The organism is Variovorax sp. GW460-12-1-14-LB1 (genome assembly GCF_059423605.1).
Genome location: NZ_JBWKYF010000014.1, coordinates 57009 through 112110, shown reverse-complemented (window position 1 = coordinate 112110; position 55102 = coordinate 57009). Strand labels below are relative to the sequence as shown.

54 protein-coding genes (2 of these 54 only partly in view) are annotated in these 55102 nt (G+C 66.7%); 18 read left to right on the top strand and 36 right to left on the bottom strand.

Features of this window, described 5'->3' with window-relative positions:
- Positions 1-231, bottom strand: partial view of a hypothetical protein gene (locus AC07Y4_RS10235; RefSeq protein ID WP_062471033.1) — the 5' portion only. The gene continues 6 nt to the left of window position 1, outside the view; only the first 231 of its 237 coding nucleotides appear in the window; its start codon is at positions 229-231; its stop codon lies beyond the left edge, outside the window.
- Positions 232-582: 351 nt separating this feature from the next.
- On the opposite strand from AC07Y4_RS10235, the gene AC07Y4_RS10230 reads away from it, so the two are divergent.
- The gene (locus AC07Y4_RS10230; RefSeq protein WP_495274465.1) at positions 583-2049 is read left to right on the top strand and encodes an aminotransferase-like domain-containing protein; all 1467 of its coding nucleotides are present in this window, start codon (positions 583-585) and stop codon (positions 2047-2049) included.
- A 79-nt stretch (positions 2050-2128) separates the two neighbouring features.
- Here AC07Y4_RS10230 and AC07Y4_RS10225 read toward each other — a convergent pair whose 3' ends face one another.
- On the bottom strand, positions 2129-2611 hold the full coding sequence (locus AC07Y4_RS10225; protein WP_487848581.1) for a GreA/GreB family elongation factor: 483 nt from the start codon (positions 2609-2611) through the stop codon (positions 2129-2131).
- Between the two features lie 597 nt (positions 2612-3208).
- On the opposite strand from AC07Y4_RS10225, the gene AC07Y4_RS10220 reads away from it, so the two are divergent.
- From AC07Y4_RS10220 to AC07Y4_RS10205, 4 genes are read left to right on the top strand one after another with little or no spacing between them, the layout of a single operon-like run.
- Positions 3209-3790: a TRAP transporter small permease gene (locus AC07Y4_RS10220; RefSeq protein WP_487848582.1), complete on the top strand. Its 582-nt coding sequence runs from the start codon at positions 3209-3211 to the stop codon at positions 3788-3790.
- Complete coding sequence (locus tag AC07Y4_RS10215) at positions 3787-5085, top strand: TRAP transporter large permease (protein WP_487848583.1); 1299 nt, start codon at positions 3787-3789, stop codon at positions 5083-5085. Before AC07Y4_RS10220 ends, AC07Y4_RS10215 begins: the two co-directional genes overlap by 4 nt.
- 40 nt (positions 5086-5125) lie before the next feature.
- Positions 5126-6163: a DctP family TRAP transporter solute-binding subunit gene (locus tag AC07Y4_RS10210; protein ID WP_062471046.1), complete on the top strand. Its 1038-nt coding sequence runs from the start codon at positions 5126-5128 to the stop codon at positions 6161-6163.
- 45 nt (positions 6164-6208) lie between these two features.
- A complete protein-coding gene (locus AC07Y4_RS10205; RefSeq protein ID WP_487848584.1) occupies positions 6209-7147 on the top strand; it encodes a nucleoside hydrolase in 939 nt (312 codons plus the stop codon).
- An 81-nt stretch (positions 7148-7228) separates the two neighbouring features.
- Here the strand turns inward: AC07Y4_RS10205 and AC07Y4_RS10200 are convergent, their stop codons facing one another.
- The 5 genes from AC07Y4_RS10200 to AC07Y4_RS10180 form a co-directional block, all read right to left on the bottom strand.
- Complete coding sequence (locus tag AC07Y4_RS10200) at positions 7229-7966, bottom strand: amino acid ABC transporter ATP-binding protein (RefSeq protein ID WP_056576214.1); 738 nt, start codon at positions 7964-7966, stop codon at positions 7229-7231.
- A gap of 44 nt (positions 7967-8010) precedes the next feature.
- The gene (locus tag AC07Y4_RS10195; RefSeq protein WP_062471052.1) at positions 8011-8700 is read right to left on the bottom strand and encodes an amino acid ABC transporter permease; all 690 of its coding nucleotides are present in this window, start codon (positions 8698-8700) and stop codon (positions 8011-8013) included.
- Between the two features lies 1 nt (position 8701).
- On the bottom strand, positions 8702-9433 hold the full coding sequence (locus AC07Y4_RS10190; RefSeq protein WP_062471055.1) for an amino acid ABC transporter permease: 732 nt from the start codon (positions 9431-9433) through the stop codon (positions 8702-8704).
- A 96-nt stretch (positions 9434-9529) separates the two neighbouring features.
- Positions 9530-10429, bottom strand: coding sequence for an amino acid ABC transporter substrate-binding protein (locus AC07Y4_RS10185; protein WP_062471058.1), 900 nt, complete (start codon positions 10427-10429; stop codon positions 9530-9532).
- Positions 10430-10821: 392 nt separating this feature from the next.
- Positions 10822-11811: a LysR substrate-binding domain-containing protein gene (locus AC07Y4_RS10180; RefSeq protein ID WP_095949530.1), complete on the bottom strand. Its 990-nt coding sequence runs from the start codon at positions 11809-11811 to the stop codon at positions 10822-10824.
- Between the two features lie 61 nt (positions 11812-11872).
- Here AC07Y4_RS10180 and AC07Y4_RS10175 point away from each other — a divergent pair, with 61 nt between their 5' ends.
- A complete protein-coding gene (locus tag AC07Y4_RS10175; protein ID WP_487848585.1) occupies positions 11873-13315 on the top strand; it encodes an amidase in 1443 nt (480 codons plus the stop codon).
- A 10-nt stretch (positions 13316-13325) separates the two neighbouring features.
- Here the strand turns inward: AC07Y4_RS10175 and AC07Y4_RS10170 are convergent, their stop codons facing one another.
- Both AC07Y4_RS10170 and AC07Y4_RS10165 read right to left on the bottom strand, forming a co-directional pair.
- Entirely contained in the window at positions 13326-14264 is a 939-nt protein-coding gene (locus AC07Y4_RS10170; RefSeq protein ID WP_487848586.1) for a 2-hydroxyacid dehydrogenase, read from the bottom strand.
- A gap of 49 nt (positions 14265-14313) precedes the next feature.
- The gene (locus AC07Y4_RS10165; RefSeq protein WP_487848587.1) at positions 14314-16149 is read right to left on the bottom strand and encodes an ABCB family ABC transporter ATP-binding protein/permease; all 1836 of its coding nucleotides are present in this window, start codon (positions 16147-16149) and stop codon (positions 14314-14316) included.
- Positions 16150-16191: 42 nt separating this feature from the next.
- Here AC07Y4_RS10165 and AC07Y4_RS10160 point away from each other — a divergent pair, with 42 nt between their 5' ends.
- Positions 16192-16635, top strand: coding sequence for an acyl-CoA thioesterase (locus AC07Y4_RS10160; protein WP_070060209.1), 444 nt, complete (start codon positions 16192-16194; stop codon positions 16633-16635).
- Positions 16636-16642: 7 nt separating this feature from the next.
- On the opposite strand, the gene AC07Y4_RS10155 is transcribed toward AC07Y4_RS10160, so the two are convergent.
- From AC07Y4_RS10155 to AC07Y4_RS10100, 12 genes are all read right to left on the bottom strand, one after another.
- Entirely contained in the window at positions 16643-17761 is a 1119-nt protein-coding gene (locus AC07Y4_RS10155) for an ABC transporter substrate-binding protein (protein WP_139701560.1), read from the bottom strand.
- Between the two features lie 284 nt (positions 17762-18045).
- Entirely contained in the window at positions 18046-18810 is a 765-nt protein-coding gene (locus AC07Y4_RS10150; RefSeq protein WP_487848588.1) for an enoyl-CoA hydratase, read from the bottom strand.
- Positions 18811-18849: 39 nt separating this feature from the next.
- Positions 18850-19443, bottom strand: a complete 594-nt coding sequence (locus AC07Y4_RS10145) for a 2-hydroxychromene-2-carboxylate isomerase (RefSeq protein ID WP_487848589.1) — start codon at positions 19441-19443, stop codon at positions 18850-18852.
- Between the two features lie 52 nt (positions 19444-19495).
- Entirely contained in the window at positions 19496-20242 is a 747-nt protein-coding gene (locus AC07Y4_RS10140; RefSeq protein ID WP_487848590.1) for an SDR family oxidoreductase, read from the bottom strand.
- Positions 20243-20246: 4 nt separating this feature from the next.
- A complete protein-coding gene (locus AC07Y4_RS10135) occupies positions 20247-21086 on the bottom strand; it encodes an acyl-CoA thioesterase (protein ID WP_487848591.1) in 840 nt (279 codons plus the stop codon).
- 32 nt (positions 21087-21118) lie between these two features.
- Positions 21119-22024: an alpha/beta hydrolase family protein gene (locus AC07Y4_RS10130; protein WP_487848592.1), complete on the bottom strand. Its 906-nt coding sequence runs from the start codon at positions 22022-22024 to the stop codon at positions 21119-21121.
- Positions 22025-22181: 157 nt separating this feature from the next.
- A complete protein-coding gene (locus tag AC07Y4_RS10125) occupies positions 22182-23381 on the bottom strand; it encodes an acetyl-CoA C-acyltransferase (RefSeq protein WP_062471086.1) in 1200 nt (399 codons plus the stop codon).
- An 11-nt stretch (positions 23382-23392) separates the two neighbouring features.
- Complete coding sequence (locus AC07Y4_RS10120) at positions 23393-25792, bottom strand: 3-hydroxyacyl-CoA dehydrogenase/enoyl-CoA hydratase family protein (RefSeq protein ID WP_487848594.1); 2400 nt, start codon at positions 25790-25792, stop codon at positions 23393-23395.
- Positions 25793-26256: 464 nt separating this feature from the next.
- Complete coding sequence (locus AC07Y4_RS10115) at positions 26257-26691, bottom strand: DUF2147 domain-containing protein (protein WP_062471092.1); 435 nt, start codon at positions 26689-26691, stop codon at positions 26257-26259.
- A gap of 45 nt (positions 26692-26736) precedes the next feature.
- Positions 26737-28533: an acyl-CoA dehydrogenase C-terminal domain-containing protein gene (locus AC07Y4_RS10110; protein WP_369644812.1), complete on the bottom strand. Its 1797-nt coding sequence runs from the start codon at positions 28531-28533 to the stop codon at positions 26737-26739.
- 75 nt (positions 28534-28608) lie between these two features.
- Positions 28609-29313 carry a TetR/AcrR family transcriptional regulator gene (locus tag AC07Y4_RS10105; RefSeq protein WP_070060219.1) on the bottom strand — a complete coding sequence of 235 codons (705 nt, stop codon included), beginning with the start codon at positions 29311-29313 and terminating at the stop codon, positions 28609-28611.
- Positions 29314-29463: 150 nt separating this feature from the next.
- Complete coding sequence (locus AC07Y4_RS10100) at positions 29464-30222, bottom strand: SDR family oxidoreductase (protein ID WP_487848595.1); 759 nt, start codon at positions 30220-30222, stop codon at positions 29464-29466.
- A gap of 107 nt (positions 30223-30329) precedes the next feature.
- Here AC07Y4_RS10100 and AC07Y4_RS10095 point away from each other — a divergent pair, with 107 nt between their 5' ends.
- Positions 30330-31217, top strand: a complete 888-nt coding sequence (locus AC07Y4_RS10095; protein ID WP_487848596.1) for a LysR family transcriptional regulator — start codon at positions 30330-30332, stop codon at positions 31215-31217.
- Here the strand turns inward: AC07Y4_RS10095 and AC07Y4_RS10090 are convergent.
- From AC07Y4_RS10090 to AC07Y4_RS10080, 3 genes are read right to left on the bottom strand one after another with little or no spacing between them, the layout of a single operon-like run.
- A complete protein-coding gene (locus AC07Y4_RS10090) occupies positions 31207-32055 on the bottom strand; it encodes a fumarylacetoacetate hydrolase family protein (protein WP_487848597.1) in 849 nt (282 codons plus the stop codon). The genes AC07Y4_RS10095 and AC07Y4_RS10090 overlap by 11 nt on opposite strands.
- 35 nt (positions 32056-32090) lie before the next feature.
- Positions 32091-32846, bottom strand: coding sequence for an SDR family NAD(P)-dependent oxidoreductase (locus AC07Y4_RS10085; protein WP_487848598.1), 756 nt, complete (start codon positions 32844-32846; stop codon positions 32091-32093).
- Positions 32843-33577 (bottom strand): SDR family oxidoreductase, encoded by a 735-nt coding sequence (locus AC07Y4_RS10080; protein WP_487848599.1) that lies wholly within the window; start codon positions 33575-33577, stop codon positions 32843-32845. The genes AC07Y4_RS10085 and AC07Y4_RS10080 overlap by 4 nt, the downstream gene beginning before the upstream one ends.
- 165 nt (positions 33578-33742) lie before the next feature.
- Here AC07Y4_RS10080 and AC07Y4_RS10075 point away from each other — a divergent pair, with 165 nt between their 5' ends.
- The 6 genes from AC07Y4_RS10075 (at position 33743) to AC07Y4_RS10050 (ending at position 40211) form a co-directional block, all read left to right on the top strand.
- The gene (locus tag AC07Y4_RS10075; RefSeq protein WP_159273772.1) at positions 33743-34450 is read left to right on the top strand and encodes a FadR/GntR family transcriptional regulator; all 708 of its coding nucleotides are present in this window, start codon (positions 33743-33745) and stop codon (positions 34448-34450) included.
- Between the two features lie 47 nt (positions 34451-34497).
- Positions 34498-35508, top strand: a complete 1011-nt coding sequence (locus AC07Y4_RS10070) for a sialic acid TRAP transporter substrate-binding protein SiaP (RefSeq protein WP_307582850.1) — start codon at positions 34498-34500, stop codon at positions 35506-35508.
- Positions 35509-35517: 9 nt separating this feature from the next.
- On the top strand, positions 35518-36075 hold the full coding sequence (locus tag AC07Y4_RS10065) for a TRAP transporter small permease (protein ID WP_070060225.1): 558 nt from the start codon (positions 35518-35520) through the stop codon (positions 36073-36075).
- Positions 36076-36106: 31 nt separating this feature from the next.
- Positions 36107-37501 (top strand): TRAP transporter large permease, encoded by a 1395-nt coding sequence (locus AC07Y4_RS10060; RefSeq protein WP_095743531.1) that lies wholly within the window; start codon positions 36107-36109, stop codon positions 37499-37501.
- Between the two features lie 47 nt (positions 37502-37548).
- Positions 37549-39075 carry a UxaA family hydrolase gene (locus AC07Y4_RS10055; protein ID WP_487848600.1) on the top strand — a complete coding sequence of 509 codons (1527 nt, stop codon included), beginning with the start codon at positions 37549-37551 and terminating at the stop codon, positions 39073-39075.
- Between the two features lie 77 nt (positions 39076-39152).
- Positions 39153-40211, top strand: a complete 1059-nt coding sequence (locus AC07Y4_RS10050) for a malate/lactate/ureidoglycolate dehydrogenase (protein ID WP_487848601.1) — start codon at positions 39153-39155, stop codon at positions 40209-40211.
- On the opposite strand, the gene AC07Y4_RS10045 is transcribed toward AC07Y4_RS10050, so the two are convergent.
- The 4 genes from AC07Y4_RS10045 to AC07Y4_RS10030 all read right to left on the bottom strand — a co-directional run bounded on the left by AC07Y4_RS10045 (position 40208) and on the right by AC07Y4_RS10030 (position 44068).
- On the bottom strand, positions 40208-41092 hold the full coding sequence (locus AC07Y4_RS10045; protein WP_495274464.1) for a DMT family transporter: 885 nt from the start codon (positions 41090-41092) through the stop codon (positions 40208-40210). The genes AC07Y4_RS10050 and AC07Y4_RS10045 overlap by 4 nt on opposite strands.
- A gap of 187 nt (positions 41093-41279) precedes the next feature.
- A complete protein-coding gene (gene slmA / locus AC07Y4_RS10040) occupies positions 41280-41930 on the bottom strand; it encodes a nucleoid occlusion factor SlmA (protein WP_062471138.1) in 651 nt (216 codons plus the stop codon).
- A gap of 88 nt (positions 41931-42018) precedes the next feature.
- A complete protein-coding gene (gene argB, locus AC07Y4_RS10035) occupies positions 42019-42912 on the bottom strand; it encodes an acetylglutamate kinase (protein WP_062471140.1) in 894 nt (297 codons plus the stop codon).
- Positions 42913-42976: 64 nt separating this feature from the next.
- The gene (locus AC07Y4_RS10030; RefSeq protein WP_062471143.1) at positions 42977-44068 is read right to left on the bottom strand and encodes a glycosyltransferase family 4 protein; all 1092 of its coding nucleotides are present in this window, start codon (positions 44066-44068) and stop codon (positions 42977-42979) included.
- A gap of 45 nt (positions 44069-44113) precedes the next feature.
- On the opposite strand from AC07Y4_RS10030, the gene AC07Y4_RS10025 reads away from it, so the two are divergent.
- Positions 44114-44872, top strand: a complete 759-nt coding sequence (locus tag AC07Y4_RS10025) for a glycosyltransferase family 2 protein (RefSeq protein WP_095743527.1) — start codon at positions 44114-44116, stop codon at positions 44870-44872.
- An 85-nt stretch (positions 44873-44957) separates the two neighbouring features.
- Positions 44958-46976, top strand: coding sequence for an acyltransferase family protein (locus tag AC07Y4_RS10020; RefSeq protein ID WP_495274463.1), 2019 nt, complete (start codon positions 44958-44960; stop codon positions 46974-46976).
- Positions 46977-47016: 40 nt separating this feature from the next.
- Here AC07Y4_RS10020 and AC07Y4_RS10015 read toward each other — a convergent pair whose 3' ends face one another.
- Entirely contained in the window at positions 47017-48081 is a 1065-nt protein-coding gene (locus AC07Y4_RS10015; RefSeq protein WP_159273766.1) for a glycosyltransferase family 2 protein, read from the bottom strand.
- Between the two features lie 10 nt (positions 48082-48091).
- Positions 48092-49096, bottom strand: a complete 1005-nt coding sequence (locus AC07Y4_RS10010) for a glycosyltransferase family 2 protein (RefSeq protein ID WP_495274462.1) — start codon at positions 49094-49096, stop codon at positions 48092-48094.
- A gap of 357 nt (positions 49097-49453) precedes the next feature.
- Here AC07Y4_RS10010 and AC07Y4_RS10005 point away from each other — a divergent pair, with 357 nt between their 5' ends.
- Entirely contained in the window at positions 49454-50257 is an 804-nt protein-coding gene (locus AC07Y4_RS10005) for an ABC transporter permease (protein WP_070060234.1), read from the top strand.
- A gap of 2 nt (positions 50258-50259) precedes the next feature.
- The gene (locus tag AC07Y4_RS10000; protein ID WP_070060235.1) at positions 50260-50964 is read left to right on the top strand and encodes an ABC transporter ATP-binding protein; all 705 of its coding nucleotides are present in this window, start codon (positions 50260-50262) and stop codon (positions 50962-50964) included.
- Between the two features lie 56 nt (positions 50965-51020).
- Here AC07Y4_RS10000 and AC07Y4_RS09995 read toward each other — a convergent pair whose 3' ends face one another.
- The 6 genes in view from AC07Y4_RS09995 to rfbH are tightly spaced (at most 1 nt apart) and all read right to left on the bottom strand, a layout consistent with a single transcriptional unit that may run on beyond the window.
- Positions 51021-51956: a glycosyltransferase family 2 protein gene (locus AC07Y4_RS09995; RefSeq protein ID WP_070060236.1), complete on the bottom strand. Its 936-nt coding sequence runs from the start codon at positions 51954-51956 to the stop codon at positions 51021-51023.
- On the bottom strand, positions 51953-52318 hold the full coding sequence (locus AC07Y4_RS09990; RefSeq protein ID WP_070060237.1) for a GtrA family protein: 366 nt from the start codon (positions 52316-52318) through the stop codon (positions 51953-51955). The genes AC07Y4_RS09995 and AC07Y4_RS09990 overlap by 4 nt, the downstream gene beginning before the upstream one ends.
- A gap of 1 nt (position 52319) precedes the next feature.
- Complete coding sequence (locus tag AC07Y4_RS09985; protein WP_495274461.1) at positions 52320-53237, bottom strand: transketolase family protein; 918 nt, start codon at positions 53235-53237, stop codon at positions 52320-52322.
- Positions 53234-54046, bottom strand: a complete 813-nt coding sequence (locus AC07Y4_RS09980) for a transketolase (protein ID WP_495274460.1) — start codon at positions 54044-54046, stop codon at positions 53234-53236. The genes AC07Y4_RS09985 and AC07Y4_RS09980 overlap by 4 nt, the downstream gene beginning before the upstream one ends.
- Positions 54043-55095, bottom strand: a complete 1053-nt coding sequence (locus AC07Y4_RS09975) for an NAD-dependent epimerase/dehydratase family protein (RefSeq protein WP_216360103.1) — start codon at positions 55093-55095, stop codon at positions 54043-54045. The genes AC07Y4_RS09980 and AC07Y4_RS09975 overlap by 4 nt, the downstream gene beginning before the upstream one ends.
- Positions 55088-55102, bottom strand: the 3' end of a protein-coding gene (gene rfbH, locus AC07Y4_RS09970) for a lipopolysaccharide biosynthesis protein RfbH (RefSeq protein ID WP_495274459.1). It continues 1317 nt past the right edge of the window; the window shows 15 of its 1332 coding nt (coding positions 1318-1332); the start codon falls outside the window, past its right edge — the gene reads right to left on this strand; it ends in the stop codon at positions 55088-55090. Before rfbH ends, AC07Y4_RS09975 begins: the two co-directional genes overlap by 8 nt.

Genomic DNA, 55102 nt, shown 5'->3' with positions numbered 1-55102 from the left:
CATGGCCAGGTCCAGCCCCATCCAATTGCAAAATTCAAAGGTGAGGAAGAGCACGAGGAACGCAGAAGCGACGAACGCCCCGCCCACCTTGATGGATGTCAGTACCACTGCGGCTGTCTTTTGATTCTTGTCCTTCTGTCCCCGTTCGTAGTGCCACTTGACGGCTAGATACATGCCCACGCTGAGCACGAGAACCTTGAAAATAACAAAAGAGATAGGGATTGAATTCATGATTGAAGGGATATCAATGGTGACAGACGGCGAAGTGCTCGAGTGCGGCGATTAGCTCAATAGACCAATGAAGAAACGGTCAATCAATCAATCAATCTAACGAAACGGTAGCGGTCAGCTAAATGGGCGTCCGCAAGACGCGTCGAAAGGCGGCGCAGTCTGCCTGCACCACAGAAGCACTCTCATCGTGCTGTCGAGTGTTTGTCTTCCAGGCTGATACGTACAGAACCAGATCAGCTGAAAATTTTCGTATCAGATGAAAGGAGGCCGGTAGTCTCGCCGGGGCGGGCCGACGTCTGATATGACAATCTCTGGAGCGGTCCAGAACGACCGTATCAGAAAGAGATGCCCATGAACCGCTACGAGAAGCTTGCCGACAACATCGCTCAGCGTATTCGCGCGGGTAGCCTGAAGGCGAACGATCGCCTTTCCTCCGTGCGCGAACTGAAGTCGCAAATGGGCATCAGTGCGTCCACCGTGTTCTCTGCTTACTACCTGCTGGAGGCGCAAGGGCTTGTCGAAGCTCGGCAGCGGTCGGGGTACTTCGTTCGAGCGGGCGCGGAAATGCCGGCCAACGAACTCGCCGCCAGCGCGCCTGTCCTGCGGTCCATGTCGGTCGACGTCTCGTCGCTTGTCTTTCAGGTCCTTGCACAGGCTCGCGAGCGCGATATGGTCCCGCTCGGCTCGGCCTTTCCGTCGCCAGAGCTGTTTCCCTTCGAGCAACTTGCCGCCGGCCTGACGCGAGCGCTCAAGCGGATGGATCCTTGGCAGACCGTCGAGGATTTGTCACCAGGAAACGCCTTATTACGCCATCAGATCTCCCTGCGTTACGGCAGCGTCGGGATGGATGTTCCTGCGTCTGAACTGGTCATCACCAGCGGGGCGATGGAAGCACTCAATCTTGCGCTCGAATCGGTGACGCAGCCAGGCGACGTCGTGGCGATCGAAACGCCAACCTTTTACGGTGCGTTGCAGGCACTGGAGCGGCGCGGTCTTCGCGCGGTCGAGGTTGAGACGCACCCGCGAACAGGCGTAGATCTCGACTCTCTTGCTCGCGTGATCGACCAGCATCCGGTGAAGGCCTGCTGGTTCATGCCGACCTTCCAGAATCCAATGGGCTGCACCATGAGCGACACAGCCAAAGAGCAACTGGTCAGCATGCTCGCCACCCGCGCCATACCGCTGATCGAAGACGACGTGTACGGCGAGCTCGCGCATGGGGCTCGGAGACCGCCACCAGCCAAGGCCTGGGACCGGGATGGCTGGGTGCTGCACTGCAGTTCTTTCTCGAAATCCCTGGCACCCGGATATCGCATCGGTTGGGTAGCGGGCGGTCGCTTTGCAGCCACTTTGGGTCGCAACAAGTTGATGAGCTCGCTGGCGACGGCACTCCCCTCGCAACTGGCGTTGCAGGAGTACCTGCAACACAAGAGTTTCGATCGTCACCTGCGCGCCCTGCGGCATTCGCTCAGCCGCCAGCAGGCTGCATGCTTGCGATTTATCGATCGATACTTTCCAACTGGAACGCGGGTCACGCGCCCCGAGGGTGGCTATTTCCTGTGGCTCGCGCTGCCAGAAGGTATCGACTCGCTCGCACTGCACCAGGACGCTCTTCGGCTCGGCATAGGCGTAGCGCCGGGCCATTTGTTTTCAGCCGACCGCCGATACACCCGGCACCTGCGCATCAACTACGGGTATCTCGGCGACCCGCGCTTGGAAGGGGCTATCAGGAGTCTTGGAGAGCTCGCCAACGCGCAGCTGAAATCTACAACTGGGAAATCGGGGCCCATCTTCGAGGAACGTTCGTCGAGACCCTAGTTAGCGTCCATGCAGGTCGAGGTCCGCCGCCTTCGACTGACTCTCAACGTCACGCGCGCCGCTTCTGTCCAGTCGCGGCTTAAAGAACCCGCAGCACCTCAAACTGCTGTCGGGTTGGAGCGACCTGTATCGACACCTCATCACCCTCGCATTTGCCCAGCATTGCCCTACCCAAAGGGGCTTCGCCGCTGATGACCTGAACAAGCTGAGTGCCGCTGACCAACGTCATGCTGCCCCCATCCGGGCCGAGAAAGAGCTGTTGCTGCTTGTCGTCGGAATCGACCAGGCAGACCAACGCGCCGAGCCGTATTCCTATGCTGGCGTCGTAGGGACGCGGACGGAATTGGCGCCAATTGGCCATCGCCTGGCGTATGGCTTCGGCGCGCCGAGCTTGGCCGGTGGCCAGGTAGGCGGCTTCGAGTCCCAATGTGTCGTATTTGTTTTCGGCGATGTTCTCTTCGTGAGTCGCCGTTTCATGGGCTGCCCGCACTGCCTGTTCGGCTTGCAGCAGGTCTTCGGCGAGCCGTTCCAGCACCTGCTGTTGCAGCAAGAATTTATCCATGACGAAAGGTCGGTATCTCGAACAAGCGGGGGCAGGTTTTGATTATGAAGGGCTCCAGAAGCCTTCGACGCTTCTGTGGGCTGCAGGTTGACTTCAGCAATGGGCCTGAAGGCGACGGTCAGACGTCGTGACTGAAAGACAGCTCGCAGTCTGACGCGAACATTGAACGCAGTCATGCCAATGTCGACCGCAGCCGACACCGGTCCTTCGGACTTCTGCTTGTCCACCGCGCGCCTCTCACGAAAGCTCAGTGGTACGCCCCGCACATCCATCTGCAATCCACCGCAGCGATCGAACCGCCAACGCCACAGCCGCACTCATCGTGCGCAGGGCATCGGGTGCTCCCCGCAGCGAAATCAAGGAGGAGCCCGAAGGGCGGGGGACATTCGCGGAGGGGAGTACCCGGTGTCCTGTGCACGCGCCCCGAAGGCCCCCCAGCCGAGGCCGTCATCACACCGCCACAGCTAAGGAAACCCCCGATATATGAATGGTCATTGACCCCCTAGCATCGAGCGCTGCTCGCCTGTCAAGGTGTACGGATCGCGTCCCGGCGTCCGCCCGGTGACCTGGCGCCTGCCTCAGCTGCCCTTTCCTGCGATGACAACTCCTCCCGAGTCCGGCCCCACGCTGGACGCCGCCAGTCCCCTCCCCCCCGACATCGAAGCCGCCGACGAACCCACCAAGGTTCCCCTCGCCATCGAAGACTGGCTCACGGTCCTCATCATGGGTGCGCTGGCGCTCATCACGTTTGCCAACGTCATCGTGCGCTACTTCACCGACTCGTCCTTCGCGTGGACGGAGGAGTTCTCGGTGTTCCTCATGATCATGCTGGCGCTGGTGGCCGGCTCGGCCGCGGTGGCGCGCGACCGGCACATCCGCATCGAGTACTTCTCGGAAAGCGGCTCCATGGCGCGGCGCAAGCGCCTGGCCCAGTTCGGCGCGCTGATGATCGCCATTCTGTTCGCGCTGATCGGCGCACTCAGCATCCGCATGGTGTGGGACGACTACCGCTTCGAGGAAACCACACCCGGCATCGGCCTGCCCGCCTGGTGGTATTCGATCTGGCTGCCCATCGTGTCGTTCGCGATCGCGGGGCGTGCCATCGGCCTGATGGTGCGCCGTGGCCGCAAGACGAACTACAAGTCTGACGACAGCAACAGCAAGGGCGACGCCAAGTGATCGCCACCCTGCTCTTCGTCGCCTTCGTCGTGATGATGCTGGTGGGCGTGCCCATCGGCGCCGCGCTCGGCCTGGCGGGAGCGGCCTGCATCGCGCTGGCCAACGCCGACGCGCAGTGGTTCGGCCTGTTGGCCGTGCCGCAGAACTTCTACGCCGGCCTGGGCAAGTACCCGCTGCTGGCCATTCCGATGTTCGTGCTGGTCGGCTCCATCTTCGACCGCTCGGGCGTGGCGCTGAGGCTGGTCAACTTTGCCATCGCCATCGTGGGCCGCGGCCCCGGCATGCTGCCGCTGGTGGCGATTGCGGTGGCGATGTTCCTGGGCGGCATCTCGGGCTCGGGCCCGGCCAACGCCGCCGCCGTGGGCGCGGTGATGATCGCGGCCATGAGCCGCGCCGGCTACCCGCCGGCCTTCTCGGCCAGCGTGGTGGGCGCCGCGGCGGCGACCGACATCCTGATTCCGCCCTCGGTCGCGTTCATCGTGTACTCGGTGCTGGTGCCCGGCGCCTCGGTGCCGGCGCTGTTCGCGGCCGGCATGATCCCCGGCATCATGGCCGGCCTGGCACTGATGATTCCGGCCGTGTGGCTGGCGCGCAAGCACAAGATGGGCGCGCTCGAATCGACGCTGCCGCGCCCGCCGTTCTGGAAGAGTTTTCGCGAAGCGATCTGGGGCCTGGCGGCGCCGGTGCTCATCCTGGGTGGCATGCGCGCGGGCTGGTTCACGCCGACCGAAGCGGCCGTGGTCGCCGTGTTCTACGGCCTGTTCGTGGGCATGTGCATCCACCGGACGATCAAGGTGCGCGACCTGTTCGTGATCTTGCGCGAATCGGGCGAGCTGTCGGCGGTGATCCTGCTGGTGGTGTCGCTGGCGGGCATCTTCGCGTACTCGCTCTCGACGCTGGGCGTCATCGATCCGGTCACGCGCGCCATCGTGAATTCGGGGCTGGGCGAGTACGGCATCCTGGCGCTCCTGATCCTGCTGCTGATCACCGTGGGCATGTTCCTGGACGGCGTGTCGATCTTCCTGATCTTCGTGCCGCTCTTGCTGCCCATCGTGCAGCACTACAAGTGGGACCCGGTGTGGTTCGGCGTGATCCTCACGCTGAAGGTGGCGCTGGGCCAGTTCACGCCGCCGCTGGCGGTCAACCTCATGGTCTCGTGCCGCATCGCCAAGGTGCGCATGGAAGAAACCGTGCCGTGGGTGGGCTGGATGCTGTTCTCGATGTTCGTGGTGATGGTGCTGGTGATCGCCTTCCCCGAACTCGCGCTCTGGCTGCCGCGCAAGCTGGGCTACTGATTTTTTCGATCCATCGACAGACCAAGAGGAGACCTCTCTCATGAAATTCCGCCGCACCCTGCTGGGCCTTGCCGCCGTCGCCGCCACGCTCGGCCTGTTCTCGACCGGCGCGATGGCGCAGGCCACCTACAAGCCCGAGTACAAGATGTCGCTGGTGCTGGGCCCACCCACGCCGTGGGGCCAGGCCGGCAAGATCTGGGCGGACCTCGTGAAGGAGCGCACCCAGGGCCGCATCAACATCAAGCTGTACCCGGGCGTGTCGCTCATTCAAGGCGACCAGACGCGCGAGTTCAGCGCGCTGCGCCAGGGCGTGATCGACATGGCGGTGGGCTCGACCATCAACTGGTCGCCGCAAGTGAAGCAGCTCAACCTGTTCTCGATGCCCTTCCTGATGCCCGACTACGCGGCCATCGACGCGCTCACGCAGGGCGAGGTGGGCAAGGACATGTTCAAGACGCTCGACAAGGCCGGCGTGGTGCCGCTTGCCTGGGGCGAGAACGGCTTCCGCGAAATCACCAACTCGAAGAAGCCGATCAAGTCGCCGGCCGACATCAAGGGCATGAAGATCCGCGTGGTGGGCTCGCCCATCTACTCCGACATGCTCACCGCGCTGGGCGCCAACCCCACGCAGATGAGCTGGGCCGACGCGCAGCCCGCGCTCGCCAGCGGCGCGGTCGACGGCCAGGAGAACCCGCTGTTCCTGTTCACGGTGCTCAAGATGCACACGGTGGGCCAGAAGTTCGTCACCACCTGGGGCTACGTGGCCGACCCGCTGGTGTTCGTCGTGAACAAGGAAATCTGGGCCTCGTGGACGCCGGCCGATCAGGCCATCGTGCGCCAGGCCGCGCTCGATGCCGGCAAGCAGGAAATCGCCATCGCCCGCAAGGGCCTGGTCGAAGCCGACAAGCCCGTGCTGAAGGACATCGCGGCCATGGGCGTGACGGTGACCAACCTCACGCCGGCCGAGCGCGACGCCTTCGTGAAGGCCACGCGCCCGGTGTACGACAAGTGGAAGTCGACCGTCGGCGTCGACCTGGTGGCCAAGGCCGAGAAGGCCATCGCCGCGCGCGCGAAGTAAGCAGCCGCGCATCGCCGTGGATCGGGGCGGCATGACAATGTCGCCATGCACACCCTGATCATCGACACGGACCCCGGCGCGGACGACGTGATCGCGCTGCTGTTCGCCCTGGCGGCGCCCGAATCGCTGGCGATTCAGGCGCTGACCACGGTGGCGGGCAATGTTCCCCTGGCCAAGACCTCGCGCAACGCGCGCCTGGCCTGCGAATGGGCCGGACGGCCGGAGCTTCCGGTCTACGCCGGCGCCGAGCGGCCCCTGCAGCGCACGCCCATCTACGCCGCCAACATCCACGGCCGCGAAGGCCTCACGGGCGTGACCGTGCACGAGCCCGCCGTGCCGCTGGCCGAGGGCAGCGCCGTCGACTACCTCGTGCGCACGCTGCGCGCCGCGCCCGAGCACAGCGTGACGCTCGCCATGCTCGGCCCGCAGACCAACCTCGCGCTGGCGCTCGAACAGGCGCCCGACATCGTGCGCGGCCTGCGCGAGCTGGTGCTCATGGCCGGCGCGCACTTCAACGGCGGCAACATCACGCCGGTGGCGGAGTTCAACGTGTTCGCCGACCCGCATGCGGCCGAAGCGGTGCTCAAAAGCGGCGTGCCGATCACCATGCTGCCGCTGGACGTGACGCACAAGATCCTGACGAGCGACGCGCGCATCGCGCGGCTGCGCCAGCTGGGCAACCGCGCGGGCGCGATCGTCGCCGACATCCTCGACGCCTACGCGCCGCAGGAGATGGCCCACTACGGCATGCCGGGTGGCCCGGTGCACGACGCGACCGTGACGGCCTACCTGCTGCGCCCCGACCTGTTCCAGGGCCGCCGCATCCACGTCGAGATCGACAGCCGCGAAGGCATGGGCTTCGGCCAGACCGTGGCCGACTGGCACGGCAGCCTGAAGCGGCCGGCCAACGTGCAGTGGGTCATCGATGGCGATGCGCAGGGCTTCTTCGACCTGCTGACGGAACACATTGCGCGGCTGCCCTGAGCCTCCATCCCTTCAACCAAGCCCCATGAAAAAAGCCACGCTGCGGACAGCGTGGCTTTTTGTTTGGAGCGTCGCAGCGGATCAGTGCTGCAGGATCTTGTTCAGGAAGTCCTTGGTGCGCGGCTGACGGTTCTCCGGATGATTGAAGAACTCGTCCTTCGGGCAGTCTTCGAGGATCTTGCCGCCCACGTCGATGAAGATCACGCGGCTCGCAACCTTGCGGGCGAAAGCCATTTCGTGCGTGACCACCATCATGGTCATGCCTTCCTTGGCCAGGCTCACCATCACGTCGAGCACTTCGCCGACCATCTCGGGGTCGAGCGCCGAGGTGGGTTCGTCGAACAGCATCACGATCGGGTCCATCGACAGCGCACGGGCGATCGCCACGCGCTGCTGCTGGCCGCCCGACAGCTGGCCCGGGAACTTGTCCTTGTGCGCCATCAGGCCCACGCGGTCGAGCATCTTCAGGCCACGGGTCTTGGCTTCGTCGGGCGTGCGGCCCAACACCTTGATCTGCGCGATCGTGAGGTTCTCGGTCACCGACAGGTGCGGGAACAGCTCGAAGTGCTGGAACACCATGCCGACCTTGGAGCGCAGCTTGGGCAGGTTGGTCTTGGGGTCGTGCAGCGGGATACCGTTGACGGTGATCTCGCCCTTCTGGAAAGGCTCGAGCGCGTTCACGGTCTTGATGAGCGTGGACTTGCCGGAACCCGACGGGCCGCACACCACGACCACGTCGCCCTTGGAGATGTTCACCGAGCAGTCGTTGAGCACCTGCACCGGGCCGTACCACTTGGAGACGTTCTTGATTTCAATCATTTTTTCGGACATTTGTTTCTCTCCGGTTCAGTTCAGCCACTCAATCAGCGAATGATGGCGATTTTCTTGTGCAGGCGCTTCACCAGCCAGGAAAGGGCGTAGCACATGGCGAAGTACACGACCGCCGCCAGCAGATAGGCCTCGATCGGGCGACCGAAGTTCTTGCCCGCCGTTTCAAAGCCCTTGAGCATGTCGTAGGCACCGATGGCGTAGACCAGCGAGGTGTCCTGGAACAGGATGATGGTCTGCGTGAGCAGCACCGGCAGCATGTTGCGGAAGGCCTGCGGCAGCACCACGAGACGCATGTTCTGGCCGTAGGTCATGCCCACCGCCTGGCCCGCGTTCACCTGGCCGCGCGGGATCGACTGGATGCCCGCACGCATGATCTCGGAGAAGTAGGCCGCCTCGAACGCCACGAAGGTGATCACCGCCGAAATCTCGGAGCGGTAGTTCGAGCCGAGCGAACCGAACATCGAATAGAACGACGCCGGCACCAGCAGGAAGAACCACAGGATCACCATCACCAGCGGGATGCTTCGCATGCCGTTGACGTACAGGGCCGCGGGCGCATCGAGCCACTTCTTGCCCGACAGGCGCATGAGCGCCAGGATCGTGCCGAAGATCACGCCGCCGATCGTGGCCACCACCGTCAGCATGATGCTGAAGTAGAAGCCCTTGATGACGAAGTTGCTGATGACGTCCCAGTTGTAGAAGGACAGGTCGAGATTCATCATGTCAGTGTCCTCCGCCGCCAGCGCTGGCCGAGACGATGAAGCCCGGCACGCGGGTCTTCTTCTCGATGAACGCCATGAGCCGGTTGATGGCCAGGGCCGACACCACGTAGCACGCCGTCACCGCCAGGTAGACCTCGATGCCGCGCGAGGTTTCTTCCTGCGCCTGCATGGCGAACATGGTGAGTTCGGTGACCGACACGGCGAACGCGACGGACGAGTTCTTGAAGATGTTCATCGTCTCGCTCGTGAGCGGCGGGATGATGATGCGATACGCCATCGGCAGGATCACGTAGCGGTAGTACTGCGGCGTGGTGAAACCCACCGCCATGCCCGCATAACGCTGGCCCTTGGGCAGCGCCTGGATGCCGGAGCGCACCTGCTCGGCGATACGCGCCGAGGTGAAGAAGCCCAGTGCCAGCACCACGAGGATGAAGCTCGGCACGCCCTTCATCACGGGGATGAGTGCCGGAATCACGTGGTACCAGAGGAAGATCTGCACCAGCAGCGGGATGTTGCGAAAGAGCTCCACCCATGCATTGCCGAAGCGCACGAGCCACGGGCTGTCGGGCAGCGTGCGGATGATGCCGATCAGCGAGCCCAGCACCAGCGCGACGATCAGCGCCAGCAGCGCGACCGACACGGTCCAGCCCCAGGCCGAGAGCATCCATTGCAGGTAGCTCGGATATTCCCCCCCGGGGTCTTGCAGGAAGACCTGCCAATCCCAGTTTCCCATGTGTGTTTACTCCTTCAGCTTCTTTTCGAAAAACCGTCCCTTGAAAAGAAACGCCCACCGCGAAAGGTGGGCGTCCATTCACGCAGCGACGCGCGCTTATTCCTTGGTGACGTACTCTTCGGCCGGCTTGTCGTTCGGGTTGGCCCACGCGTTCTTGGTGGCTTCGCCCAGCGGCAGGTTGATGGTCACGTTGGCCGGGGGAATCGGCTTGAGGAACCACTTGTCATACAGCTTGGCGAGTTCGCCCGACTTGGCCTGTGCCTTGATGCTGTCGTCCACGGCCTTCTTGAAGGCCGGGTCGTCCTTGCGGATCATGATGGCGATGGGTTCCACGGCCAGCACGTCGTTCAGGATCTTGTAGTCCTTGGGCGACTTCGACTTGGCAGCCAGGGCAGCCAGGATCGAGCCATCCATCACGAAGGCGTCGGCACGGCCGGTTTCCAGCAGCAGGAAGCTGTCGGAGTGGTCCTTGCCGTAGACCTCCTTGAAGGTCAGGTTCTCGGCGCGCTTTTGCTTGCGCACGGTCTGCAGCGGCGTGGTGCCGGTGGTGGTGGCGACCGTCTTGTCCTTCAGGTCGGCCAGCGAGTTGATGCCCGAGTTGGCCTTGACGACGATCTTGGTTTCTTCGACGTAGGTGGTCACGCCGAAAGCCACGTCCTTCTGGCGGGTGGCGTTGTTGGTGGTGGAGCCGCACTCGATGTCCACGGTGCCGTTCTGCACGAGGGGGATGCGGTTCTGCGAAGTCACGGGCTGGTACTTGACTTCGAGCTTCTTGCCAGCGGCCTTCTCCAGGTCCTTGATGATGTTGGCGCAGACGTCGTAGTGGAAGCCGGTGTACTGGCCATTGCCGAGCGTGTACGAAAGGCCGGAGGACTCACGCACGCCTTCGGTGATGGTGCCCGAGGCCTTGATCTTGGCCAGGGTGTCATTGGCCTGTGCAAAGGCGCCGCTGGTGGCGAGCGCTGCGACAGCCAATGCCAATACTTGTTTTTTCATACGAAAAGCTCCTGAGGGTGACTGAAACAAATAGAACGAAATTCTAGACACTCGCATTTTGCGGGATACCCGGACCAACCCGGTGCATTCCACGGGCATCGCCGCCCGCCTCGCACCGGCCGCGCCCATCGGGGCGCCAGCCTGGTGCAATCCAGACATTTCGCATTGTCCGACTTTCACTAAGCAGCCTTTGTGCCCGCGTTGGAGCGGCTGTGTGCGTGGTGCAAGCAGCGACCGGCGATCCCCGGCGTGCGACGGCCGAAAAAAACTGCCGCGACTGTAGTGGCGCCGTGGCCGGGCCGCCAATGCTGATTGCGGGGGGTCGTATGCGTGGTGCTTATAGATTGTGCAGCGCACAAATCCACAGCCATTCACCATTCACACTCGCCCGCTCACTGCGGCGGCTGGGTTCCGACCAGGTAGGACCACAGCGCGTCGGCCGTGCGCTTGGGCTGCAGGCTTTCGGACAGACCGGCCCGGGCCGCCGAGCGGCCGGCGCCGCCCTTCACCGGGACCGGCGCGGTGGGCCGCTCGCGGTAGGCGCGGATCTCCATCTTGGCCTCGAGGCTGTCGATCTCGGGCGGCAGCGCGCTCACGAGCTTGCGCGCCTTGATCTCCTTGCGCACCGCGCTTTGCGGGAGGAAGGCGATGCCGTGGCCTTCGAGCGCCATCACCTTCAGGCCTTCGGCCATGTCGGTCTCGTAGACGCGGTCCAGGTGGATGGCGGTGCCCGACTCTTTCAGCAACTGGTCGACCACGCGCCCGAGGTACGCGCCCGGCGCATAGCCCAGGTAGGGCAGCGGCTGGCCCGGGCGGCCCGGCAGCCGGTAGCGCGGCGCGCCCTCGGCATCGGCCTTGACCCAGGGGGCGACGGTTTCCTCGCCCAGGCTGACCATCTCGTACTTGTTGGCATCGAGCTGCAGCGGCTGCGAGGGGTGGTGGTAGGCAATGAGCAGGTCGCAGCTGCCCTCGACCAGCCGCAGCACCGCGTCATGCACGTTGAGCGCGATGAGGCGGCTCTTGATCGGCCCGAAGTGCTCGCGCAGGCTGGTGACCCACGAGGGAAAGAAGGTGAAGGCCAGCGTGTGCGGCACGGCGATCTCGATCACGTCCTGGCCGGCGGCCGAGTGCCCGCGCAGCATGGCGCGCGTGCTCTGCAGCGACTGCAGCATCTCGATGGCCTGGCTGTACAGCGTCTGGCCCGCGGGCGTGAGCCGCGTGGGATAGGAGCTGCGGTCGACCAGGTCGGTGCCGGCCCATCCTTCGAGCGCCTGGATGCGCCGCGAGAACGCCGGCTGCGTCACGTGCCTCAACTGGGCCGAGCGGCTGAAGCTGCGGGTTTCCGCCAAGCTGATGAAGTCTTCGAGCCACTTTGTTTCCATACGCGGCGATTATGCGAGCGCCGCGCCATACTGGGCGCCCCCTCCTTTTCCCGCATGCGCCATGCCTTTCGACGACCTGCCTGAGCTCAGCGCCACCGAACTTTCGCGCAAGATCGCGGCCCGCGACGTGTCCTGCCGCGAGGTGATGCAGGCGTCGCTCGCCCGCATCGACGCGCTCAACCCGCGATTCAACGCCATCGTCTCCCTGCGCGACCCCGCCCAGCTGCTGGCCGAGGCCGACGAACGCGACGCCGAGCTGGCGCGCGGCGAACGGCGCGGCTGGATGCACGGCTTTCCGCTGGCCGTGAAGGACCTGAGCCACGCCGCCGGCCTGCCGACCTCGATGGGCTCGCCGCTGTCGCCGCGCTCGCCCGCGCGCACCGACAGCCTGCATGTGGCGCGCATGCGCACGGCCGGCGCCATCGTCATCGGCAAGACCAACACGCCCGAGTTCGGGCTCGGCTCGCACACCTACAACACGGTGTTCGGCATCACGCGCAATGCCTACGCACCCGATCGCAGCGCGGGCGGCAGCAGCGGCGGCGCGGCCGTGGCGCTGGCCCTGGGCATGCTGCCCGTGGCCGACGGCAGCGACATGATGGGATCGCTGCGCAACCCCGCCGCCTTCAACAACGTGATCGGCCTGCGCCCCTCGCGCGGCCGCGTGCCCGGCGACCCGGAGCAGGAACTCTTCTTCCAGCAGCTGGGCTGCGAGGGCCCGATGGGCCGCACCGTGGAAGACACGGCCCGGCTGCTGGCCGTGCAGGCGGGTTTCGACACGCGCGTGCCGCTGTCGTCGCCGCACGCCCTGCCCTCGCCCGACGACCTGCAGCTGGACGGCGACAGCCGCGGCCTGCGCATCGGCTGGCTCGGCAGCCTCTGGCCCGAGCTGCCGCTGGCGCCGGGCGTGCGCGAACTCGGCGAGCAGGCGCTCGACACCTTCCGCACCATCGGCTGCGAAGTCGAGCCCTGCACGCTCGACGTGCCGCGCGAGCACAACTGGAGCGCCTGGCTGCGATTGAGGCAACTGCTGGTGGGCGGCAAGCTCGGCGCCTACCTGAGCGACCCGAAGCTGTTCGCCCAGCTCAAGCCCGAGGCGCAGTGGGAGATCGAGCAGAGCCGGCACCTGGACGCCGCCTCGCTGTACCAGGCCTCGCACTACCGATCGAACGTGTACCGCGCGTTCCTGAAGCTCTTCGAGCGCTTCGACTTCGTGGTCGCGCCGACCGCGCAGGTGTTCCCCTTCGACGCCGAGCTGCACTGGCCGGCCGAGGTGAACGGCGTGAAGAGCGACACCTACCACCGCTGGATGGAGATCGTCACGCCCTTCACGCTGGCGGGCCTGCCCACGCTCAATGTGCGCGCGGGCTTCGGCGACGGCGGGCTGCCGATGGGCCTGCAGCTGGCCGGGCCGATCCATGCCGACCTCGACGTGCTGCGGCTGGGCCATGCCTACGACCAGGCCTGCGGCTGGTCGGCGCGGCGCCCGCCGGCCCTCTCCTGATCGGTTCTGATCAGATCGGCGTGAGCACGCCGCGCCCCGCGAAGTGCCCTTGGGCGTTCGCGAGGAAGTGGTCCACCGACTTCTGCGTGGCCTCGGGCGACCAGCCCGCCATGTGCGGCGTGAGCAGCACGTTGTCCAGGCCGATGAGCGGCTCGGGGCGCTTGGGCTCGCTCTCGTACACGTCCAGGCCCGCGCCCGCGATGCGGTGCTCGCGCAGCGCCTTCGCCAGCGCCTCGGTGTCGACCACGCTGCCTCGGCCGATGCTCACGAGGTAGCCCTGAGGCCCCAGCGCATCGAGCACCTCGGCGTTGACCAAGTGCTTGGTCGCCGGCCCGCCCGGCGCGGCCAGTACCAGGAAGTCGGCCCAGGTGGCGAGCGACTTCAGGTCGTCGAAGTAGCGGTGCGTGGCGCCTTCGCGTGGCTTGCGGTTGTGATAGCCGATGGCCATGTCGAAGGCGGCGGCGCGCTTGGCGATCTTCTGGCCGATGGTGCCCAGCCCCAGGATGCCGAGCTTCTTGCCCGACACGTTCGGCGGCTGCGGAATGGCTTCGCGCCACACGCCTTCGCGGCACAGGCGGTCGAGCGTGCGGAACTCGCGCACGATGCTGATCAGCAGGCCGAAGGCATGGTCGGCCACGCAGTCGTCGTTGGTGCCCGCGCCGTTGGCGGTGGCGATGCCGCGTGCGCGCGTGACCTCGAGCGGCACGCCTTCGTAGCCCGCACCCATGCAGCAGACCAGCTCGAGCGCCGGCATGGCGTCGATCTCGGCCGGCGTGAGGCCGATGACGCCGATGGTCAGCACCGCGCGGAATTTGGGGCCGTGCTCGGCGATGGCGGCGGCGCGCTGCGCGTCGCCGAAGGCGTAGGTCATGTCGTAGACCTCGGCAATCTGGGCCTGGTGGGCGCTCGAGAGGCTGTTGAGCACCAGCAGGGGAATCTTGGTCGACACGTCTGAACTCCTAGGGTCGGTGAAAAGAAAGAAGGGGTGAATGATCGGGCTAGAGCATCGGCACTGCTTCGCTCTTCTGCAAAGCCCACATCTGGGCGTAGCGGCCCTGCTGCGCGAGCAGATCAGCATGCGTGCCGCGCTCGACGATCACGCCCGATTCGAGCACCAGGATCTCGTGCGCCTCGACCACGGTCGAGAGGCGGTGCGCGATGACCAGCGTGGTCTTGCCCTGCGCGGCGCTGCGCAGCTCCGACTGGATCGCGCGCTCGTTGGCCGAGTCGAGCGCCGAGGTGGCCTCGTCGAAGATCACGATCGGCGGGTTCTTCAGCAGCGTGCGCGCGATGGCCACGCGCTGCTTCTCGCCGCCCGAGAGTTTCAGGCCGCGCTCGCCCACCGTCGTCTCGTAGCCCTTGGGCGTGGCCGAGATGAAGTCGTGGATGCGCGCGGCACGCGCCGCCCCTTCGACCTCTTCGCGCGTCGCGCCGGGGCGGCCGTAGGCGATGTTGTATTCGACCGTGTCGTTGAACAGCACCGTGTCCTGCGGCACGATGCCGATGGCGCGGCGCACGCTGGACTGCTGCACGGTGCGGATGTCTTCGCCGCCGATGGTGATGCGGCCCTGCTGCACGTCGTAGAAGCGGTACAAGAGGCGCGCCAGCGTCGACTTGCCCGAGCCCGACGGGCCGACCACGGCCACCGTCTTGCCGGAAGGAATCTCGAAACTCACGTGCTTGAGGATGGGGCGATCGGGCTCGTAGGCGAAGCTCACGTCCTCGAAGCGGATGGTGGAATCGACGCCCGCCAGCGGCTGCGCACCGGGCGTGTCGCGCACCTCGCGCTCCTTCTCCATCAGCACGAACATCTTGTCCAGGTCGGTCAGGCTCTGCTTGATCTCGCGGTAGATCACGCCCAGGAAGTTGAGCGGAATGTAGAGCTGGATCATGAAGGCGTTGACCATCACCAGGTCGCCCAGCGTCATGCGCCCTTCGACCACGCCCGAGGTGGCGCGCCACAGCATCAGCACCAGGCTCACGGCGATCAGCAGCTGCTGGCCGGTGTTGAGCATGCTCAGCGTGCGCTGGCTCTTGATGGCGGCCTTGCGGTAGCGGTCGAGGCTGGCGTCGTAGCGCCTGGCCTCGAAGTCTTCGTTGTTGAAGTACTTGACGGTCTCGTAGTTCAGGAGCGAATCGACCGCGCGGCTCTGGGCCATGGAGTCGAGCTCGTTCATGGTCTTGCGGAACTGTGTGCGCCACTCGGTCACCGTCACGGTGAAGGTGATGTACAGCACCAGCGCCACGCCCGTGATCCACACGAACAACGCGTCGAACTTCACGCCCAATATGGTGAGCACCAGCGCCAGTTCGATGATGGTCGGCACGATGCTGTACAGCGACATCGAAATGAGCGAGTGCACGCCGCGCGTGCCGCGCTCGATGTCGCGCGTCATGCCGCCGGTCTGGCGCTCCAGGTGAAAGCGCAGGCTCAGCGCATGCAGGTGGCCGAACACCTGCAGCGCGATGCTGCGCGCCGCGCCCTCGGTGGCCTTGGCGAAGATCAGCTCGCGCAGCTCGTTGAACAGCGATGTCGAAAAGCGCAGCAGCCCGTAGGCCACCAGCAGCGCCATCGGCACGACGAGCAGCGCCTGCGCCATGTCGGGCTTGGGCGTCATCGTGTCGACGAGGTTCTTGAGCAGCACCGGCACGCCCACGTTCGCCACCTTGGCCGCGATCATGAAGCCGAGCGCGGCGATCACCCGCCACTTGTACTGCCAGAGGTAGGGAAACAGGCGGCGCAGGGTCGCCCAGTCGGAACGGTCGGAGCGCGCGGGCGGATGGCCGCCAGGCGCATGGGGAGAGGAGGAAAGGGCTTCGCCGCTTCGGCGCATGGGGGACAATCGTGGGTGTTGTTGTTGCTTCAGATTGTGCCCATGTCCTCCCCTTCCAGTGCCGCTTCCGCCGCAGCGGCCGCCGCCGCCACCCTCAAGAGCCTGCCCACCGACATGGAGCTGGTGCTCAAGGTCATCCCGATGCCGGCCGACTGCAACGCCAACGGCGACATCTTCGGCGGCTGGGTCATGGCGCAGTGCGACCTGGCCGGCTCGGTGATCCCGGCGCGCTACGCCAAGGGCCGCCAGGCCACGGTGGCGGTCAACGAGTTCATCTTCAAGCAGCCGGTGCGGCTGGGCGACATCCTCTCGTTCTATTCGAAGCTGGTGCGCGTGGGCCGCACCTCCATCACGGTGACGGTCGAGGTGTTCGCCGAGCGCTTCCGCGCCCAGGGCGAGTACATCAAGGTGACGCAGGCCACCTTCACCTACGTCGCCATCGACGACAACGGCCGCCCCCGTCCCATCGAGCAGCCGGCGGCCTGAGCCGCCTTCAGGCGACGCCCATGCCGGCGTCGCGCACGCGCTCGAAGCACTCGAACTCGCGGTTGATCCAGCGCGCGTCGCGCCGCTCCACGCGGCGGATGTAGACCGACTGCACCACGTCGCGCGTGTGGGCGTCGATCTCGACCGGCCCGCGCGGGCTGTCCAGCCGCAGGCCGCGGAACGCATCCACCAGCCGCTCGGCGCCCGCCTTGCCGCCGCGCGCACCGGGCGCGCTCAGCGCGGCGTCGATGGCCGCGAGCCCGTCGTGCGCCGCCACGGCGAAGTAGCCCGGGCGCAGGTGGCTGCCGTACTCGGTCTCGAAGGCGCCCGCGAAACGCCGGTTGGCCGGCGACTCGTGGGCGAAGGAATAGTGGTGGCTGGTGACCAGCCCCTCGGCCAGTTCGCCGATGCCGTCCAGGTAGTGGTCGTCGGTCGCGTCGCCCGTGGCGAGCAGGCGGATGCCGGTATCGGCCATGCCGCGGTCGCGCCAGAACTTCAGGAAGATGGCCGGCATCTGGCCCGACGGCAAAAAGAAGAACACGGCCTGCGGCTTGAGCTCGCGCAGGCGCAGCATGTAGGCCGAATAGTCGAGCGTGTTCAACGGCACGCGCAGCATCGCGCCCACGCGCCCGCCGCCCGCGGTGATGCCGGAGACGAAGGCGCTTTCGGCGTCCACGCCCGAGGCGTAGTCGGCCACCACGGTGCACACGTCGCGCAGCCCCTGCTGCAGCGCCCAGCGCGCCAGCGGCGCCGTGACCTGTGCGATGGTGAACGACACCCGCACCATGAACGGCGAGCGCCCGGGGATGCCCGAGGAGGCGGCGTTCATGATCACGGTCGGCACGCGCGCCTGCGTGGCAACGGTGCCGACGGCGTAGGCGTTGGAGCTGAAGTCCAGCCCCGTGAGCAGGTCGACGCGCTCGCTCTCGATGAGGTCTTGCGCCTGGCGCCGCGCCTGTTCGGGCGCGCTGCCGGGCACGTCGCGGCGCAGCAGCTCCACCGGCCGGCCCGCGATCTGCTGCTTGTGGTCGGCCAGCCAGACCGCCATGCCGGCGTCGAACTGCCGCCCGCCGCCCGCATAGGGCCCCGACCACGAGCCGATGACCCCGATGCGCAACGGCCGCACGCGCGCCAGCACCAGCGAGGGCGCCGCGAGCGAGCCCGCGAGTAAGCCCAAAGCATGCCGGCGCGTCGGCCCGAATGCTACTTTTTCAGTAGCACGCATCGCCCGTGTGGCGGGCATTGTGGGCGGATTGACGTCTGGAGCAGGCACGAGGAACAGTGTACGCAGGCACCGTCCGCAGGCAAGTCCACGGAAGGCTTAGACCTTCGAGAAATCGGGCTTGCGCTTCTGGCGAAAGCTGCTTCGCGCCGCTTGCGCGGCTACGCCTCTGTTCGAGGCGTCGGATTTCAGCACTTGCTGAAATCCGGCTTGCGCTTTTCCATGAACGCACCGAACGCTTCCTTGGCAGCCGGCTCGCGCAGCATGCGGCCGAAGCTCGCGCCTTCTTCGCCCATGCGCTCGAGCACGGCGGGCATCTGCGTCTTCTTCAGCAGGCGCTTGGTCTCGATCAACGCGCTCAGCGGCTTGGCCGCGAGCTTGCGCGCCTGCGTCTGTGCGATGCCGTTGGCTTCGGTCGGCGGCACCACGCGGTTGACCAGGCCCACTTCGAGCGCGGCCTCGGCCATGAAGGGCTCGCCCAGCAGCAGGGCTTCGGCGGCGCGGTGGTAGCCCAGCATCTGCGGCACCAGCAGGCTCGACGCAGCCTCGGGGCACAGGCCCAGGTTGACGAAGGGCATCGAGAAGGCCGCGTTGTCGCCCGCGTAGACGAGGTCGCAGTGGAACAGCATCGTGGTGCCGATGCCCACGGCCGGGCCGCACACGGCGGCGACGATGGGCTTGGGGAAGGTGGCGATGCCGCGCAGGAAGCGGAACACCGGCGATTCCTGCGTGGAGGCCGGGCCGTTGAGAAAGTCGCCGATGTCGTTGCCGGCGCTGAAGATCGTCGGGTCGCCCTGGATCAGCACGCAGCGCACGGCCGCTTCGCTCTCGGCCGTGGCGAGCGCATCGGCCAGCGCGGCATACATGCTGCTGGTGATCGAGTTCTTCTTGTCGACGCGGTTGAAGGTGATGGTCATCACGCCGGCTTCGGTGTGGACGAGGATGTCGCTCATGGAAAGATCCTTGGGTAGGTAAAACGGGGGGCGACGCGCTCAAGCGTCGATGGCTTCGCGGACGAAATCGAGGCGGTCCTGGCCCCAGAACATCTGGTCGCCGACGAACATGGTGGGAGCGCCGAACACGCCGCGCTCCACCGCCTCCTGCGTGACCGCCTTGAGGCGGTCTTTCACTTCCTGCGCGCCGGCCAGCGCGAGCAGGCCCGCGGCGTCGAAGCCCGCATTTTGCAAGACGGCGCCGACGGTCGCGGGATCGTTCAGGTTCTTCGGCTCGACCCACATCGCATGGAACACCGCGTCGATGTAGGCACCGAAGCGTTCGGGCATCTTCATCTGCACGCCGGTGGCGCCGCGCATCAGCAGCAGCGTGTTGATCGGGAAGTGCGGGTTGTGCACGAAGGGCACGCCGTAGCGCCTGGCGAAGCGCTGCAGGTCGGTCGTGAGGTACGGGCCCTTGGCCTTGATCTCGGCGGGCGAATGGTTGCCCGTGGCCTGGAACACGCCGCCCAGCAGCATGGGCTTCCAGACCAGTTCGGCGCCGGTGTCGGCGCACACGTGCGGCAGCTGCGTGGCGGCCAGGTAGGCGGCGGGGCTGCCGACGTCGAAATAGAACGCGACGGATTTCGTCATGGGTGTCTCCTTGTGGCTGTGCGTCGCGACGCGATGCGTAGCGCGGCGCCGGTCAGAACTTCTCGGACCAGGGGCGCATGTCCAGCTCGTGCGTCCACGCGTCGCGCGGCTGCGCATGCAGCATCCAGTAGCTGTCGGCGATGTGGTCCGGGTTCAGGATGCCGTCGCTGTCCTTCAGCGCGTAGCGCTCGGGGAAGTTGCTGCGGATGAACTCGGTGTCGATGGCGCCGTCGACCACGACGTGCGCGACGTGGATGCCCTGCGGCCCCAGTTCGCGCGCCATCGATTGGGCCAGCGCGCGCAGGGCCATCTTGGCGCCCGAGAAGGCGCCGAAGTTGGCCGCGCCGCGCAGCGAGGCCGTCGCGCCCGTGAAGATGATCGTGCCGCGGTGGCCGCCTGCGGGCATCTCGCGCGCCACCATGCGTTTCGCCACTTCGCGGCCGTTGAGGAAGCCCGAGAAGCAGGCCATCTCCCACACCTTGAAGTACTTGCGCGCGGACTCGGTGAGGATGCTCTCGGGCACGTTCGCGCCGATGTTGAACACCATCACCTCGATCGGCCCGACGGTCGATTCGATCTGCTCGATGAGCGCCACTACTTCTTCTTCCTTGCGTGCATCGCAGGCGAAGGCGTGGGCCCGGCCGCCGTCGGCCTCGATCTGCGCCACCAGCGGCTGCAGCTTGTCGAGGCTGCGCCGCGTGACGCAGGTGGCGTAGCCCTCGCGCGCGAAGCGGCGGGCGATGGCGCCGCCGGTGGCGTCGCCCGCGCCGACGATGAGAGCGGCCTTGGTGAGCGTCATCGCGTCATTCCTTGTAGTAGACGATCTGGTTCGACGTGGCGAGCAACGCGCCCTTCTCGCTCCACAGCTGCGCCTTCTGGTCGAAGAAGCCGTTGAAGAACTGCTGCCCTGCCGCGCAGCCCAGCAGGTAGCCCGTGCCGACCTCGGCGAGCTCGGCGGCGCCGACATGGAAGTAGGTGGTGATCGACACCGTGCCCGCGGGCACGTGCGTGGCGCGGCGCAGCCACACGCGCGGGTAGAACACGTCGCTCAACGCGGCGAGCGAGGCGAAGTCGAGCGGGCGGGCCTGCGCGTCGCGCACCCACAGGCGCGTTTCGCTGTGCTGCAGGCTGCCGTCCCACTTGGCGGGAATGCCGCCGCTGAAGGGGCGCATCTCGTACTGCTCGAGCCAGGCCACGCCCGACGGGCCGATGCGGATGCGATCGACCGCCTCGGGCTTCGGCGCCTCGGGCATCGTGAGGTCGGCCTGGCTCCAGGTGTCGCGGCGCGCGGCCGTGACCACGGTGGCGGTGGTCGTCATGTTCGCGGTGCCGTCGGCGCCGGGCTGCGTGATCGTCACCGTCCAGTGCTGCGTCGAGCGGTTGGTGCGCACGGCGATGGCCTGGATGTCGAACGCGCCCTCGCCGAGCGCGGCCGCGTAGTTGACGGTCAGCGCGATGGGCGTGCCGAGCAGGTCGGGGTGCTTGAGCACCGCCTGCAGCGCCAGCGCCGCGGTGGTGCCGCCGAACGGGCCGACCATGTTCCAGTAGTCGGGACTCGTGGTGCCCGTGAAGTGCCCCACGCGGATGTCGCTGTGGTGCAGGGCCAGGGCTTTGTCGAGGGGGTGTGGGGTCGTGCTGCTCATGGTGATCGCCAGTGTGCCTTCGGAGGATGACGTCACGCAGTCGTGTGCGGGACGTTGGCGTGCTGCACTGCCGCAGGCGCAGTCAGCGCGGCGAGCCGGTGCAGCTTGTCGAGCGTGCTCGGCCACAGGCTCTGGCTGAATTGCTCGCGGAAGAAACCGAAGTGGCCGATGCGCCGCGCCTGCACGTCGGCCGGCGCGATGCGCTCGACCGCGCTCGGCGCGCCCGCGTAGAAGCTCACGAGGCTGCGCGTTCCCGCATGCGTCATGAGCTCGTCGTCGGTCATCGAGAGCGCGAGCACCGGGAAGCGCACGCGCGCATAGCTTTGCAGCGCGGGCTCGCCTTCGGCGCCCACGCTGTAGCGCGGATTCAGGCACCAGCGGCGCCATTGCAGGATCACGCCGCGCGGCAGGTCGCCGACCTTCTTCAGCTTGCGGCCCGGGAAGTAGCCCCACAGGCGCGTCGCCAGCGGCACCAGCACGAACCAGAAATACAGGATGCTGCGCCGCAGCTTCGGCGCGTTCTCGCGCCAGTAGCCACTGCCGGCCGCGATGCTCACGAGGCCGTCGACCTGCCCGGGCCGCTGCAGGAAGCCCGGCAGCTGCGCGCCAAGGCTGTGGCCCAGCAGGTACAGCGGCTGGTCGGGCAGCACGGCCTTGGCGGCGTCGATCACCGCCTCGTAGTCGCGCGCCCAGTCGAACAGGTCGGCCTGGAAACCACGCAGCGGCGCATCGCCGAGCGAGTCGCCGCTGCCGCGGTAGTCGAAGGTCCAGACCCGCAGGCCCTGCCCCGCGAGCCAGTGCGCGAAGGGCTCGTAGAACGACTGGCGCACGCCCATCGCACCGCCGATGACGATGCTGGCGCGCGGGGCGCCGGCGGGGTCGTAGCGGCGCACCGCCAGTTGCACACCGCCATCGACCGGGAGCTGTTGCGCTTGCATGGGCCTGCCTCCTTCTTCGTTGATCAACCACCGCCCTGCGGCGTAGCGAGCGGGATGAGATGCAAGGCGCGGGTGGCGGGAAACCGGAGCGACCTGACGGGTCGTGAGGATTTCCCGACGGGCCCCGCAACGCCGCAGATCGCCCGCGCAGTAGCCGCTAGACCCGTTCGAAGATGCCTGCGGCGCCTTGTCCCATGCCCACGCACATCGTGACCATGCCGTACTTCAGCTTCTCGCGGCGCAGCGCGTGCACCACGGTGGCTGCGCGGATCGCGCCGGTCGCGCCCAGCGGGTGGCCCAGTGCAATGGCGCCGCCCATCGGGTTGACCTTCGACGGATCGAGCCCCAGCGTGTTCATCACCGCGAGCGATTGCGCGGCGAAGGCTTCGTTGAGTTCGAACCAGTCGATGTCTTCGTGCTTCAGGCCCGCATAGCGCAGCGCGGCCGGAATCGCCTCGATCGGGCCGATGCCCATGATGTGCGGCGGCACGCCCTTGCTGGCGAAGCTCACGAAGCGTGCGAGCGGCGTGAGGCCGTACTGCTTGATGGCCTTCTCGCTCGCCAGGATCAGCGCGCCCGCGCCGTCGGAGGTCTGCGAGCTGTTGCCGGCCGTCACGGTGCCGCGCGCGGCGAACACGGTGCGCAGCTTGGCCAGGCCTTCGATGCTGGTGTCGGGGCGTGCGCCTTCGTCCAGGCTCACGGTGCGGGTCTTGGCGATCGACTCGCCTGTTTCCAGGTTCGGCGTGCGGTCGGTCACTTCGATCGGCGTGATCTCGTCGGCGAACTTGCCGGCGGCCTGTGCGGCCAGCGCCTTCTGGTGCGAGGCCAGCGCGAACGCGTCCTGCGCCTCGCGGCTCACCTTCCACTGCTGCGCGACCTTCTCGGCCGTGAGGCCCATGCCGTAGGCGATGCCCACGTCGCCTTCTCGCTCGAAGATGGAGGGCGACAGCGAGGGCGAGTTGCCCATCATCGGCACCATGCTCATGCTCTCGACGCCGGCCGCGATCATCACGTCGGCCTCGCCGACGCGGATGCGGTCCGCCGCCATCTGCACGGCCGACAGGCCCGAAGCGCAGAAGCGGTTCACGGTGATGCCGCCGATGCTGGTCGGCAGGCCGGCCAGCACCGCGCCGATGCGCGCGACGTTCAGGCCCTGCTGCGATTCGGGAATCGCGCAGCCGCAGATGATGTCTTCGATGGCCTTCGGGTCGAGGCCGGGAACTGCCGCGAGTGCTGCCTTCAGCGTGGTCGCGAGCAGGTCGTCGGGACGGTAGTTGCGGAAGTAGCCGCGGTGCGACTTGCCGATGGGCGTGCGGGTGGCGGAGACGATGTAGGCGTCTTGTACTTGCTTGCTCATGAAATCTGTCCTTAGTTGCGCACGGGCTTGCCGGTGCTGAGCATGCCCATGATGCGTTCCTGCGTCTTGGGGTGCACGATGAGCGAGCAGAACGCCTTGCGTTCCAGCGTCATCAGGTATTCCTCGGTCACGAGCGAGCCCGCGTCCACGTCGCCGCCGGTGACCACGTTCGCGATCAGGCTGGCAATGTGGAAGTCGTGCGCGCTGATGAAGCCACCGTCGCGCATGTTCACCAGCTGGCCCTTGATCGTCGCGGCGCCGCTGCGGCCCGCCACGCGGAAGGTGCGGCGCAGCGGGGGGCGGTAGCCGGCGTCGGCCATCGCCTTGGCCTGCTGCAGTGCCACGTAGAGCAGCTCGTCCTTGTTCGGCACGATCACGTCGCTGTCCAGCAGGTAGCCCAGCTTCTTCGAGTCGAGCGCGCCCGTGCCCACCTTGGCCATCGCCGCGGCGGTGAAGCCTTCGGTGAGGAAAGGCAGCAGGTCGGTGCCCGTCGAGGCCGATGCGTTTTCCGCCGCACGGCGTGCGATGTAGGTCAGGCCGCCCGCGCCGGGGATCAGGCCCACGCCGACTTCGACCAGGCCGATGTAGCTTTCCATCGCGACGACGCGCTTGGCCGAGTGGATGGCCAGCTCGCAGCCGCCGCCCAGCGCCATGCCGCGCACGGCCGAGATCACCGGCACGTTGGCATAGCGGATCTTGAGCATGACGTTCTGCAGCTCTTCCTCCGCGCCTTCGACCGCGCCGATGCCCGCGACCACGAAGGCCGGCAGCATCGCCTGCAGGTCGGCGCCGACCGAGAACACCTCGTCGGGCGACCAGATCACCAGGCCCTTGTATTCGGCCTCGGCCAGGTCGATCGCGGCGCCCAGCGCCTCGGCCACGTCGGGGCTGATGGCGTGCATCTTCGACTGGATGCTCGCGATGAGCACTTCACCGTCGAGCGTCCACACGCGCACATCACCTTCGTCGCTGATCGTCGTGCCGGCGGTGTTGGCATCGGCCGCGTTCGCGCCGAGCACGCTCTCGGGGAACAGCTGGCGGTCGTGCACCGGCAGCTTGCGCTGCGGCACGAACTTGTTCTGCGAGGCGCTCCACGAGCCTTCGGGCGTGTGCACGCCGCCGGCTTGTGCGACCGGGCCTTCGAAGACCCACTTCGGCAGCGGCGCCGTGCTCAGCGCCTTGCCGGCGTCGATGTCTTCCTGCACCCACTTGGCGACCTGCGCCCAGCCGGCTTCCTGCCAGAGTTCGAACGGGCCCTGCTTCATGCCGAAGCCCCAGCGCATCGCGAAGTCGATGTCGCGCGCGCTCTCGGCGATGTCGGCCAGGTGCACGGCGGCGTAGTGGAAGCCGTCGCGCAGGATGGCCCAGAGGAACTGGCCTTGCGGTCCTTCGCTCTCGCGCAGCAGCTTCAGGCGTTCGCCCGCGGGCTTCTTGAGCATGCGGCCATACACCTCGTCGGCCTTGGCGCCGGCGGGCACGTACTCGCCGCTCTTCAGGTCGAAGCGCAGGATGTCGCGGCCGGCCTTCTTGAAGAAGCCGGCCTTGGTCTTCTGGCCCAGGTTGCCCAGCTCCAGCAGCTTGGCGAGCACGGGCGGCGTCGCGAAGTTGGCGTAGAACGGATCGGTCTCAGCGTTCAGGTTGTCCTGCAGCGTCTTCACGACGTGGGCCATGGTGTCCAGGCCCACCACGTCGGCGGTGCGGAAGGTGCCCGAGCTCGCGCGGCCCAGCTTCTTGCCGGTGAGGTCGTCCACCACGTCGGGCGTGAGACCGAACTTCTCGACTTCCTTCAGCGTGGCCAGCATGCCGGCGATGCCGACGCGGTTGGCGATGAAGTTGGGCGTGTCGTGCGCACGCACCACGCCCTTGCCGAGCGTGCTGGTGACGAAGGCCTCGAGGTCGTCGAGCACCTGCGGCTGGCTGGTGGGCGTGTTGATCAGCTCCACCAGGAACATGTAGCGCGGCGGATTGAAGAAGTGAATGCCGCAGAAACGCGGCTTCAGGGCTTCAGGCAGTGCTTCGCTGAGCTTGGTGATCGACAGGCCCGAGGTGTTCGAGGCGAGGATCGAATGCTTGGCGACGTGCGGCGCGATCTTCTTGTACAGATCGAGCTTCCAGTCCATGCGCTCGGCAATGGCTTCGATGATGAGGTCGCACTCGCCGAGCTTGGCGAGGTCGTCGTCGTAGTTGGCCTGCTCGATCAGGCCGGCGTCGGCCACGTCGCCCAGGGGCGCGGGCTTGAGCTTCTTGAGGTTGTCGATGGCGCGCGTGACGATGCCGTTCTTCGGGCCTTCCTTGGCGGCCAGGTCGAACAGCACGACAGGCACGCGCACGTTGACGAGGTGGGCGGCAATCTGCGCGCCCATCACGCCGGCGCCGAGCACGGCGACCTTCTTCACTTGAAATCGGGACATGGCTGAGTTTCGAAGTTATGAATCAGTTCGGGGAACACCGCGGAACCGGTTTGGCCGGGCCGCTGGTCTTGCCCCTTGAGGGGAGGCTGCTACACGAAGTGAGCAGCACGGGAGTGGGTCAAGCTATCAAGAACAAAAGGGAACCTCCGCTGCATCGGTGATGCGCTACGCCGAGTCCGACTCGGCACCTGGTGTCGATGGCGATTCGTCTGCTTCCAGTGAGTTTGCAAAGAGAACCAGTCCTCCAAAACCCAACAGACCGCAGATCGCCCAACCGAAACCGACCCACCACGGGAATGCCGTCGCGCCGCCGCCACCTCTGTACCCGGGTGCAAGGGGGACAGTTGCGAGTACCCCAATAAAGGTGATGACAGCGGCCGCACCAGCAGCAACCACCACGAGAGCAAGGCCACCGATCAACTTTCCCGACGAGACGCTCATGTCACATGGCCTCCGTTGCGCACTTACTGCACACGGTTCCAGGTTTGGGTGCGCCAGAAGGGGCCCAGATAACCGCGCACTTCCAGCTTCTTGCCGCCGTCGATGGGCGTGAAGCTCGCGCGGTATTCCTTGCCGTTCTCGGGGTCGAGGATCTTTCCGCCTTCCCAGACGTCCTTGCCCTCGGCCTTCTTGCCGCCACGGATGATCTCCAGGCCCGCGATGGGCTTGCCCTTGCGGTCGTCGGCGCATTCGTCGCAGGTGGCGTCGGGCTTGGTGTCTTTCTTCAACGACTTCTCGATGCGACCGAGCAGCGCGCCGTTGGCGTCGGCGATGCGGATCTCGGCCTTGGCCTCGCCGGTCTTGTCGTCGACGTTGCGCCACAGGCCCACCGGCGTGCTCTGGGCCATGGCCGAGACGGCGGTGACGGTGAACAAGACGGCTGCAAGCGTTGCTTTCATGAGCGGGCTCCCGGTGGGTCGATGAAGAAAGGCTGTGTGCGTCGCTTAAGCGAGTGCGGCGTCGGTGTCCATCAACACCTTGCTGCCGGCGCGCGCGGTGCGCATCAGCGTCGCGGTCTCGGGGAACAGCTTGGCGAAGTAGAAGCGCGCGGTCTGCAGCTTGGCGACGTAGAACGGATCGTTGTTGCCGGCGGCGATTTCGCGCAGGGCCACTTGCGCCATGCGGGCGAACAGGTAGCCGAACACGAAGTGGCCGGCCACGCGCAGGTAGTCGACGGCGGCGGCGCCCACTTCGTCGGGGTTCTGGAAGCCCTTGAAGCCGATCTCGGTCGTGAACTTGGTGAGCTGGTCGCCCAGCATCGCGATCGGGTTGATGAACTCGGCCATCTTCTCGTTCACGCCTTCTTCTTCCACCAGCTTGGCGACGAGCTTGCCGAACTTCTTCAGCGAGGCGCCGTTGTTGCCCAGGATCTTGCGGCCCAGCAGGTCCAGCGACTGGATGGTGTTGGTGCCTTCATAGATCATGTTGATGCGGTTGTCGCGCACGAACTGCTCCATGCCCCATTCCTTGATGAAGCCGTGGCCACCGAAGACCTGCATGCACGAGTTCGTCGCGATGTGGCCGTTGTCGGTGATGAAGGCCTTGACGATGGGCGTGAGCAGCGCAACCAGCTCGCCGGAGTCCTTGCGCACCTTCTCGTCGGGGTGGTTGTGTTCCTTGTCGAGCAGCAGCGTGCAGAAGATCTGCAGCGCGCGGCCGCCTTCGGCGTAGGCCTTGGCCGTGAGCAGCATCTTGCGCACGTCGGGGTGCACGATGATGGGGTCGGCTTCCTTGTCCTTGGCCTTCACGCCCGAGAGCGAACGCATCTGGATGCGGTCCTTGGCGTAGGCCAGGGCGTTCTGGTAGGCCACTTCGGTCAGGCCCAGCGACTGGTTGCCCACGCCCAGGCGAGCGGCGTTCATCATCACGAACATCGCAGCCAGGCCCTTGTTGGGCTCGCCCACCAGCGTGCCGGTGGCGCCTTCGATCACGATCTGTGCGGTGGCGTTGCCGTGGATGCCCATCTTGTGCTCCAGGCCGGCGCAGAAGATCGGGTTGCGCTCGCCGAGCGAGCCGTCGGCCTTGACGTGGAACTTGGGCACCACGAACAGGCTGATGCCCTTGCTGCCCTTGGGCGCGTCCGGCAGGCGGGCCAACACCAGGTGAATGATGTTGCTCGTCATGTCGTGCTCGCCGGCCGAGATGAAGATCTTGCTGCCGGTGATGCGGTAGGTGCCGTCCGCCTGCGGCTCGGCCTTGGTGCGCAGCAGGCCCAGGTCGGTGCCGCAATGGGGTTCGGTCAGGCACATCGTGCCGGTCCACTCGCCGCTCGTGAGCTTGGGCAGGTAGGTCTTCTTCTGGTCGTCGGTGCCGTGCGCGGCCAGGGCCTCGTAGGCGCCGTGCGACAGGCCCGGGTACATGGTCCAGGCCTGGTTGGCGCTGTTGAGCATTTCGAACAAGCACTGGTTCACCACGAACGGCAGGCCCTGGCCGCCGAAGGCCGGGTCGCACGACAGCGCGGGCCAGCCGCCTTCGACGTACTTGGCGTAGGCGTCCTTGAAGCCCGTGGGCGTCTTCACTTCGTGCGTGGCCTTGTCGAGCACGCAGCCTTCTTCGTCGCCGCTGATGTTCAGCGGAAAGGTGACTTCGGCCGCGAACTTGCCGGCCTCTTCGATCACGGCGTTGATGGTGTCGGCGTCGGTCTCGGCGTGGGCCGGCAGTGCCTTGAGTTCCTCGGCGACGTTGAGCACTTCGTGCAGCACGAACTGCATGTCACGCACGGGGGGGTTGTAGGTAGGCATCCGGGACTCTCCTGGTCGAAGCTAGATAGATTGGAAAAAACGAAAACGGAAAAACGAAACGGGCGGCCGTGGCGCTCAGCGCACGGTCTTGAGCCGGCGCGTGCCGCGCGCAGCGGGCGCGGATTCGGCGGCATTGGAGGCAGGCGGCGCGTCCGGCGTGGCGGCGCGCGCGAGGATGTTGTCGAAGCCGACGTTGGCGCGGCCGATGGAGCCGGGCACCTGCAGGAAGCGGGCCTCGTAGTGCAGCGCGAGGATCAGGCCGTGGATCTCGAACCCGACCTGGCGCTCGTCGGCGTCGGCACGCAGGTGGCCTTCGGTCTTCGATTGCACGATGGCGCGCAGCACGGCGGCCTGCCAGATGCTGACCGACTCGACCAGCGCGTCGCGCACCGGGCCCGGGCGGTCGTCGAATTCGGAGGCGCCGCTGATGTAGATGCAGCCCGAGTCGATCTCGGTCGAGGTGCGCTTCATCCAGTTGGCGAACATGGCGCGCAGGCGCGGCAGGCCGCGCGGGGCCTGGAGCGCGGGGAAGAACACTTCCTGCTCGAAGCGCGCGTGGTATTCGCGCACCACCGAGATCTGCAGTTCCTCGCGCGAGCCGAAGTGGGCGAACACGCCCGACTTGCTCATCTTGGTGATTTCGGCCACGGCGCCGATCGACAGGCCCTCGAGCCCGATCTGCGCGGCCAGCGCCAGCGCGGCGTCGACGATGATGGCCTTGGTCTGCTGGCCTTTGGGGGCGGCGCGGGCCGGCTTGGCGGGAACGGCGGTGGCAGACATCGTGAAAGCTCCGAATAAAACGAACGGTCGTTCTATTTTGCAGGGGCTTTGCACTTTTGACCGCAAATGACCTTGAGCGGCGCTGGGTTAATAAAGGTTAGCCAAAGCAAGGGGCGGCCGCCAGGGGGCCGCACCCTTGCCCCGGCGGGATCAGAACTCCTGCGACACAGGCCGCAGCACGACCTCGTTGATGTCCACGTTGGCCGGCTGCTCCACCGCGTAGACGATGGCGCGCGCCACCGAGTCGGCCGGAATCTGGTTGGCGTCGTAGAAGGCCTTCACGCCGGCGGCGCTCTCGGCGTCGCTGCTGCCGAACTTCAGCTCCGAGTCCACCGCGCCGGGCGACACGATGGTCACGCGCACACCGCTGTTGCCCACCTCCACGCGCAGGCCTTCGGAGATGGCGCGCACCGCGTGCTTGGTCGCGCTGTAGACCGTGCCGATGGGCGTGAACACCTTCAGCCCGGCAATCGACGCGACGTTCACGATGTGGCCGCTGCCCTGCGCCTGCATGCGCGGCAGCACGGCGGCGATGCCGTAGAGCACGCCCTTGATGTTGACGTCGATGGTGCGGTCCCATTCGTCGACCTTGAGCTTCTCGAGCGGCGACAGCGGCATCACGCCCGCGTTGTTGACCAGCACGTCGATGCGGCCGAAGGCCTCGACGGTGGCGGCCGCGAGCCTTTCCAGGTCGGCGCGCTTCGCCACGTCGGTGGCCACGGCGATGGCTTCGCCGCCGGCCTCGCGGATCTCGGCGACGACCTGGTCGAGCCGGTCGGTGCGGCGGGCCGCGAGCACCACCTTGGCGCCGCGCGCGGCCAGGTGGCGCGCCGTCGATTCGCCCAGGCCGCTGCTGGCGCCGGTGACGATCGCGACCTTGCCCTGGATGTTGTCTTGAATGGAGGTCATGGAATTTCCTTGGAGATGGTTGAAGAAGTGCATGCAGTGTGGAAAATCCACGCGTTCCAGTAAATGAAACTCTGGCGACTTCAGAATTCCCCAAAAAGGAACACCCCATGTCCAACCGCCTCGAAGCCCTGCGCGTGTTCTTCACCGCCGCCGATGCCACCAACTTCCGCGAGGCGGCCGTGCGCCTGTCGGTGTCGCCGCAGGTGGTGACCCGCGCCGTGCGCGAGCTTGAAGAAGAGCTGGGCGAGCCTCTCTTTCACCGCAGCACGCGCGGCGTGCAGCTCACCGATTTCGGGCGCCAGCTAGCCGAGCGCGCCCGCGTGGCCGTGGGCGGCGTGGACGAACTTTTTCACCGCATCGACCGGCGCGCGCTGTCGCAGCACACGGGCACGGTGCGGGTCACGGCGCCGCATGTGTACGCCCGGCTGATTCCGCAGGCGCTGGCGCCGCTGCTGGCGCAGCACCCCGGGCTGGTGCTCGACCTGCGGCTGTCGGAGCAGCATGCCGACGTGGTCGACCAGCAGATCGACCTCGGCGTGCGCGTCGGCCCGATGCGCGACGCGCGCTTCGTGGCCCGGGGTGTGGGCAAGATGTCGCTGTGCGTGGTGGGCTCACCGGCGCTCATCGAGCGGGTCGGTGCGCCGCGCACCGTCGATGCGCTGTCGGCGCTGCCGGTGACGGCGCTGATCGACCACAGCTCGGGCCGGCCGTGGCCGTGGGCCTTCAGCAAGAAACGGGTGTTCACCATGTCGTCGCCCGCGTTCGTGACGGACAACATCGACGCCGAATGCGCCGCGGTGCTGGCGGGCATCGGCTTCGGCCAGCTCATCGGGCCGCTGGCGCAGCCGTGGCTGCAATCGGGCGCGCTGGTGGAGGTGCTGGCGGCCGAGGCGCCCGAGCCCTGGCCGATCCACGTCTACCGCCCGCAGCGCGCGCCGGTGCCGGCGCGCGTGCGGCTGGTGTACGACGAACTGGTGCGCGTGCTCAGAGCTTGAAGGGCACCACTTCCTGGCGCTGCTCGCCCAGGCCTTCGATGCCCAGCGTCATCACGTCGCCCTTCTTCAGGAACAGCGGCGGCTTCATGCCCATGCCGACGCCGGGCGGCGTGCCGGTGGTGATCACGTCACCGGGCATCAGCGTCATGAACTGGCTCACGTAGCTCACGAGCTTGGCCACGCTGAAGATCATGGTCTTGGTGCTGCCGGTCTGCACGCGCTGGCCGTTCAGGTCGAGCCACATGGCGAGCTTCTGCGGGTTCTCGATCTCGTCGCGCGTGACGAGCCAGGGGCCGATGGGGCCGAAGGTGTCGCAGCCCTTGCCCTTGTCCCAGGTGCCGCCGCGCTCGATCTGGTATTCACGCTCGCTCACGTCGTTGATGGTGCAGTAGCCGGCCACGTAATCGAGTGCGCTCTTCTGCGACACATAGCGCGCCTTCGTGCCGATGACCACGCCGAGCTCGACCTCCCAGTCGGACTTGACCGAGCCCTTGGGCAGCATCACCGGGTCGTTCGGGCCCTGGATGCAGCTGGTGGCCTTCATGAAGACGATGGGTTCCTTGGGCACCGGCAGGCCCGATTCGGCCGCGTGGTCGGCGTAGTTCAGGCCGATGGCGATGAACTTGCCGACATTGGCCACGGGGCTTCCGAAGCGCGGCTTGCCCTTGACCAGCGGCAGCTTGTCGACCTTGGTCTTGCGCAGCTTGGCGATGGCGGCATCGCCGAGCTGGTCGGGACCGATGTCCTTGACGATGGCGCTCAGGTCGCGCAGCTTGCCTTCGTTGTCGATGAGGCCGGGCTTCTCTTTGCCGGGGTTGCCGTAGCGGACGAGTTTCATGCGTTCCTTTCAGTGCATTGAAATAGGGAATGGGGTCAGTAGGTGGAGCGGCCACCGGAGAGGTCGAAGACCGCGCCGGTGGAAAACGAACAATCGTCGGTGCAGAGCCAGCCGACCATCGCGGCCACCTCTTCCACCGTGCCGAAGCGGCCCATGGGAATCTTCGAGAGCATGAAGGCGATGTGGTCGGGGGTCATCTGGTCGAAGATGGCGGTCTTCACCGCCGCGGGCGTCACGCAGTTCACGCGGATGCCGGTGTCGGCCAGCTCCTTGCCGAGCGACTTGGTGAGCCCGATGACGGCGGCCTTGCTCGCACTGTACGCGCTGGCGTTGGGGTTGCCGTCCTTGCCCGCCACCGAGGCGATGTTGACGATGCGGCCCTCGCCCTTCGTGCCCTGCCTGCGCATCTGTGCCACCACCTCGCGGCAGCACAGGAACACGCCGTTGACGTTGACCTCCATCACCTGGCGCCACTCGTCCACCGGGTAGTCCCACAGCTTGACGTTGGGCCCGGTGATGCCGGCGCTGTTGACCAGCGCATCGATGCGCGGCGCGTGCGCGAGCGTGGCGGCCACGGCTTTCGCGACCGAAGGCTGCTGCGTCACGTCGACCTTCAATGCGAAGGCCTTGGCACCCAGCGCTTCGGCCGCGCGCCCGGCGGCGGCCTCGTCGCGGTCCCACAGCGTGACGCTGCCGCCCGAGGCGACGAGCCGCTGCGCGATGCCGAAGCCCAGCCCCGTGGCACCGCCGGTGACCACGGCGTGGCGGCCTTCGAGATCGAGCCGGTTCATATCGTGATGCCGCCGTCGACCGTGAAGTACTGGCCGGTGGCGAAGATGGATTCGTCGCTCGCCAGGAACACCACCACCGGCGCGATCTCCTCGGCCTGCGCGAGGCGGCCCATGGGCTGGCGCGCCACGAAGGCCTTGCGCGCGGCCTCGGGGTCGGCGTTGGCGTTGATGCGATCGCCCAGCGAGGGCGTGTCGACCGTGCCCGGGCACACGGCATTGCAGCGGATGCCGCGGGCCACGTAGTCGGCCGCCACGCTCTTGGTGAGGCCGAGCACGGCCGCCTTGGTGGTGCCGTAGACGAAGCGGTTGGGCAGGCCCTTCATGCTGGAGCACACGCTGGCCATGTTGATGATGCTGCCGCGCCCGGCCGCGAGCATGCCGGGCAGCACGGCCTGGATGGTCCACATCTGCGCGCGCACGTTGAGGCGGAAGGCAAAGTCGAGGTCGTCGTCGCCGGCCTGCTCGATGGTGCCGTTGTGCACCACGCCCGCGCAGTTGAACAGCACGTCCAGCGTGGGCAGCTGCGCCACGACCGCGCCGACGGCGGCCTTGTCGAGCACGTCGAGCTTCAGGGCCGAGACGTTCGCCACGCCGGCGTAGGCCGACAGCAACTGCTCGTTGACATCGGTGGCCCACACATGGGCGCCCTCGGCCGCGAGCGCCAGCACGCTGGCGCGGCCGATGCCCTGGCCGGCGGCGGTGACGAGCACGGTCTTTCCCTTCAATCTCATGGTCGGTGTCTCCTGGGGTGTTCTGCGGATGCGAGGTGGGTTCGGGTTAGGCCCGATGGGTGACATCTGTGAATCGCCGTATTCTGAATTGGCCTTACCACTTGTCCAATTCAGGACAACCCTTAAGCCGATCCACCGCCTCGCCCGCACCCACACCCTGCTCCCGTGCCGCTCCAGACCGTCGAACCCCAACGCCTCTATCGCCAGATTGCCGACCAGCTCCGGGGGCTGATCGCCAAGGGCGAATTCGACGTGGGCGCGCGCCTGCCCGCCGAGCGCGACCTGGCCAAGCAGCTCGGCGTGAGCCGGCCCTCGGTGCGCGAGGCGCTCATCGCGCTGGAGGTCGAGGGCTGGGTCGAAGTGCGCACCGGCTCCGGCGTGTACGTGCTCGACCGCTCGCACCGCGCCAGCGCACCGGTGGCGCCCACCGAGTGGGGGCCGCTGGAGCTGATCCGCGCGCGCCGCGTGATCGAGGGCGAGACCGCCGCCATCGCCGCCCTCTCGGGCAAGCGCAAGGACGTGGACGCGATGACGCGCGCCATCGCCACCATGCGCGAGATGGCCGACCGCAACGTCATGCCGCTGGACGGCGACCGCGCCTTTCACCTGGCCATCGTCGGCGCCAGCGGCAACGTGGTGCTGGTCGAGACGGTGCAGGGCTTCTGGGATTCACGCCGCGGCCCGATCTTCACGCGGCTGGGCGGCTACTTCGAGACCGTGACCTCGTGGCGCGCCGCCATCACCGAGCACGAGGCGATCCGCGACGCCATTGCCGCGCGCGACGCCGAGGCCGCGCGCAGCGCGATGCACACGCACATGGACAACTCGCACCACCGTTTCAGCGCGAGCTGGCGCCGCGCCAAGCCCGCCTGATTCCTCGCCAGCCTTCCTGCCAGTTCACTACAACGGAGACACACCCCATGATCAGCAGCAGCAAGAACAGCAAACGCACCGCCCTCAAGGCCCTGGCCGCCTGCGCCCTCGCGGCCGGCGCGCTGGGCGCGACGGGCATCGCCTCGGCGCAGACCAAGCTCAAGTGGGCGCACGTCTACGAGACCTCGGAGCCCTTCCACAAGTACTCGGTGTGGGCGGCCGAGGAGATCAAGAAGCGCAGCAACGGCAAGTACGACATCCAGGTGTTCCCGGCCTCCAGCCTGGGCAAGGAAGCCGACATCAACCAGGGCCTGACGCTGGGCACGGTCGACATCGTGCTGACCGGCGCGAGCTTCGCGGGCAACAGCTACAAGCCGCTGGCCATCACCTACTTTCCGTTCATCTTCCGCGACGCGGAGCACCAGCTGAAGTACGCCAGGAGCGACGTGTTCAAGGAGCTCGCCAAGGGCTACGACGACAAGACCGGCAACCACATCACGGCGCTCAACTACTACGGCGCGCGCCACGTCACCTCGAGCGCGGCCAAGCCGGTGAGCAAGCCCGAGGACATGAAGGGCCTGAAGATCCGCGTGCCCGACGCGCCCGCCTACCTGGCCTTCCCCAAGTCGCTGGGCGCCAACGCCACGCCGATCGCCTTCGCCGAGGTCTACCTGGCGCTGCAAAGCGGCACCGTGGATGCGCAGGAGAACCCGCTGCCCACCATCGAGGCCAAGAAGTTCTACGAGGTGCAGAAGAACATCTCGCTGACCGGCCACATCGTCGACTCGCTGCTCACCGTGGTCTCGGGCCAGCTGTGGGCCAAGCTCAGCGCCGACGAGAAGAAGATGTTCAACGACGTGATGCAGGAAGCCGCCGAGAAAACCGGCCGCGAGATCATCGCCTCCGAGACCCGGCTGGTGGAGGAGTTCAAGAAGAAGGGCAACAACGTGATCACGGTCGACAAGGGCGCGTTCCGCGAGGCCGTGCTCAAGAACACCAAGCCCACCGACCACGGCTACCGCCAGCAGGACTACGACCGCATCATCGCGATCAAGTAAGGCCACACGATGAGCGACGACAAGCTGCTGGGCGACGACGGCGAGTTCCACGCCAAGGACGAGGCCGTCGACCTGTCCGGCACCACCGTGGAGGCCTGGGCCGCCCTGGGCATCTTCTGGGTGTTGGGCCTCACGGTGCTCTACCAGTTCGTGACGCGCTACGTGCTGAACGACTCGGCCTCCTGGACCGAGGAGATCGCGCGCTACCTGCTGGTGGGCACGGTGTTCGTGGGCGCGTCGATCGGCGTGGCACGCAACAACCACATCCAGGTCGACTTCTTCTACCGCCACATGCCGCCGGCCATGGGCCGCGCGCTGGGCCTGCTCGTCGACGTGCTGCGCACGGCGTTCTTCGCGGCGGCCGTGGTCATGACCGTGCAGATGATGCTCAAGATCGGCAACAACGCGAGCATGACCATCGTCGACCTGCCGATGAACATCGTCTACGGCGTGTGCCTGCTGGGCTTCGTCGCCATGTGCGTGCGCTCGGTGCAGGTGAGCGTGGTGCACTGGCGCCGCGGCTACTGCGTGCTGGAGCGGCCCGAATCCACGATCGACGACCGCTGAGGTCGCAACCCCACTCCATCACGACAACAACATGCTGAAGATCGCCTTCCTGCTCTTCATGAGCGCCGGCATCCCGGTCGCCGTGGCCATGGCCGGTGCCTCGCTGGTCTACATCCTCTGGAGCGGCAACCTGCCGGGCTTCGTCGTCATTCACCGCATGGTGAGCGGCGTCGACAGCTTTCCGCTGCTGGCCGTTCCCTTCTTCATCCTCGCCGGCAACCTGATGAACAACGCCGGCATCACCAACCGCATCTACAACTTCGCGCTCGCGCTGGTGGGCTGGCTCAAGGGCGGCCTGGGGCACGTGAACATCCTGGGTTCGGTGATCTTCTCGGGCATGAGCGGCACCGCCATCGCGGACGCGGCAGGCCTGGGCACGATCGAGATCAAGGCGATGAAGGAGCACGGCTACTCGACCGAGTTCGCGGTCGGCGTGACCGCGGCCTCGGCCACGCTGGGGCCGATCATTCCGCCGAGCCTGCCCTTCGTGATCTACGGGATGATGGCCAACGTGTCGGTGGGTGCACTGTTCATCGCGGGGCTGATGCCGGGGCTGATCATGACGCTGCTCATGATGCTTACGGTGGCCTACTACGCGCACAAGAACGGCTGGGGCGCGGACGTGAAGTTCCAGTGGCCGCGCCTCATGAAGGCGCTGGTCGAGCTGCTGGTGGTGTGCCTGTGGCCCACGCTGCTGTGGTTCGCAGTCGACAAGTTCGGCGCGCCGGCCCAACCGGCGGTGGCCATTGCGCTGGTGATTCTTTTCGCGGCCGACAAGGTCTTCAAGTTCGAGGCGGTGCTGCCGATCATGACGCCGGTGCTGCTCATCGGCGGCATGGCGACGGGCCTGTTCACTGCCACCGAAGGCGCCATTGCCGCCTGCGTGTGGGCGATGGTGCTGGGCTTCTTCTGGTACCGCACGCTGCAGTGGAAGATGTTCGTCAAGGTCTGCCTGGAGACGGTGGAATCGACCTCGACGGTGCTCTTCATCGTGGCGGCCGCCTCGATCTTCGGCTGGATGCTGACGGCCACCGGTGTCACGGCCGACATCGCGAGCTGGGTGCTCAACTTCACCAAGGAAGCCTGGGTGTTCCTGCTGCTCGCGAACCTGCTGATGCTGTTCGTGGGCTGCTTCCTGGAGACCACCGCGGCCATCACGATCCTGGTGCCCATCCTGCTGCCGATCTCGAACCAGCTGGGCATCGACCCGGTGCACTTCGGCGTGGTGATGGTGCTCAACCTCATGATCGGCGTGCTGCACCCGCCGATGGGCATGGTGCTGTTCGTGCTGGCGCGCATCGCCAACCTCAGCATCGAGCGCACGACGATGGCGATCCTGCCCTGGCTGGTGCCGTTGCTGTTGAGCCTAGGCATCATCACCTACTGGCCTGCCACCGTGCTGTGGCTGCCGAAGATCATGCAGTAACGACCACCACCGGCGCACCCGCGCCGGCTCCGAGAACGATACCCACGATGACCCCCTACATCCGACTCCATCCCGCCGACGACGTCGTCATCGCGCGCTCGCAACTGCTGGGCGGCACGCTCGTCGAGAACGTGGCCGTGCGCGGCCTGATTCCGCCGGGCCACAAGGTCGCCATGCGCGCCATCGCGCAGGGCGAACCGGTGCGCCGCTACAACCAGATCATCGGTTTCGCGAGCAAGGCCATTGCCGCTGGCGAGCACGTGCACACGCAGAACCTGGACATGGGCCCCGACAAGGGCGACTTCGAACGCGACTACGCCTTCGGCGCCGACGTGAAGCCCGCGCCCGCGAAACGCGAGGCCACCTTCATGGGCATCCGCCGCGCCGACGGCCGCGTGGCCACGCGCAACTACATCGGCGTGCTGACCAGCGTGAACTGCTCGGCCACGGCCGCACGCGCCATTGCCGACCACTTCTCGCGCAAGACGAATCCGCAGGCGCTCGCGGCGTTCCCGAACGTCGATGGCATCGTCGCGCTGACGCACGGCACCGGCTGCGGCATGGACACGCAGGGCATGGGCATGCGGATCCTGGAGCGCACGCTCACGGGCTATGCCACGCACCCGAACTTCGCGGGCGTGCTGGTGGTCGGGCTCGGCTGCGAAGCCAACCAGATCAACGCCTGGCTCGCAACGGGCCACCTGGCCGAAGGCGAGAACTTCCGCACCTTCAACATCCAGGACACGGGCGGCACGCGCAAGACGGTCGAGAAGGGCGTGGCGCTCATCAACGAAATGCTGCCGCGCGCCAACGCGGTGAAGCGCGAGCCGTGCAGCGCGGCGCACATCACCATCGGCCTGCAATGCGGCGGTTCCGACGGCTACTCGGGCATCAGCGCGAACCCGGCGCTGGGCGCGGCGGTCGACCTGCTGGTGGCGCACGGCGGCACGGCCATCCTCAGCGAGACGCCCGAGGTGTACGGCGCCGAGCACCTGCTGACGCGCCGCGCGGTGAAGCGCGAGGTGGGCCAGAAGCTCGTCGATCGCATCAAGTGGTGGGAGCACTACACAGAGATCAACGAGGGCGAGATGAACAACAACCCCTCGCCGGGCAACAAGGCGGGCGGACTCACGACCATCCTCGAGAAATCGCTGGGCGCGGTCGCCAAGGGCGGCACCAGCAACCTCGAAGCGGTGTACGAGTACGCCGAGCCCGTCACCGCGCATGGCTTCGTCTACATGGACACGCCCGGCTACGACCCGGTGAGCGCCACGGGTCAGGTGGCGGGCGGCGCGAACCTGATCTGCTTCACGACCGGGCGCGGCTCGGCCTATGGCTGCGCGCCCTCGCCCTCGCTCAAGCTCGCGACCAACTCGGCGCTGTGGCAGCGGCAGGAAGAAGACATGGACATCAACTGCGGCGAGATCGTCGACGGCACGGCCTCGATCCAGGAGATGGGCCAGCGCATCTTCGAGCTGGTGCTGGCCACGGCCTCGGGCGCGCACTCGAAGAGCGAGCAGCACGGCTACGGGCAGAACGAGTTCGTACCGTGGCAAGTCGGCGCGGTGATGTGAGGCCAATGCAGCCCCTGCCCGCCCGCCCCGTCGGCCACCGCCACGCCATCACCTTGAACGCAAGAGGAGCCTGATCCATGTCCAGAACCCTGCCGGCCGACGGCCTGCAAGCCAACGTCGCCCGCATCCTCGAAGCGGCGGGCAGCAGCACCGCCGAAGCGCAGCAGGTGGCCGCCAACCTCGTGCTGGCCAACCTCAGCGGGCACGACTCGCACGGCGTGGGCATGCTGCCGCGCTACATCGATGCGGTGGCCGAAGGCGGCCTCGTGCCCAACGCGGCCGTGAAGGTCAACCTCGACATCGGTACGCTGATGGGCCTGGACGGCCAGCACGGCTACGGGCAGATCGTCGGCGTGCAGGCGATGGAGCTCGGCATCGCGCGCGCGAAGCAGCACGGCAGCTGCATCTTCACGCTCGCCAACGCGCACCACCTGGGGCGCATCGGCCATTTCGCGGAAATGGCGACGGCGCAGGGGCTGGTGGCGATGCACTTCGTCAACGTGCTCTCGCGGCCCGTGGTGGCGCCCTGGGGCGGCGGCGACGGGCGCTTCGGCACCAACCCGTGCTGCATCGGCATTCCGCTGGCGGGCGCCGAGCCCTTCGTGCTCGACTACGCGACCAGCCGCGTGGCGCAGGGCAAGATGCGCGTGGCCCACAACAAGGGCGAGCAGGTGCCCGACGGCTACCTCATCGACGAGCGCGGTGCGCCCACCAACGACCCGGGCGTGGTCGTGGTGCCGCAGGGCAACGGCCTGTTCGGCGCGCTCATGACCTTCGGCGAACACAAGGGCTACGGCATGGCGGTGGCGTGCGAGCTGCTGGGCGGCGCGCTCACGGGCGGCGGCACCTGGCACCGGCCGGCGGACACGGCGCGCACGGTGCTCAACGGCATGCTGACGGTGCTGATCGACCCCGTGAAGCTCGGCACGCAGAAGGCCTTCGACGAGGAGGCACGCGAGTTCATCGGCTGGCTGCGGCAAAGCCCGCCGGGCCAGGGCTTCGAGGCCGTGCAGATCGCGGGCGAGCCGGAGCGCCGGGCACGCGCGGCACGCCGGCGCGACGGGGTGTGGGTCGATGACGCGACCTGGGGCGAGATCGTCGCCGCCGGCGCCAAGGTGGGCGTGGCCCTGAACTAACGCCGCGTCGCCTGGCGCGACTTCTGGCTCAGCACCAGCGCGATGCCGCCCAGGATCGCCACCGAGGCGAGCGCCAGCCGCGGCGTGATCGCTTCCGACAGGAACAGCACGCCGCCGAACGCCGCCAGCAGCGGCACCGACAGTTGCACCGTCGCCGCCCGCAACGCCGACAGCCGGCCCAGCGCCGCGTACCAGACGACGTAGCCGAGCCCCGAGGTCAGCGCGCCGGAGGCCACGGCCAGCGCAACGCCGCGCGCATCGGCGTGCGCGCGCGTGGCGAACACAAGACTCAATGCCAGGGCCAACGGCACGGCACGCAGGAAGTTGCGCGCCGTGGCAGCTAGCGGATCGGCCACGCCGCGGCCGCGCAGCGAATACACGCCCCACGCCACGCCCGCCACCGCCATCAGCACGGCGCCCAGCAGCGGCGGCGCCGCAACGCCCGGCGACACCAGGTAGACGAGGCCGGCCGCCGCAAGGACGAAGCCGCACCACGCGAGCACCCCGAAGCGCTCGCCGCCGCCCAGCCCCGCGCCCAGCATCGTGAGCTGCACCGCACCGAAGAGGATCAGCGCGCCCGTGCCCGCCGGGAGGCTGAGGTAGGCGAAAGAGAAGAACGCGACGTACGCGAACAGCATGACGGCCGGGAGCCAGCCGGTGTGCCCGAGCGCCGCCGGCTGTGCCCGGAAGCGCACGACGAGCGCGAGCGTGATCGCCCCCGACGCGAGCCGGATGCTGCCGAAGCTGGCCGGGTCGATGCCGCCGTGCTGCAGCGCGAGCCTGCACAGCAGCGAGTTGGCCGCGAACGCGACCATGGCAACCGCGGTGAGCGCAACGGCGTGCAGGAGAGGGGCCGGGCGGGCGGCGGCGGCATCAGGCATGGCGCGCCCCGGAAGGCCAGCGAAGGCGGGAAGGACAAGCACTCATGCGAGCCTCCGATCCAGAGGTCATGCGAAACGGGCTTGTCACCGCGGCACCGCGTGGCGGCAAGGGAGGAAATTGATCGTACGCGCCGCCAGGGGCCGCGTCGAGTTCAGCGTGGCGGCGCCGGACTTGCCGGCAAGGCCGTCAAACGATCAGGGCGATCGTGGCTTCCAGGTGTTCGGACGGCGCGCGGCGGAAACCCGAGCGCGCAAAGCGCTGCAGCTGCCCCACCACGAAGGCCGTGAGCGCCGCGGCGCGCACCTGGGCGTCGACGCTGGGCGTGGCCGAGCCGTCGGCGGCGGCCGCGCCGCGCAGCACCTGGCGCAGCGTGGCCTCGATCTTGTCGAAGAACTGGTTCATGCGCTGCTGCAGGCGCTCGTTCTCGAACACCAGCGCGTCGCCGACCATGACGCGCGTCATGCCGGGGTTGCGCTCGGCGAACTGCACCAGCAGCACGAGGATGCGGGCCGCCTGCTGGCTGCCGGTGGCGCCTTCGCGCTCGAGGATCTGGTTGACCAGCGTGAAGACGCTCTGCTCGATGAAGTCGATGAGGCCCTCGAACATCTGGGCCTTGCTCGCGAAGTGGCGGTACAGGGCCGCCTCGCTCACCTCAAGCCGCGCGGCCAGCGCGGCGGTGGTGACCCGCTCGGCACCGGGCTGCTCCAGCATGGCGGCCAGTGCCTGCAGGATCTGCACGCGCCGCTCGCCCGGCTTGGGGCGCTTGCGCGTCGGTGCGGCGGCGGGCGTGTCGGCCGGGGTCTCTACGCCGGGGGCAGCTGTCTCTTCGTTCTGCATGGGAGCGCGTGCAAAGATGTAATCAATTGATTCTCGCACAGCGCAGTGAGCGCGCGCCTTCCGCCGACGGAAGGCACGCGGAGGGCGCTCAACGCGCCCGGATCATCGTGCCGTAGGCCTGGTCGGTCAGGATCTCGAGCAGCATCGCGTGCGGCACGCGGCCGTCGATGATGTGCACCGCGTTCACGCCGCTCTTGGCCGCGTCGAGCGCGCCTTCGATCTTGGGCAGCATGCCGCCCGAGATGGTGCCATCGGCGAACAGGTCGTCGATTTCGCGCGCGCTCAGGTTGGTGAGCAGGTTGCCGTTCTTGTCGAGCACGCCGGGCGTGTTGGTCAGCAGCATGAGCTTCTCGGCCTTGAGCACGGTGGCCAGCTTGCCGGCGACGACGTCGGCGTTGATGTTGTAGCTCTCGTTCTCCTCGCCGAAGCCGATGGGGCTCACGACGGGAATGAAGGCGTCGTCCTGCAGCGCCTTGACCACGCTGGGGTCGATGGAAACGATGTCGCCGACCTGGCCCACGTCGTGGTGCACGTTCGGGTCGGTGCGGTCGGCCAGCTTGAGCTTTTGCGCGCGAATGAGGCCGCCGTCGCGTCCCGTGAGGCCCACGGCCTTGCCGCCGGCCTGGTTGATCAGACCCACGATGTCCTGCTGCACCTCGCCGGCCAGCACCCATTCGACGACTTCCATGGTCTCGGCGTCGGTCACGCGCATGCCCTGCACGAAGCTGCCCTTCTTGCCCAGCTTGTTCAGCGCGGCCTCGATCTGCGGGCCGCCGCCGTGCACCACCACCGGGTTCATGCCGACCAGCTTGAGCAGCACCACGTCTTCGGCGAAGTCGGCCTGCAGCGCCGGGTCGGTCATGGCGTTGCCGCCGTACTTGATGACGATGGTCTTGCCGTGGAACTTGCGGATGTACGGCAGCGCCTGGGCCAGGATCTCGGCCTTGTCGCGCGGAGGGATGTTGAGGACGGGGTCGGTCATGGGCGGTCAGGCTCCAAAGCGGTGGACGATGGGAAGAATTCTCGCAACAAGGCGGCGCCGGCGGTCAGGGCCGCAGCCAGCGCGGGACCTTGAAGCGCACGATCATCAGGTACGCCCCGACGTAGGTCGTGACGAACAGAAGGCAGAACAGCATCAGCACGAAGGTGTTGTTCCAGAACAGCACCGCGGGCACCACCGACAGCGCGGCGAACATCCACAGGTACGGCGAGGTGCGGTTGTTGCGCGCCAGCAGCTGGCGCGCCTCGTCGTCCGCGAAGGCCACGCGCACGATGCGCCGGAAGATCAGCTGATGGAAGTGCAGCGCGTCCGCCGTGCCCGGCGACTGGCCCCGGGCCAGCTTGCGGTAGATGGAGAACAGCGTCTCCCACACCGGGTAGATCAAGAGCAGCATCGGGAACCATGGCGACACCACGCGGTGGCGCTGCACCAGCGTCACGCAGGCCACGGCGATCACCATGCCCCAGACGTAGGCGCCGCCGTCGCCGGCGAAGATCTTGCCGCGCGGGTAGTTCCAGACCAGGAAGCCGAAGGTGGCGCCGACCAGGCAGATCACCATCGCGGCCAGCTGCCGGTCGCCCAGCTGCAGCGCCACGTGCGAGATCGCCAGGCACACGAGCACGGCCACGGTGCCGGCCAGCCCGTTGTAGCCGTCGATGATGTTGAAGGCATGCGGCAGGCCTCCGATGGCCAGGGCCGCGAAGACCAGCGAGGCATAGGGCAGCAGCGCGAGCCAGCCGTCGAGCGTCTCGAAGCCGGTGCGCGCCACGCCCAGCCCCTGCACCCAGCACACCAGCAGCGCCGAGCCGATCGTCAGGCCCAGCCGGTAGCGCACCTTGACCTGCTGGGTCACGTCTTCGACGATGCCGCCGAGCACGGCGGGCAGGATGCACACCAGCGTGAGCATCGAGGACTTGAGCGGCCAGGCGATGTTCAGCGGCTCGATCAGGCCGGCGCCCAGCCAGGCCGCGCTCATGCCGAGCATGATGCCGGCCCCGCCCAGGCGCGGCACGTGGCCCTTGTGGAAACGCTGGGGCATGTCGGCGCCGTAGCGGCGCGCGTGTCTGCGCGCGCGGCGCATGAACAGCTGCACCGCGATGGCAGAGACGAAGAAACTGAGGATGATCAGGGCAATCATGAGTGGGGTTGGGGGAACCCTAGAATTCCCGAGCGAAATTAGACCATGCCCACGCCCCCTTCTTCACCCCACGCCCCGGTCACCCTGTCGATCGTGAGCCACGGCCAGCTCGCGCTGGTGCTGCCGCTGCTCGAGCAGCTCGACCGGCACAGCCGGGACGCGATCGCCAAGGTCGTGCTCACGCTGAACATTCCCGAGGCCGACCTGCTCGCAGGACGCCAGTGGGGTTTCGCCATCGAGCGCATCGAGAACGCGGCGCCCCTGGGCTTCGGCGCCAACCACAACCAGGCCTTCGCGCGCTGCGACACGCCCTGGTTCCTGGTGCTCAACCCCGACATCCGCTTCGATGCCGACGTGCTCGCCCCGATGCTCGCCCAGGCCGCGCCCGACGCCGGCCTGATGACCCCGCGCATCCTGGAGTCGGGCCGGCCCGAGCCCGAGCCGCACCGCGCGCTGCTGACCCCCTTCGAGATCCTGGGCCGCAAGAAGCCCGGCTACCAGCCGCCGGCCGTGCCGGCCTGGATTCCGGGCCTGTTCATGCTGTTTCGCAGCGAGGCCTACCGCAAGATCGGCGGCTTCGACGAACGCTTCTTCATGTACGGGGAAGACTTCGACATCTGCGCCCGCACCCGGCTGGCCGGCTGGAAGCTCCAGGTGACCGAAGACCTGCGCGCGCGCCACGACGCCCAGCGCGCCAGCCACCGCAGCAAGAAGTACCTGTACTGGCACGTGACCAGCCTGCTCAAGGTGTGGCTGTCGGGCGCTTTCTGGCGCTACTGGCGGCTGCAGCGCGCCGCCGCCTGAAAAAGGCACGGCGGCGTTTGCGAGGACAATCGGGGCCGAAAAGCCCCGCACGAAAAGCCCGCAAGCGCCGCTTTCAGCACCGACGATGACGACCACGAGCAGCCCGACCTCCCTCCCCGAACACGCCCACCTGGTTCACCCGAAATACCGCCCGGACATCGACGGGCTGCGCGCGGTCGCGGTGCTCTCGGTGCTCGGCTACCACGCGTTCCCGCAGTGGATCAAGGGCGGCTTCATCGGTGTCGACATCTTCTTCGTCATCTCGGGCTTTCTGATCACCACCATCATCCTGGGCAGCTTCCAGGGCGACGGCTTCAGCTACCGCGAGTTCTATGCGCGGCGCGTGAAGCGCATCTTCCCGGCGCTGGCGCTGGTGCTGCTGGCCACCATGGCCTTCGGCTGGTTCGCCCTGCTGCCGCACGAATGGGAACAGCTGGGCAAGCACGTGGCCGCGGGCGCAGGCTTCGTGTCGAACTTCGCCTTCTGGAACGAGGCCGGCTACTTCGACAACGCCGCCGAGACCAAACCGCTGCTGCACCTGTGGTCGCTGGCCATCGAGGAGCAGTTCTACATCTTCTGGCCCGTGCTGCTGGGCCTGGCCTGGAAGCGCAAGTGGCGCATGCTCACGGTGCTCGGCACGGTGGCGGCGATGTCGTTCCTGCTCAACGTGACGACCATCCACAGCCACCGCACGGCCGCGTTCTATTCGCCGCTGTCGCGCTTCTGGGAGCTGATGATCGGCGGCATGCTGGCCTATGCGCGGCTGCACCGACCGCCGCCGAAGCCGGGCTGGAGCCGCCACGCGCAGTCGATCGCCGGCCTCGTGCTGATCGTGCTGGGCCTATGCTACATCCGCGGCGGCAAGGCCTTCCCCGGGTTCTGGGCCATCCTGCCGTCGGTGGGCGCCTTCTTCTGCATCGCCGCCGGGCCGACCGGCGTGCTCAACCGCTATGTGCTCGCGTCCAAGCCGATGGTGTGGGTCGGCCTGATCAGCTACCCGCTGTACCTGTGGCACTGGCCACTGCTGGCCTATGCGCGCATCCTCGAGGGCAAGCTGCCGTCGGACGGCATCCGCGCGCTGATGCTGGTGGCGTCGTTCGTGCTGGCGTGGCTCACCTACCGGTTCGTCGAGCGCTACACGCGCCGCAGCGAGAACCCGACGGTGACGGCGGGGCTGGTGGCCGTGATGATCGGCTTCGTCGTGCTCGGCCTGCTGGCGACCACGCGCTACTACGTGGGCCGCCACAGCGATCCGTACTTCAACAAGACCGCCGCAGCCGCCAAGGACTGGGCCTACCCGGACGGCCTGAGCCCGATCAAGGTCGATGGCGAGGTGCTGCAGCAGATCGGGCAGGGCAAGCGGCGGGTGCTGTTCTTCGGGGACAGCCACGTCGAACAGTACGGGCCGCGCGCCGTCGAGCTCTCCAAGACCTCGCCGGGCACCCTCGATTCGCTCTCTTTCGTGACCTGGGGCGCCTGCCCGCCGATTCCCAACGTGGTCGACGAGCAGAACAACCTCTGCGGCGAACGCCGCGATGGCGGCATGCGGCTGGCCATGAGCGACCGGTTCGACGCCGTCGTCTTCGGCGGCTGCTGGAACTGCTACTTCACCGAGACCGGCAAGCCCAACGCAGAGAACGCCGCGGCCGACCGCTACTACTTCTTCGACGGCAAGGACAAGCGGCGCTTCATGGGCGGCGGTGGGGTGGACTTCTCGCTCAACATGCTCGAGACCGTGCTGACCACGTTGGCCAAGCACAAGCAGGTCTACCTGCTGCTGGACAACCCGGTCGGCGAGGGCTTCGGCCCCGAGGAGTTCATCAAGGGTGGCCGCCTGGGCGACATGCAAGTGGGCAAGATGTCGCCCACCGCTCCCTGGGACCCGCGGCAGAAGGCGCTGCACGAGCGCATGCGGCAGATCGCGCAGCGCAGCGGCGCCATCGTGATCGACCCGATCCCGACCCTGTGCCAGAAAGACTGGTGCACCCGCGCCGATGCCGACGCCACGCCGATCTACAAGGACGCAGGCCACCTGCGCGCCGAGTACGTGCGCTCGCACGCCACCTACATGAACCCGGCGATGACGTCGGCGCCGGCCCGCTGAGGACCGCGCTGCGGCGGCCTGCGGGCCGCCGCGGCGCGCATCAGGACTTGTAGACCTTGCGCAGGCTGCGGATGCCCGGCAGCTTCGTCAGCGCGCCGATGAAGCGCACCATGCCCGGCGTGCTCCGACGCAGCAGAAACAACGTGATCCACAACCGCAGCTTCTTCTTGCGGCCCACATACGGGTTCGCGAAGACGATGGCCGCGTAGTCATCGAGCACCGCCGTCATCTCGCCGCGGTACTGGTCGTCCTTCTTGATGGCCTCGATCGCCTCGTTCACGAAGAACAGCTGGAAGCGCGGCATCAGGTATTCGCGCAGGTAGTAGCGACCGCGCTGGTGCTCGTCGGGGAACATCTGCAGCAGCTTCTTGAAGTACTTGAAGCGGCTGCGCACCATGCGGATACCGAACGAGGTGCTGGCCGTGTGGATGCACCAGACCGTCACCGCCTTGTCCACGAAGTGATTGCTGTAGCCCTTGCGGAAGATGCGCAGGAACAGGTCGTCGTCCTCGTAGCCCATGAACTGCGAGTCGAAGCCGCCCACTGCGTCGAAGGCCTTGCGGCTCACGAGCGCGGCCGAGGGCAGGACGAACATGTCGTAGCGCAGCAGGTCGAAGATGCTGCGCTTCGGGTGCTGTGCGTGGTCCTTGATGACGCCGGTGCGGATCACGTTGCCGTCGCCGTCCGCCTCGTACAGGTCGGCGTAGATGTAGCCGAACAGGCGGTCGTCCCACGGGATCGACGACACCAGCGTCTCGATGTGGTTCGGCAGGTAGAAGTCGTCCTGGTCCAGGAAGCAGATGTACTCGGAGGTCGACGCCGCCACGCCCGCATTGCGCGCCGAGCCCTGGCCGCCGTTCTCCTTGTCGAGGATGCGAAACGGATAGCGGGCCGCCAGCCCGTCGAGCGCGGCGCGCTCTTCCGGGCGGGAGCCGTCGTTGACCACGATCACCTCGTGCGCCGGCACCGACTGCTCGAACACGCTCTTCACCGAGCGCTCGATGAAATCGGCGCCGTTGTAGAACGGGATGATGACCACGACGTTCGGCCAGGCCATCGGCTCGCCAGGCGGGGAAGGGTTCGCGGGGACGTTGGTTGGGTTCATTGTTGTTGTGTCAGACGGATTCGAAAAGATCGCGGACCACGCCGCGCACCCCGCGGCCGAACTTGTCGTAGCGACCGGTCATGGCCTCGCGCAGGATCGGCACGCACCGGGCCAGGCGCGAGGCCGGCAAGGCGGCGCGGAAACGCTGGTGCACGATCTTGCTGCGCACCTTGTCGATGATCTCGGGGGGCACGCGATCGCCCAGTTGCAGCAGGCGCTCCAGCAACAGCTCGGCCTTGATCGCGCGCTCGACGTGCGTGTTGCCGCGCGAGGCGAGCGCCTTGCGCACTTTTTCCTTGTAAGTGTCGCGGCGGGCGCCGATCTGGTTGGATTCGTGCTGGCGGTATTCGATGAGCGGCTCTTCCAGCAGGTCGACCCGCGACGTCGTCGACGCGATGATGGCCAGCCATTCGTCGTGCACCCACTCTACCGGCAACGGCAAGGCATCAGCGAGCAGCGAGCGACGGAAAACCGTGGTCGCACCGGTCACGAGGTTGCGGCGCAACAGCACGTCGAAGGCATTGCCGGCATGGACGCGCGCCAGCTCCGAAGGCGAAACCTCCAGGGCATGGAACAGCGTATGACCGATGTCGTGGCGGTCCGTGTCCACCAGGCGCGCGTCGGTGTGCAGCAGCACCAGGGTGTCGTCCTGCTCGAAACGAGTCACCATTTTTTCAAGCCGATCGGGCATCCAGACGTCGTCCTGATCGCTCAGCGCAATCAGCTCACTGGTGCATGCGCTGATGGCCTGCTCGAAATTCTTGACGACGCGCAGCGCCGTGGTGTTCTCGAAGATCCGCAACGCCACGGGATGTTGTGGCCGCTCGGCGGCGCATTCAGCAACGACGGCACGCACCACATCGACCGAACCATCGCGCGAGGCATCGTCGGACAGGACGATCTCGACCGGCGGACGGCTCTGAAGGCAGATGCTGCGAACCTGCTCGCGCAGGAAGCGCGCGCCGTTGTACGTGCACAGCGCAACGGAAACTTCAAGGGGACGGGTGATACTCATGGGTTGCTCGCTTTGTCGAGTGCGCGCGGCCCGTCAGATGTCTTTGCGGACGCTTTTTTACTTGTTCACGGGTGCCGATGGCCGGTGTTCCAATCGGGTCGCCGAATCAGCGCCGGTAAAATTATCGCCCACTTCACACCAAACCGAACATGCGCCCCTTCCGTCACACGGCCGAGGGACAGGTTCCCGGCCTTGGCAAGCTTCGCGATGACTGGCTTACCCGCCGTTCATCCATGAAAAAGGAAAACATCTCTTGACACGCATCGGCAGCGAAAAACTGGCGCTCGACGAAGCCGGTTTCAACAACCGCCCAGGCAAGGGCGGCACCGCCCCTCGGGCACACATTTCCGGACTCACATGAGCCAAGTTCACTCAAATCTGCACCGCAGCGTCTTCGCTGACTGGTGGGAAGGTACACGCCGGACCGACATCTGGTGGACGCTCGCCTGGTTCGATATCGTGCTGCGCTACCGGCGCTCGATGCTCGGCCCCCTGTGGCTCACGCTCAGCATGGGGGCCATGATCGGTGGCATGGGGCCGCTGTACAGCTCCCTGTTCGGCACCCCACTGGACAAGTTCTTTCCGCACCTGGCGCTCGGCATCATCTTCTGGAGCTTCTTCTCCAGCACGGTGACGGATGCGTGCAATGCCTTTGTCAGTTCGACCAACTACCTGAAGCAGGGCTACTTCCCCGTCAGTCTGTTCGTTTGGCGCAGCATCTCGCGCAACCTGATCCAGTTTGCACACCAGATCGTGCTGTACATCCCGGTCGCGCTCTGGGCGGGTGTCTCACTCGGCTGGTCTGCGCTCCTGGTCATTCCTGCGTTCCTGATCGCTGTGATCAACGCACATGCACTGGGGCTCCTGCTGGGCCTGATCTGCACGCGGTACCGGGACGTCACCCAGATCGTCACCAGCGTGATGCAGATGTTGATGTTCCTGACCCCCGTGTTCTGGATTCCTGAAAATCTTCCGGGGCGCGCCAAGTACATTCTCTGGAATCCCTTCGCGCAAATGCTGGACCTGCTGCGCACTCCGCTGATGGGTGGCGTGGCACATGCCCACAGCTGGTGGGGCATCCTGGGCTGGACCGCGGTAACCGTTGTCGCCGCGACCCTGGTGTTCGCCAAATACCGCCGCCGCGTCGTCTACTGGCTCTGATCATGGCTCTTATCTCTCTCAAAAACGTCGGCGTCAGCTTCCCCATCTATGGCGCCGGCGCCTCTTCGCTGAAGAAGACGATTGCTGCGTCGGTCACGGGCGGGCGCTTCGGCAAGGAAACCGGCGTCACTGTGGTGCAGGCGCTGAACGGCATCAACCTCGAGTTGAAAAGCGGCGACCGGCTCGGCCTCATTGGCCACAACGGCTCCGGAAAGTCCACCCTGCTGCGCACGCTGGCAGGCGTTTACGAACCCTCTTCGGGGGAAATGGTCCGCCAGGGCAGCGTGGCCAGCCTGATCGATCCGGCGCTGGGCATCGAGCCGGACGCCAGCGGCATCGAGAACATCATGCTCAGAGGCCTTGTGATGGGCATGAGCCGCAAGGAGATCGAGCGGCAGATCCCGTCCATCTGCGAATTCAGCGGTCTCGGCGAGTACGTCAACATGCCGGTGCGAACCTATTCCACCGGCATGATGATGCGCCTGGCCTTTTCCATCTCGACCAGCGTCGAGGCGGACATCCTGCTCATGGACGAATGGCTGTCGGTGGGCGATGCGGACTTCAACGAGAAGGCCGAGAAGCGGATGCGGGACGTCGTTTCGAAATCCGGCATCTTGGTGCTGGCCTCGCATTCGCCCGAGCTGATCGCCAAGGAGTGCAACCGCGTCATCCACCTCGAACACGGGCGGATCATCGAGGAGCGCTGAAGCGGATCGAACCGCCCCGGGCCCTTGTTGCGCGGGGTGGTTGCTCCGCCCGCCGTTCAGTTGTCGAAGTTCAGGCGTTCCCGCTCTACCACCAGCGGACGCTTCATCACATGCGTCAAGATGGCGCCGACATATTCGCCCAGAAGGCCGATGAAGAAGAGCTGGACCGAGGCGAAGAAGAACATACCGATCAGGATGGGCGCGGTGCCCATCGAGAACTCGCTCCAGAACAGCATCTTCAGGATCAGATAGAGCAGCGACACGCCAAGACTGACACCCGACAGCGCAAAGCCCACCATCGTGGCGATGCGCAGCGGTACCCGCGAATGCGAGGTGATGCCCAGCATCGCGATGTCGTAGAGCGTGTAGAAGTTGTTCTTCGTGATGCCGCGCTTGCGGCGCGGTTGGTTGTAGGGCACCTGCACCGCCTCGAAGCCGACTTCCGACACCAGGCCTCGAAGGTAGGGGTAGGGATCGTCGATCCGGCGAAGCTCCTCCAGCACCTGCCTGTCGTACAGGCCGAAGCCGGTGAAGTTCTGGATCAGCTTGACGTCGGCAATGCGCGTCACGGTCCGGTAGTAGGCGCGGCGGATCGCGAACATCAGGCCCGACTCGTCGGCGGTCGGCTTGACCCCGACGACCAGTTTGGCACCGTTGTGCCAGTGCTCGACGAAGGCCTTCATCAACTCCGGCGGGTCCTGGAGATCGGCCACCAGCAGGATCGCAGCATCACCGCGTGCCTGCAGCAACCCGTGGTACGGCGAGCGGATGTGCCCGAAATTCCGTGCGTTCAGGATCACCTTGACGTTGCGATCGGCAGCGGCCATCGCGCGCAGGATTTCCGGCGTTCGGTCGGACGAGAAGTTGTCGATGAACAGATGCTCATACGTCACGCCCTCGATGGTCTCGAAGACGGCGCGCGCCTGGCGGTACACCTCCTCGACGTTCTCTTCCTCGTTGTAGCAGGGGGTGACGACGGTGATGTGTTTCATGAAGCAGAGAAAACAAAGCGGCGCTGGAGCACAAAGGCGATCAGCGCCAATGGAAGAATGACCATCGCGTTCGCCACATAGACACTGAGCCCGGCACGCAGCAGCAAGGCAACCGAGCCGACATTGATCAGGTAGACGACGACGTACACCGCGACGAAGCGGCCGAGTTGCGACAAGGGGGCGCCACCAAAGACGAGCCGCCCCGTGCTCTGGAAATTGAACGCCACGCCGAGCACGGTCGCCAGTCCGATGGCGAGCGGGTACGCAAGTCCCGCCCACACGAAGGCAGCGAACAATGCGTAGCCCACCACGGTGTTCAATCCACCGACCAGCAGGAAACGCAGCAGCTGCGAATTCAGCATCTCAGGACATTTTCCACTTGCCGACGAAAGGCGCCACCCGCGCGCGCACCGACACCAGGTCGAGTCCATGATCGCGCATGGCATGGGCATAGGAGCCGCAGGTTTCAGAGAAACGCTCGCCCACACCAATGCGCAGCACCGGGACGGGCGTCGTCTCGGAGATCGCCTCCAGCACCGCGGCACCGAGTCCACCAGCCGCCGAATGCTCTTCCAGCGTGACGATGGCCCGGCTTTGCGCGGCAAGCGAACTCAGTTGCCCGGCATCGAGCGGCTTGATCCAGGGCGCACTCCAGACCGGCACACCGAGCTCGGCACCCAACGCGCATGCGGCCTTGACCATGGAGCCGGTGGCGATCAGCTGCACCGGGGCATTCCCCTCCTGCACACGGACCAGCTCACCGCGCACCAGCGAAGGCGCCTGGACATGCACGGCGCCCAGGTCGGCCTTGCCCATGCGCATGTAGACCGGGCTTTCGAGCGCCAATGCCGTCGACATGCAGGCCGTGAGTTCGTGCGCGTCGCACGGCGACATGATGTCGATGTGCGGCACCCCGCGCAGGCAGGCGATGTCTTCGAAGCTCTGGTGGCTGGTGCCCAGCGTGCTGTACACCAGCCCGGCACCGTCACCGGTGAAGATGACCGGCAGCTTCTCGTAGCAGACGTCGATCTTGATCTGCTCGAGGACCCGCACCGGCACGAAGGCGCTCAGGCCATAGACGATCGGCCGGAAGCCGGCCTTGGCCAGCCCAGCGGCCACGCCCACCATGTTCTGCTCGGCAATGCCGGCGTTGATGTACTGGTCCGGGCAGCGCTTGCGGAACTCGTCGAACAAGGCGTAGCCGTGGTCTCCTGTCAGGAGCACCACGCGCTCGTCCCTGGAAGCCGCCTCGACCAGGGCTGCGGAGAACGCGGCCCTCATGCCGATGCTCCCTCGAGTTCGCGCAGCGCCTGCGCGTACAGCTCAGGATTCAGGCGCGAGTAGTGCCACGCATTCACGTTTTCCATGTAGGAGACACCTTTGCCTTTCACCGTCTTCGCGACCAGCGCCTTGGGCCGGCCGTTGTGGCGCCCTTCCAGGTCGGTGATCGCCGCAGAGATGGCCTCCATGTCATGGCCATCGACCGTCAGCACATCGAAGTCGAAGGCTGCGAACTTGGCTCCGAGATCACCCAGCTGCATCACCTCGTCGGTGGTGCCCATCGCCTGGAAACCGTTCGCGTCCACGATGACCATGAGGTTGTCCAGCTTCGCGTGCGCCGCGAAGAGCAAGGCCTCCCAGATCGGTCCCTCGTTGATCTCGCCGTCGCCGATGAGGGCATAGCATTTCTGGCCGCTCTTGCGCCGCGACGCGGCCAGGGCAAGCCCCACGCCGACCGAAAGCCCATGACCGAGCGTGCCGGAGGTCACCTCGCACCCGGGCACGTGTGCGTCCGACAGCCCCTTGAGCCGGGAACCGTCGTGGAAGTACCTGTCGATGTCGGTGCGGTCCAGCCACCCCAACTCGTACAGGCAGGCGTATTGCGCCATCACGCCGTGGCCCTTGCTCAGTACCAGATGGTCGCGTGCAGGATCGGCGGCATTGGTCTTGTCGTAGCGCATGTGGCGCCCGTACAGGCAGGACAGCAGCTCGATGATCGAGAAGGCGCAGCCCAGGTGCACGGCGTTGCCTGCGTAGGCCATCTCGAGCACCGTCTTGCGCAGGGAGGCAGGGTCGAATGAATGTCTCATGATGAAAAAGATCGGTTGGTACCCGGCGTGGCAAGCCAGGAGAGGGTTCGGCGGATTCCTTCCTCGAGACCGACGGCATTCGTCAGCCCGAGCTCATCGGCCGCGCGCTTCACATCCGGAACGTACCGATGGCCGGCCAGACCCGGGACTGCGCGCCCTGCCACCTGGACAGGGATGCCCGTGCGTGCAACACGCGTCACCTCGCCGGCAAGTTCGGCGATGGTCACCTCGTTGTCGCCCCCGACGTTGTATACGCGGCCAGGTGCGCCCAACGCCAGGCAGCTCAGCAGCCAACGCGCCATGTCGCCCGCGTACTGATAGGTCCGGATCGCCTCGCCGCTTCCCTGCACCACGATGCCCTGGCCGTTCGCGGCCTGGGCAATGAACTGGGCCGCCGCAGCGCCGCTCGAAGGCAGCAGATAGGGCCCCAGGAATGCGAAACAACGCGCGACAACCACCTCGAAGGGCCAGGGTTGCGCCACGACGCTTTCTGCCCGGCGCTTCGCCCGGGTGTACGCATTCGCACCATCGGCCTCGTGCCACGGCTGCGATTCCGCGAGCCGCGCCACGCCCAACTGGGCGCCGTACACCGCGCCCGAGCTGACATGCAGAAGCCGGCGCACGCCACTGGCGGCCGCGAACTCGCACGCGCGACGCGTTCCCGCCTCGGACAGGTGCTCGAGCCGGCCAAGGTCCGCCCCGGGTGGAGCCACCGGCAATGCCGCATGGATGATGGACGAGAACGTTCCGCCTGGAAACTCGAAATCGACGACATCGCCCTGGTGCAATTCGACCGGCTTCGCCTTCGCGAGATGCGGGCTGCCTTGCGCGAACCGGTCGGGCTCGCGCGTCAGCACCGTCACGCGCAGGCCGAGACCCAACGCTCTGTCGGCATGCAGCAGGCATTCCAGCAGCCACTTGCCGACGAAGCCGGTGCCGCCCGTCAGGAACAGCGCCTGTCCGCGCAACACGTCCCACACGCTCGGCGCGGTCAACCTCAGCACCTCATCGAGTTCCGACGCCGGAACAGGAGGCGCAAGGTCAGTCAAAGCGCAG

Bases quoted from the DNA above. Each gene is read 5' to 3' on its own strand.
- AC07Y4_RS10070 (WP_307582850.1), top strand. From the start codon at position 34,498: ATGATCAGCAGCAGCAAGAACAGCAAACGCACCGCCCTCAAGGCCCTG.
- AC07Y4_RS10165 (WP_487848587.1), bottom strand. From the start codon at position 16,149: ATGCGCCGAAGCGGCGAAGCCCTTTCCTCCTCTCCCCATGCGCCTGGC.
- AC07Y4_RS10085 (WP_487848598.1), bottom strand. From the start codon at position 32,846: ATGAACCGGCTCGATCTCGAAGGCCGCCACGCCGTGGTCACCGGCGGT.
- AC07Y4_RS09985 (WP_495274461.1), bottom strand. From the start codon at position 53,237: ATGAGGGCCGCGTTCTCCGCAGCCCTGGTCGAGGCGGCTTCCAGGGAC.
- AC07Y4_RS10100 (WP_487848595.1), bottom strand. From the start codon at position 30,222: ATGACCTCCATTCAAGACAACATCCAGGGCAAGGTCGCGATCGTCACC.
- AC07Y4_RS10205 (WP_487848584.1), top strand. From the start codon at position 6,209: ATGCACACCCTGATCATCGACACGGACCCCGGCGCGGACGACGTGATC.
- AC07Y4_RS10010 (WP_495274462.1), bottom strand. From the start codon at position 49,096: ATGAGTATCACCCGTCCCCTTGAAGTTTCCGTTGCGCTGTGCACGTAC.
- AC07Y4_RS10080 (WP_487848599.1), bottom strand. From the start codon at position 33,577: ATGAGATTGAAGGGAAAGACCGTGCTCGTCACCGCCGCCGGCCAGGGC.
- AC07Y4_RS10115 (WP_062471092.1), bottom strand. From the start codon at position 26,691: ATGAAAGCAACGCTTGCAGCCGTCTTGTTCACCGTCACCGCCGTCTCG.
- AC07Y4_RS10025 (WP_095743527.1), top strand. From the start codon at position 44,114: ATGCCCACGCCCCCTTCTTCACCCCACGCCCCGGTCACCCTGTCGATC.
- AC07Y4_RS10005 (WP_070060234.1), top strand. From the start codon at position 49,454: ATGAGCCAAGTTCACTCAAATCTGCACCGCAGCGTCTTCGCTGACTGG.
- AC07Y4_RS09980 (WP_495274460.1), bottom strand. From the start codon at position 54,046: ATGAGACATTCATTCGACCCTGCCTCCCTGCGCAAGACGGTGCTCGAG.
- AC07Y4_RS10140 (WP_487848590.1), bottom strand. From the start codon at position 20,242: ATGACGCTCACCAAGGCCGCTCTCATCGTCGGCGCGGGCGACGCCACC.
- AC07Y4_RS10145 (WP_487848589.1), bottom strand. From the start codon at position 19,443: ATGACGAAATCCGTCGCGTTCTATTTCGACGTCGGCAGCCCCGCCGCC.
- AC07Y4_RS10180 (WP_095949530.1), bottom strand. From the start codon at position 11,811: ATGGAAACAAAGTGGCTCGAAGACTTCATCAGCTTGGCGGAAACCCGC.
- argB (WP_062471140.1), bottom strand. From the start codon at position 42,912: ATGACCGACCCCGTCCTCAACATCCCTCCGCGCGACAAGGCCGAGATC.
- AC07Y4_RS10210 (WP_062471046.1), top strand. From the start codon at position 5,126: ATGAAATTCCGCCGCACCCTGCTGGGCCTTGCCGCCGTCGCCGCCACG.
- AC07Y4_RS10150 (WP_487848588.1), bottom strand. From the start codon at position 18,810: ATGAGCGACATCCTCGTCCACACCGAAGCCGGCGTGATGACCATCACC.
- AC07Y4_RS10020 (WP_495274463.1), top strand. From the start codon at position 44,958: ATGACGACCACGAGCAGCCCGACCTCCCTCCCCGAACACGCCCACCTG.
- AC07Y4_RS10060 (WP_095743531.1), top strand. From the start codon at position 36,107: ATGCTGAAGATCGCCTTCCTGCTCTTCATGAGCGCCGGCATCCCGGTC.
- AC07Y4_RS10230 (WP_495274465.1), top strand. From the start codon at position 583: ATGAACCGCTACGAGAAGCTTGCCGACAACATCGCTCAGCGTATTCGC.
- AC07Y4_RS10185 (WP_062471058.1), bottom strand. From the start codon at position 10,429: ATGAAAAAACAAGTATTGGCATTGGCTGTCGCAGCGCTCGCCACCAGC.
- AC07Y4_RS10065 (WP_070060225.1), top strand. From the start codon at position 35,518: ATGAGCGACGACAAGCTGCTGGGCGACGACGGCGAGTTCCACGCCAAG.
- slmA (WP_062471138.1), bottom strand. From the start codon at position 41,930: ATGCAGAACGAAGAGACAGCTGCCCCCGGCGTAGAGACCCCGGCCGAC.
- AC07Y4_RS10130 (WP_487848592.1), bottom strand. From the start codon at position 22,024: ATGCAAGCGCAACAGCTCCCGGTCGATGGCGGTGTGCAACTGGCGGTG.
- AC07Y4_RS10055 (WP_487848600.1), top strand. From the start codon at position 37,549: ATGACCCCCTACATCCGACTCCATCCCGCCGACGACGTCGTCATCGCG.
- AC07Y4_RS10110 (WP_369644812.1), bottom strand. From the start codon at position 28,533: ATGCCTACCTACAACCCCCCCGTGCGTGACATGCAGTTCGTGCTGCAC.
- AC07Y4_RS10050 (WP_487848601.1), top strand. From the start codon at position 39,153: ATGTCCAGAACCCTGCCGGCCGACGGCCTGCAAGCCAACGTCGCCCGC.
- AC07Y4_RS09995 (WP_070060236.1), bottom strand. From the start codon at position 51,956: ATGAAACACATCACCGTCGTCACCCCCTGCTACAACGAGGAAGAGAAC.
- AC07Y4_RS10095 (WP_487848596.1), top strand. From the start codon at position 30,330: ATGTCCAACCGCCTCGAAGCCCTGCGCGTGTTCTTCACCGCCGCCGAT.
- AC07Y4_RS10160 (WP_070060209.1), top strand. From the start codon at position 16,192: ATGTCCTCCCCTTCCAGTGCCGCTTCCGCCGCAGCGGCCGCCGCCGCC.
- AC07Y4_RS10120 (WP_487848594.1), bottom strand. From the start codon at position 25,792: ATGTCCCGATTTCAAGTGAAGAAGGTCGCCGTGCTCGGCGCCGGCGTG.
- AC07Y4_RS10090 (WP_487848597.1), bottom strand. From the start codon at position 32,055: ATGAAACTCGTCCGCTACGGCAACCCCGGCAAAGAGAAGCCCGGCCTC.
- AC07Y4_RS10000 (WP_070060235.1), top strand. From the start codon at position 50,260: ATGGCTCTTATCTCTCTCAAAAACGTCGGCGTCAGCTTCCCCATCTAT.
- AC07Y4_RS10220 (WP_487848582.1), top strand. From the start codon at position 3,209: ATGACAACTCCTCCCGAGTCCGGCCCCACGCTGGACGCCGCCAGTCCC.
- AC07Y4_RS10175 (WP_487848585.1), top strand. From the start codon at position 11,873: ATGCCTTTCGACGACCTGCCTGAGCTCAGCGCCACCGAACTTTCGCGC.
- AC07Y4_RS10030 (WP_062471143.1), bottom strand. From the start codon at position 44,068: ATGATTGCCCTGATCATCCTCAGTTTCTTCGTCTCTGCCATCGCGGTG.
- AC07Y4_RS10125 (WP_062471086.1), bottom strand. From the start codon at position 23,381: ATGAGCAAGCAAGTACAAGACGCCTACATCGTCTCCGCCACCCGCACG.
- AC07Y4_RS10045 (WP_495274464.1), bottom strand. From the start codon at position 41,092: ATGCCTGATGCCGCCGCCGCCCGCCCGGCCCCTCTCCTGCACGCCGTT.
- AC07Y4_RS09990 (WP_070060237.1), bottom strand. From the start codon at position 52,318: ATGCTGAATTCGCAGCTGCTGCGTTTCCTGCTGGTCGGTGGATTGAAC.
- AC07Y4_RS10225 (WP_487848581.1), bottom strand. From the start codon at position 2,611: ATGGATAAATTCTTGCTGCAACAGCAGGTGCTGGAACGGCTCGCCGAA.
- AC07Y4_RS10195 (WP_062471052.1), bottom strand. From the start codon at position 8,700: ATGATGAATCTCGACCTGTCCTTCTACAACTGGGACGTCATCAGCAAC.
- AC07Y4_RS10200 (WP_056576214.1), bottom strand. From the start codon at position 7,966: ATGATTGAAATCAAGAACGTCTCCAAGTGGTACGGCCCGGTGCAGGTG.
- AC07Y4_RS10105 (WP_070060219.1), bottom strand. From the start codon at position 29,313: ATGTCTGCCACCGCCGTTCCCGCCAAGCCGGCCCGCGCCGCCCCCAAA.
- AC07Y4_RS10015 (WP_159273766.1), bottom strand. From the start codon at position 48,081: ATGAACCCAACCAACGTCCCCGCGAACCCTTCCCCGCCTGGCGAGCCG.
- AC07Y4_RS10135 (WP_487848591.1), bottom strand. From the start codon at position 21,086: ATGAGCAGCACGACCCCACACCCCCTCGACAAAGCCCTGGCCCTGCAC.
- AC07Y4_RS10190 (WP_062471055.1), bottom strand. From the start codon at position 9,433: ATGGGAAACTGGGATTGGCAGGTCTTCCTGCAAGACCCCGGGGGGGAA.